Raw genomic sequence first — 57,671 nt, forward strand, 5'->3', positions numbered from 1 at the left:
AGAACATGCACTCGATCGAGCCGGCGAGGTCCTCGACGGTGGCGATGGCCCAGGCGTTGCCCTGCTTGGTCATCTTGCGCTGCAGGCCGGAGATGATGCCGCCGATGGTGACCACGGAGCCGTCGGAGTAGTCGCCGCCGGTCAACTGGGAGATGCCCGCGTCCGCCTTGTCGGACAGGATGTGCTCCAGTCCGAACAGCGGGTGGTCGGAGACGTACAGACCGAGCATCTCGCGCTCCTGGGCGAGCAGATAGGTCTTGTCCCACTCGTCCGGGGAGAACTCCACGTCGAGCCCGAAGCCCGGCTCGCTGGTCTCGGCCTCGCCCATGCCGCCGAAGAGGTCGAACTGGCCCTCGGCCTCCTTGCGCTTGACCGCGACCACGTTGTCGATCATCGGTTCGTAGTGCGCGGTGAGGCCCTTGCGGGTGTGGCCCATGGCGTCGAAGGCGCCGGCCTTGATCAGCGATTCGGTGGTGCGCTTGTTGCAGACCACCGCCTCCACCTTGTCGAGGTAGTCCGGGAAGGAGACGTACTTCCCCTTGGACGTGCGGCACCTGATGATCGACTCGACCACGTTCGTGCCGACGTTGCGGACGGCGGAGAGGCCGAAGAGGATCACGTCGTCGCCCTGGGCCGCGAAGTTGGACATCGACTCGTTGACGTCCGGCGGGAGGACCTTGATGCCCATGCGCCGGCACTCGTTGAGGTAGACGGCCGACTTGTCCTTGTCGTCCTTCACGGACGTGAGCAGCGCGGCCATGTACTCGGCGGGGTGGTTCGCCTTGAGGTACGCCGTCCAGTAGGAGACGAGTCCGTACGCGGCGGAGTGCGCCTTGTTGAACGCGTAGCCGGCGAAGGGGACCAGCACGTCCCACAGGGCCTGGATGGCCTGGTCGCTGTACCCCTTCTTGCGGGCGCCCTCCTGGAACAGGACGAAGTTCTTCGCCAGTTCCTCGGGCTTCTTCTTGCCCATCACGCGGCGGAGGATGTCGGCCTCGCCGAGCGAGTAGCCGGCGATGATCTGGGCGGCCTTCTGCACCTGCTCCTGGTAGACGATCAGGCCGTAGGTGACGTCCAGGACCTCCCTCAGCGGCTCCTCCAGCTCCGGGTGGATGGGCGTGATCTCCTGCTGCCCGTTCTTGCGCAGCGCGTAGTTCGTGTGGGAGTTCATGCCCATCGGGCCCGGGCGGTACAGGGCCGACACGGCGGAGATGTCTTCGAAGTTGTCCGGCTTCATCAGCCGGAGCAGGGAGCGCATGGGGCCGCCGTCGAACTGGAAGACGCCGAGGGTGTCGCCGCGCTGCAGCAGTTCGAAGGTCGTGGGGTCGTCGAGCGGGAGGCTCAGGAGGTCGATGTCGACCCCCTTGTTGGACTTCACCATCTTGACGGCGTCGTCCATGATCGTCAGGTTGCGCAGGCCCAGGAAGTCCATCTTCAGCAGGCCGAGCGACTCGCAGCTCGGGTAGTCCCACTGGGTGATGGTGACCTTGTCGGTGTGCCTGACCCAGACGGGCACGTGGTCGGTGATGGTCTCGCTGGACATGATCACGCCGGCGGCGTGCACGCCCATCTGCCGGACCAGGCCCTCGACGCCCTTGGCGGTGTCGATGACCTTCTTCACGTCCGGCTCGTTCTCGTACATCGCCCGGATCTCGCCCGCCTCCGAGTAGCGGGGGTGCTCGGGGTTGGTGATGCCGTCGAGGTTGATGCCCTTGCCGAGGACGTCGGCGGGCATGGCCTTGGTGAGACGGTCGCCCATCGCGTAGGGGTAGCCCAGCACGCGCGCGGAGTCCTTGATCGCGTTCTTGGCCTTGATGGTGCCGTACGTGCCGATCATGGCGACCTTGTCGGCGCCGTACTTCTCCGTCACGTACCGGATCACCTCGACGCGCCGGCGCTCGTCGAAGTCGATGTCGACGTCGGGCATGGAGATGCGCTCGGGGTTGAGGAACCGCTCGAAGATCAGGCCGTGCGGGATGGGGTCGAGGTCGGTGATGCCGAGGGCGTAGGCGACGATCGAGCCGGCCGCGGAGCCGCGGCCGGGGCCGACGGCGATGCCCTGCTTCTTGGCCCACATGATGAAGTCGGCGACCACGAGGAAGTAGCCCGGGAAGCCCATCGAGATGATGGTGTCCATCTCGTACTCGACCTGCTTCATGCGGTCGTCCGGGATGCCGTCCGGGAAGCGGCGGTGCATGCCGCGCAGGGTCTCCTCGCGGAACCAGCTGACCTCGGTGTACCCCTCGGGGATGTCGAACTTCGGCATGAGGTCGCGCTTCTCGAACATGCCCGTGGTGTCGACCATCTCGGCGATGAGCCGGGTGTTGGCGCAGCCCTCCTGCCAGGCGTCCGAGGAGTCGATGGCGTACATCTCGTCCGTGGACTTCAGGTAGTAGCCGGTGCCGTCGAACCGGAAGCGGTCGGGGTCGGAGAGGTTCTTGCCGGTCTGGATGCACAGCAGCGCGTCGTGGGCGCTAGCCTCGTGGGAGTACGTGTAGTGCGAGTCGTTCGTGACCAGCGGGGGGATGCCGAGCTTCTTGGCGATCTCCAGGAGACCGTCGCGGACCCGGTGCTCGATCTCGATGCCGTGGTCCATCAGCTCCAGGAAGTAGCGGTCCTTGCCGAAGATGTCCTGGTAGTCGGCGGCGGCCTTGAGGGCCTCGTCGAAGTGGCCGAGGCGCAGCCGGGTCTGGACCTCGCCGGAGGGGCAGCCGGTGGAGGCGACGATCCCCTCGGACCACTTGGAGATGGTCTCCTTGTCCATCCGGGGCCACTTCTGCAGCCAGCCCTCGGCGTAGGCGTCGGAGGACAGCCGGAAGAGGTTGTGCAGGCCGGTCGAGTTCACCGCCCACATCGTCTTGTGGGTGTAACCGCCGGAGCCGGAGACGTCGTCGCGCTTCTGGTGCGGCTGGCCCCACTGGATCTTGCGCTTGTTGCGCCGGGACTCGGGGGCGACATAGGCCTCGATCCCGATGATCGGCGTGACCCCGGCCTTCTGCGCGGAGTGGAAGAAGTCGTAGGCGCCGTGGAGGTTGCCGTGGTCGGACATGGCGATGTGCGTCATGCCCATCTCGTTGCACGCGTTGAACATGTCCTTCAGCCGCGCGGCACCGTCCAGCAGCGAGTACTGGGTGTGGACGTGCAGGTGCGTGAACGGCGGCTTCGACATGCGGCGGCCTCCAGAGAAAAAGTACGGCAAATGGGTCCGGCAGGCTGCGAGCAGTCTGGGGGACAGCGTCGAAGTCTATGCCTCGGCACTGACACCTGGAGGGCTGACCCGCGTACCTTCGTGCGAGGCTTCGCGGGCACTCCCGTGGGCCGCCGCACGTTAGGCCTCAGGGCGGACCTGCCGCCCTGAGACGCATGCACCAGGAGGCACCCAGCGATGTCGTTCCCGCAGCTCAGCGACGAGCAACGCGGTGAGGAGATCCTCGCCGTCGTCGACACCGCCTTCGGCGAGCTCCTGGCCGCCGACCCGGCCGCGTTCCGCGTGAAGTTCCGGAAGATGGCGGCCTCGGCCTTCGCGTTCTACCGGGGCACGGCGGGTCTCTTCTACCACGATCTGACTTTTTCCGATCAGTTCGGGTCGAAGCAGGACGGGGCGTTCCTGGACGAGCGCACCTCGCGCGTGTGGATCCACGGCGACCTGCACGCGGAGAACTTCGGCACGTACATGGACGCCAACGGCCGCCTGATCTTCAACGTCAACGACTTCGACGAGGCCTATGTCGGCCCCTTCACCTGGGACCTCAAGCGCCTGGCCGCCTCCATCGCGCTGATCGGCTACGCGAAGGCCCTCAGCGACGAGCAGATCTCGGAGCTGGTGACGATCTACGCGGTCGCCTACCGCGAGCGGATCCACGCCCTGGCGACGGGGGCGAAGAGCGACGAGGTGCCGCCGTTCACGCTGGACACGGCACAGGGTCCGCTGCTGGACGCGCTGCGTGACGCCCGCTCGCTGACCCGCTTCGGGCTGCTGGACTCGATGACGGAGATCCGCGACTTCGAACGCCGCTTCGCCGCGGGAGGCGGCTCGGTCGAGCTGGACGCGGCCACGCGCTACAAGGTCCTCGCCGCCTTCGACGGCTACCTGGAGACGCTGCCGGACAGCTCGCTGACCCGCCCGGACTCCTACCGCGTGAAGGACGTCGTCGGCCGGCGCGGCATCGGCATCGGCTCGGCGGGGCTGCCGTCGTACAACATCCTGCTGGAGGGGCACAGCGACGCCCTGGAGAACGATGTCGTGATCTACATCAAGCAGGCCCAGACCCCGGCGGTCTCCCGGCACGTCACGGACCGGGCGATCCGCGACTACTTCCAGCACGAGGGGCACCGCACGGTCATCTCCCAGCGTGCCCTGCAGGCGCACGCCGACCCGTGGCTGGGCTGGACCGAGCTGGACGGCGCGGGGCAGCTGGTCGCCGAGGTCTCGCCGTACGCGGTCGACCTGGACTGGGGCGACATCGACGACCCGGCCGAGATCGCCCAGGTGGTGGCCGACCTCGGCCGGGCGACGGCCACGATGCACGCGGCGGCGGACGACCAGTCCGGTGAGTCCCTGGTGCCGTTCTCCACGGAGCGGGCCATCGACGCGGCGATCGCGGCCGACGAGGAGGGCTTCGCGCCCCTGCTGGTCGACTTCGCGCACAGCTACGGCGCCCGCGCGCGTGCCGACCACCAGACCTTCGTGGACCTGTTCCGCAACGGCCGCATTCCGGGCCTGTGACGGCAAGGTCTCTCACAAGCATCCTTTAGGGGTCTCTTACAGGCCCACGTGACAGACTCTCCTCTCGCTATGGACATATCCGGGATCCAGCTCAGAGCCGTACGCGCGGCGCTGTTCACGGCCGTGGTCGTGACGCTCAGCACCGCGTCGCACGTCCTGCTGTCCCGCGCCCCGCTGCCGATGGGCACGGTGGCGGCGGTCGCCGCCGCCGTGTTCGTGATCGCGTTCGCCCTGGCGGGCCGTGAGCGCTCCTTCGGGAGGATCGCGGCCTTGCTGATCCCGCTGGAACTCGCCGCCGACACGGTGTTCACCACGGGCCAGCACGCCTGTTACGGACGGGCGGGCGGCCCGGTCGCCGGCCCGCTGCGCTCGGTCGGCCTGGACGTGCTGTGCGGCGGCGGCGAGGTCGGCACGCCGCTGGCCCGGATGGCCGGCGCCACCGGCACGGAACGGCTCGCGGCCGCGGTCGCCCACGCCGACCCGGCCACCGCCTGGCTTCTCCTCGGAGCGCACATCGGTGTCGGCCTCCTGGCCGCCGTGTGGCTGCGCCGCGGCGAGCGGGCCCTGGCCCAGCTGCTGCGGGCGGTGACGGCGACCACGTTCCGGCCGCTGCTGCTGGCGGTCGCCGCGGTCGCGGTGGAGCGGGCACCGGCCGGGCGGCGCCTGCCGGCGCGTCCCGCCGACCGCACCCCCACGGCCCGCGACCGGATCCTCGCGTACTCCCTGGGACGTCGGGGACCGCCGTGCTCACCCGCCATCGCGTAAGCCACGCCGACGCGTAAGGCACTCACCGTCGCGTAAGGCACTGGCCGTCACGTCAGGCGCCCTCGCCCACCCGCGGCACTTCCGAGCACCAGCAGTCCCCCTACGTATCCCGCACCCACAGATGTGCGCGTCCCCTACGGAGAACATCACCATGAGCAAGCGCAACAGCCAGTCGGCGAAGACGGCGGCCCGCGAGCGGCTGCGCATCGAGCGCGAGCGCGAGGCCAAGCGGGCGAAGACCAAGCGGCAGATCATCGTCGCCTGCTCGATCGTCGGTGTCCTGGCGATAGCCGGCGGCATCGGGTACGCGGTCGTCCAGGCCAACAAGCCCACCCACTGGGAGGCGGTGAAGGACGAGAAGGTCGTCGCCCCCGCCAACACCACGGGCACCGACGGCACCACGGTCGTCATCGGCAAGGCCTCGGCCAAGAAGACGCTGAAGATCTACGAGGACCCGCGCTGTCCCGTGTGCGCCCAGTTCGAGCAGACGGTCGGCCCGACCGTGAAGAAGGACATCGACGACGGCAAGTTCAAGATGCAGTTCGTCGGCGCCACCTTCATCGACGACAAGGACAACGGCGAGGGCTCCAAGAACGCCCTGAGCGCCCTGGGCGCCGCGCTGAACGTGAGCGACCAGGCGTTCCTCGACTACAAGGCCGCGCTGTACTCGGCGAAGTACCACCCGGAGGAGACGACCGACAAGTTCAAGGACGACAGCTACCTCATCAAGGTCGCGGACACCGTCCCCGCGCTGAAGGGGAACAAGAAGTTCCAGGACGCGGTCGAGAAGGGCACCTACGACGCCTGGGCGATGGCCATGTCGAAGACCTTCGACGACAACAAGGACGGCGTGAAGGGGACGCCGGGCTTCGTCATGGACGGCAAGCAGCTCACCGCCGACAACCAGGGCACGCCGCTGATGACCGTGGACGACTTCAACCGGGTCGTGGGCGAGGCCCTCAAGAAGTGACGCCGGGTCAGGGACCGGTCGGGATGTGAAGAGCGGGCGAACTTCCGGAGTTCGCCCGCTCCGGCCCATACCGACCAGTAACCTGATCGGTCGTGACCAGTCGATACAGATCATCGAATACGTCAGAGGGCCTCAACTCCCTCACCCCGCGCCGCCGTACGGTCGTCAAGGCCGCGGCGGCGACCGCTGTCCTGGCCGGGCCGCTGGCGGCGACCCTGCCCGCGCGCGCCGTCGACCAGGCACCCGCCTTCCTGCACGGCGTCGCCTCCGGTGACCCGCTGCCGGACGGCATCCTGCTGTGGACCCGCGTCACGCCGGTACCCGAGGCGATACCCGGCTCCGGTCTCGGCCCGGACACCGAGGTGAGCTGGGTCGTCGCCAGGGACAAGGCGTTCACCACCGTCGTCGCCAAGGGCTCGACGACCGCGACGGCGGCCTCCGACCACACCGTGAAGGCCGACATCCGCGGCCTGGAACCGGGCACCGACTACTGGTTCCGCTTCTCCGCCGGCGGCACCGACTCCCCCGCGGCGCGCACCCGCACCGCCCCCGCGCACGACGCGGCCGTCCCGGGCCTGCGCTTCGGCGTGGTCTCCTGCGCCAACTGGGAGGCCGGCTGGTTCTCCTCGTACCGGCACCTCGCGGCCCGCGGCGACCTGGACGCCTGGTTGCACCTCGGCGACTACATCTACGAGTACGGCACCGGCCAGTACGCCACCCGCGGCACGGTCGTACGCCCGCACGCCCCGGCGCACGAGATCGTCACGCTCGCCGACTACCGCATCCGGCACGCGCGCTACAAGACCGACCCGGACCTCCAGGCGCTGCACGCGACGGCCCCGGTCGTGGCGATCTGGGACGACCACGAGTTCGCCAACGACACCTGGTCGGGCGGTGCGGAGAACCACACGGAGGGCGCGGAGGGCGCCTGGTCCGCCCGTCAGGCCGCGGCCAAGCAGGCCTACTTCGAGTGGATGCCGGTGCGCCCGGCGATCGCCGGCACCACCTACCGCCGGCTGCGCTTCGGCAAGCTGGCCGACCTCTCGCTGCTGGACCTGCGGTCCTTCCGCTCGCAGCAGGTGAAGGTCGGCAACGGCGAGGTCGACGACCCGGAGCGCACCCTCACCGGCCGTGCCCAGCTCGACTGGCTCAAGGCGGGGCTGAAGTCCTCCGACACCACCTGGCGCCTGGTCGGCAACTCGGTGATGATCTCGCCGTTCGCCATCGGCTCGCTCTCCGCCGACCTGCTGAAGCCACTGGCCAAGCTGCTGGGTCTGCCGCAGGAGGGCCTCGCCCTCAACACCGACCAGTGGGACGGCTACACCGACGACCGCCGCGAGATCCTGGCACATCTGCGGACGAACGCGATCCGCAACACTGTCTTCCTCACCGGCGACATCCACATGGCCTGGGCCAACGACGTGCCGGTGGACGCCGGTACGTATCCGCTGTCCCCCTCCGCCGCCACGGAGTTCGTCGTCACCTCGGTCACCTCCGACAACCTCGACGACATCGTGAAGGTGCCGGAGGGCACGGTCTCCGCGGTGGCCGCGCCGGTCATCCGCGCCGCCAACCGCCATGTCCACTGGGTCGACACCGACCGGCACGGCTTCGGCGTCCTGGACATCACGGCCGAGCGCGCGCAGATGGACTTCTACGTCATCTCCGACCGCACCGAGCCCGACGCGACCGCCACGTGGTCCCGCTCGTACCGCACCCGCAGCGGCACGCAGAAGGTCGAGCGCACCTACGACCCGGTGTAACCGCCGCTACAGGGTGCCGAGGAAGCCGAGGGCCACCCGCCAGGTGGTCTCGGCGGCCTCCTCGTCGTAGTCCGGCAGGTCGGGGTCGGTGTAGAGATGGCCGGCCCCGGCGTAGCGGTACACCTCGACGTCGGCGCCGGTGCGGCCCATCTGGAGGTACCAGGCACTCAGCCAGTCGTCCGTCTCGAACGGGTCGGGCTCCGCCACGTGCAGCTGGACCGGCAGGTCCGGGGCCGTGACGTCCGGCGCGATGTCCGACGTGCCGTGCAGGAGGAGCAGGCCCCGCGCCTTCTCGTCGCCGAGGGCGAGGGTCTGCGCGATGGAGGCGCCGAGCGAGAACCCGGCGTACACCAGCCCGCGCTCGGAGTAGGGCGCGGCGGCCAGCACGGCCCGCTTCAGCAGCTCCTCCTTGCCGATCTTCTCCTTGTGCTCCATGCCCTGCTCGACCTCCTCGAAGGTGCGCCCGTCGAAGAGGTCGGGCGTCCACACCTCGTGTCCGGCCGAGCGCAGCCGGTCAGCGGCCCGGAGCACCGCGGGCCGCAGCCCGAAGGTCGAGTGAAAGAGCATGATGTTCATGAGGCCATGGTGCCAGCCGGGTGTGACGAGCCGAGCTCGCGGCACTACCCACGACGCAGCGGAAGTCACATGTTCATGCACCCCGAAGGCCGGTTAGGTTCGGTGGCATGGAGAACCTGCTACGACCGCTGATCGTGGTCGGTGGCTCGGTCGTGCTCACGCTGGTGATCGGCTGGGCCACCGACTTCCTGCTGCGCAAGGCCGACGAACGGCACCACGAGACCCCGCTGTGGGGTCTGCTCCGCCGTGGCCGTATCCCGTACATGCTCGTCCTCTTCGCCGCTCTGCTGAGAGGGTCGTACGACGAGGCGGACCTGCTGGAGAGCCGCGCCGAAGGAGTCGGCCGGACGCTGACCCTGATACTGATCGGGTCGGCCGCCTGGCTGGTGATCCGTATCGCGTCGGCGATCGTCGAGACGTCGTACAGCCGGTACGCCCACGCCCGTGCCCAGCGTGATCCGGCCCGGGTGCGCCGGGTGCGCACCCAGGTGACGCTCATCATGCGGGTGGTGTCCGCCGTCGTCGGCGTGGTGGCCGCGGCGACCATGCTGCTGACCTTCCCCGCGTTCCGGGCGGCGGGCGCCTCGCTGCTGGCCTCGGCCGGCATCCTCGGCATCGTCGCCGGTGTCGCCGCGCAGTCCACGCTGAGCAACATGTTCGCGGGGTTCCAGATCGCCTTCGGCGACATGGTCCGCATCGGGGACACCGTGGTGGTGGACGGCGAGTGGGGCACGGTCGAGGAGATCACGCTGACGTTCCTGACCGTCCGCACCTGGGACGAGCGCCGCATCACCATGCCGGTGTCGTACTTCACGTCCAAGCCGTTCGAGAACTGGTCGCGCGGCACCCCCCAGATGACGGGCATCGTCTTCTGGCACGTCGACCACTCGGCGCCCGTGGAGGCGATGCGCGAAAAGCTCCGCGACATCCTGCGCGAGTGCCCGGCCTGGGACGGCCGCGACTACAGCCTGACCGTCACGGACACCACCCCGAACACCATGCAGGTGCGGGCCCTGGTGACGGCCAAGGACGCGGACGACATCTGGACGGTGCGGGTGACGGTCCGCGAGGAGATGATCCGCTGGCTGACCCGCGAGCACCCGTACTCCCTGCCCCGGGTCAACACGGCGGACGCGGTGCTTCCGCCGTCTCCCGGCGGCAACGGCCACCGCCCGTCCCCGGAGGCCGTACCGGCCCAGCAGCGCCGCTACCACGGAAACGGCTCCGGACGGCCGGGGCACTGACGGCACGGGCCGGCGCCCGTACGGACGACCGGAGGGCTGCCCGCGACGCGGGCAGCCCTCCTTCGTGCCGTCGGTGTCAGTGACCGCGCTCGGCGCCGCCGTTGACCTGGATGATCTGCGAGGTGATGTGCCCGGCGCCCGGGGAGGCCAGCCAGTGCAGGGTCTCGGCGACGTCCCCCGGGGTCCCGGCCCGCCCGTTCGACGTCTCGCCGATGAGCCGGTTGCGGCGGTCCTCGGCCATCGCGTCGCCGAAGAACTCGGTGTCCTCGATGTACCCGGGCGCCACCACGTTCACGGTGATGCCGCGCGGTCCCAGCTCCCGGGCCAGATCGTGCGCATAGGGGTGCAATCCCGCCTTGGCCGCCGCGTACGCGCCGCTTCCCGAACCCCGGTAGGCGGCGATGGAGCTGAGGAACAGCACCCGGCCGCCGGGTTCGGCGAGCCGCGGCTTCAGCGCCTCGGTGAGCAGGACCGCGGTCAGGGTGTTGAGCCTGAAGTTCACGTTCCAGCTGTGCGCGACGGCCGCGAGCGGATCGTCCCCCGGAGCGTCCGGTTCGAGCAGTCCGCTGCCCCCGGCGCTGTGCACGAGGACGTCCACGGCCCCCAACTCGCGCTCCACGAAGGCGGCGACACCGCGCACGTCCTCCGGCTCGGCGAGATCGGCCGCGTACGTCAGCGCACCGGGCACCTCGGCCTTCTCCAGCACCTCGGCCCGCCGTCCGAGCAACACCACCCGGTCCCCGCCGGCAGCGAACACCCGGGCCGCCGCGAGCCCAATTCCCGTACCTCCACCACTGATTACCACGTTCCGTGCCATACGGACGACCCTACGACGCCCCGGCCGCCCGCCGTCAAACCGAGAGCCGGGGCCGACGCCGGCTCACCGCAGGCTACGGACGTCGAGGTGCCGCAGAACCCGGTCGACCACCTCGGGATCCGCTCCGGGCTCGCTGCGCGCCGCCAGCACCTCGTGCCGTGCCGCGCTCAGCATCTCCTGCTGGATCCGCCGCACCCGCTTCACCCGCCGGGCCCCCTCCCGGTACGCCTCCCGGCGCTCGTCCTCGGCGAGTTCGGGGCTGATCCGCACGCCGATGTCGTAGGCCCGCCGCAGCATCTGCTCGGACAGCTCCTCCGACAGTTCCTCGTTCCCCTCGATCTCCCGCAGCCGCTGCTTCGCCGCCTTGGCCGCCCGGAGCGCGAGCGTCTTGGCGAACTCCTTCTCCCGGTCGGTGTCGGCCTTCACCCCGAGCCGCCGCACCAGCCACGGCAACGTCAGACCCTGCAGCACCAGCGTCGCCATGATCACCCCGAACGCGATGAAGATGATCTCGTCCCGGCTGGGGAACGGCGACCCGGCGTCGGTCTCCAGCGGAATGGCCAGCACCAGCGCGACCGACGCCACCCCGCGCATCCCCGACCACCACATCACCACGGTCTCGCGCCAGCTCACCGGGATGTCCTCGTCGTAGTCCCGCCGCTCGTGCAGCCGCTTCGTCAGCCAGGTCGCCGGCAGCAGCCACAGCAGCCGGGCGAGGACCACGACGACCACCACCACCGCCGCCCACCAGAGCAGCTCGCCCCACCGCCCGGAGGCCGTGCGGATGGCGTTGTGCAGCTCCAGACCGACCAGCCCGAACGCCACACCGGTGACGAGGGTGTCGACGATGTTCCAGAACGTGTGCCCGGCCAGCCGCGTCATGACGTCGTCGGCGTCGGAGCCGTACTCCGCGAGGAACAGCGCGGTGGTGAGCACCGCGAGCACCCCGGACCCGTGCAGTTCCTCGGCCATGACGTACGAGGCGTAGGGCACCAGCAGGGTCAGCCCGACCTGCAGGGTCGCGTCGCCGAGCACCTCCATCAGCTTGTTGGCGCCCCAGCCGAGCGCGAGGCCCACGGCCACCGCCACCACGGCCGACAGCACCAGGTCGAGCCCGGCCTTCCAGGGCGAGAACGTCCCGCTGACGGCCGCGGCGATCGCCACGTGGTAGAGGACGATGGCCGTCACGTCGTTGAACAGCCCCTCGCCCTCCAGGATCGACACCAGCCGGCGGGGCAGCCCCAACTGCCCGGCCACGGCGGTCGCCGCGACCGGATCCGGCGGAGCGACCAGCGCGCCCAGCGCGAACGCCGCCGCGAGCGGCAGCCCCGGCACGATCGCGTCGGCCACGGCGGCCACGCAGGCCATGGTGACGAACACCAGCGCCACGGCGAGCAGGAAGATCGGCCTCTTGTTCGCCGCGAACTGCCGCCAGGAGGTGCGCCGCACGGCGGCGTACAGCAGGGGCGGCAGCAGCAGCGGCAGGATCAGGTCCGGTGCGATCTCGACGTTGGGCACGAACGGGAGCAGCGCGAGGACTATCCCCAGGAGCGTCATCAGCACCGGGGCGGGCACCTTGAACCGGTCTCCCACGGGGACACTGATCACGGCCCCGAGCAGCAGCACGAACAGCAGGGCCAACTGATCCACGGTCAGCGCTCCGGAAGGTCAGATGTTCACACGACTGACCTCAAGCCTGCCACGCAACTCCTGGGACAAACCGTTTCGGCACCCACCACGAGGGGCTAAAGCGAACGCCGCATCCCCTGGTGCGGAATGCCCGCCTCCACGTATTCGGGGCCATAGGCCTCGTAGCCGAGCCGCTCGTAGAAGCCCAGCGCGTGCGTCTGCGCGTGCAGGTCCACGGCCGCCAGCCCACGTGCGCGTGCCGCGTCCTCGATGGCCCGGACGAGAGCCGCACCGACACCCAGCCCGCGCGCAGGGCCCGCCACGGCGAGCCTGCCGAGGGAGCCCACGGACGGGTCCCCGCCGGTCTGCGCGACGGCCGCCTCCCCGTGCAGCAGCCGCCCGGTCCCGAGCGGCACACCGTCCTCCCGGACCGCCAGCACATGGACCGCACCGGCGTCGTACGCGTCGTACTCGAGGTCCTCCGGCACCCCCTGCTCGCCGACGAAGACCTCCTTGCGCACCGCGAAGCACGCCTCCCGGTCGGCCGGGTCCTCGGCGACCCGCACGACGTACGGGGTGCTCACGCCCAGGTCTCCTCGCGGACCTGGTCGAGGGCCTTCTGCAGGTCCTCCGGGTAGTCGCAGGAGAACTCCACCCACTGCCCGTCTCCGGGGTGTTCGAAGCCGAGCCGCACCGCGTGCAGCCACTGCCGGGTCAGGCCGAGGCGCCTGGCGAGCGTCGGGTCGGCGCCGTAGGTGAGGTCGCCGACGCAGGGGTGCCGGTGCGCGGCCATGTGGACGCGGATCTGATGCGTGCGGCCGGTCTCCAGCTTCACGTCGAGCAGGGAGGCCGCGCGGAACGCCTCCATGAGGTCGTAGTGCGTGACGGACGGCTTGCCCTCGGCGGTGACGGCCCACTTGTAGTCGTGCTGGGGGTGCCGGCCGATGGGCGCGTCGATGGTGCCGCTGGTCGGGTCGGGGTGGCCCTGGACGAGCGTGTGGTACCGCTTGTCGACCGTGCGCTCCTTGAACTGGCGCTTGAGCGAGGTGTAGGCCCGCTCCGACTTGGCCACGACCATCAGCCCCGAGGTGCCCACGTCGAGCCGGTGCACGATGCCCTGGCGCTCGGCGGCGCCGGAGGTCGAGATGCGGTACCCGGCGGCGGCGAGCCCACCGATCACGGTCGTCCCGGTCCAGCCCGGGCTGGGGTGCGCGGCGACACCGACCGGCTTGACGATCACGACCACGTCGTCGTCGTCGTGCACGATCTCCATGCCCTCGACCGGCTCGGCGACGATCTGCACCGGCGCGGGCGCCTGCGGCATCTCGACCTCCAGCCAGGCGCCGCCGTGCACGCGCTCCGACTTGCCGACCACCGACCCGTCGACCGTGACCTTCCCCGCGGCGGCGAGCTCGGCCGCCTTGGTGCGGGAGAAGCCGAACATGCGGGAGATGGCGGCGTCGACGCGCTCGCCCTCCAGGCCGTCGGGCACGGGCAGGGTACGGATCTCGCGAATCGTGCTCACCCGTCGAGTATGCCGGACGGCCACGACGGGGCCGTACGCGCGCTCAGTCCTTGTGGACGGTCCCGTCCGGGTCGAGGCCCCGGAAGGACAGCAGCACGATGAGGATGCCACCGCACACGATCGCCGAGTCGGCCAGGTTGAAGACGGCGAAGTGCTTGGGTGCGATGAAGTCCACGACCGCGCCCTCGAAGACGCCCGGTGCCCGGAAGATCCGGTCGGTGAGGTTGCCCAGCGCTCCGCCGAGCAGCAGACCGAGCGCGATCGCCCAGGGCAGGCTGTAGAGCTTGCGGGCGAGGCGGGCGATCACCACGATCACCGCCGCCGCGATCATGGTGAAGATCACGGTGAAGGCCTCGCCGAAGCCGAAGGCCGCGCCCGCGTTGCGGATCGCCTCGAACTTCAGCCAGTCCCCGATGATCTCGATGGGCGGGTGGTGCTCCAGTTCGGCCACCACGATCAGCTTGCTGATCAGGTCGAGGGCGTACGCGAACGCGGCGACGGCGAACAGCACCCCGATCCGGCGCCTGCCGCGGGGCCGCCCGGCGGTGGCCTCCGGCTCGCCGGTACCGGACGTTCCCGCCCCGGCCGCGGGGTCGGTGCCGGGCTCCCCGGCCGGGGTGCCCTCGGCGTCGGGCCGCTCCTTGCCGCCCCCGGCCGCGTCCGGTGTGTCCGGCGTACCGATGATGCGCTCCGCCTCTGCCACGTGAGTCCCTCAACCTAGGTGCCTGACTGAGGACGAGGGTACGTCACGCCCTGCGCGTCGCACGTGCTCAGGAGGCATTCGGCGGGCGGTCAGTACCGGCGCTCCTGCTTCTGCTTGCACTCCACGCACAGCGTGGCCCTCGGGAAGGCCTGCATACGGGCCTTGCCGATGGGGTTGCCGCAGTTCTCGCACAGGCCGTAGGTGCCCGCGTGCAGACGTTCCAGGGCGCGCTCGGTCTGCAGGAGCATCTCGCGCGCGTTGGCGGCCAGGGCCAGCTCGTGCTCGCGGGTGATGTTCTTGGTGCCGGTGTCCGCCTGGTCGTCGCCCGCGCCGTCCCCGGAGTCCCGCATCAGACCTGCCAGCGACCGCTCCGACGACGTGATCTCCTCGCGCAGGCGGGTCTCCTCGGAGGTCAGCTCGGACCGCGCCTCCTCGACCTCCTCCGCCGTCCAGGGATCCTCACCGGGGCGTACCGCGAGCTCGCCGGGCTCCGCCGCGGCGACCCGTGCCTTGGGGACGGCGGTCTTCGCCGCCGTGGCCGGGCCAGGAGTCTTCTTCGCAACCACCGTCGTCGCTCCCGTCTGCTGCGCGGCCTCGGCCGCACCCGCCTTCTTGGCCGTGCTGGTCGCGGCCGTGTCCTGTGTGACCGCACCGGTCCGGGCAGCGCCCTTCCCCGTCGCGCTCTTCGTGGTGGTGCTCCTGCCTCCGGCGGCCTTCCGGGCCGGGGCCTTCCTGGCGGCGGCCTTCCTGCCGGCCACCTTCGTGCCTGCCGCGCCGCCTGCCACCTTCGTGCCTGCCGTACCGCCGGCCACCCTCGTGCCTGCCGCGTCACCGCCGGCCACCCTCGTGCCTGCCGCGTCACCGCCGGCGGCCTTCTCGGTGCCGGTCGGCCCACCGGACGCCTTCGTGCCCCGCGCCCGGCCCGTCGTCGAGGCGGCGGCAGCGGTGGCTTTCCCGGCCGAGGCCTTCGTCGCGCCCCCCTTCACGCCCGCCACACCGCCCCTCGCCTTTCCGGTGGCCGTCTCCTCGGCCGGGGCGGCCTTCGCGGCCACCTGCTTCCTCCTGGCCGTCTTCTTGCCCGCGGCCCCCTTGGCCGCGGCCGCCCCGGCCGGTGCCGTCCTGGTCACGGCCGCCGGAGCCACCGCTTCACCGGCCACGGCCCTCTCCGCCGTCGCCCTGCTCCCGGTCGTCCTCGCCCCGGCCGCCCGCGTTCCCCCGGCCGCCTTCCCCGCGTCGACCTTCGCCGCCCGCCCCGCCGAGCCCCCCTGTGTGGTCTTCTTCCCGCCCACGTCCTTCGCAGCGCCGCCGGAGCCCTTCGCGGGCCTGCCGGACGTCGGCTGCTGTACGGCGGTCTTCTTCGCCACCATGGCCGCGGCCCCTTCACATATTGTGATCTTGCTCGCGCATCGTGCTGGGACGATAAATCGACTTGAGTCCCGCGGCAACGGGGCACACCGCTCGATTCGCCCGCCTCGCGCACGCCGCGCGGCGAGCATGCATCCGTTGTGCCCAGCTCCCCGCCCGGTAATCCGCCGAGCCGGACGTCCCAGGATCCGAACACCTATACCGCGCTATTCGGGTCATCAAACCCATACCGCGCCCCACACGGCACCCCGCCCCCGGCCGCCCCGAAAACCGGTCGGCCGCTGTCCGCCCGGCGCCGTACACTGGGCGGAGCGAAAAGCGTGGATGGGGACGAGTAGCGGCGTACGCAGCCCAGAGCGACCCGGGGACGGTGGAAGCCCGGGGGCGAGCGCGACGTGAAGATCACCCCGGAGCCGCCGGAAGAAAGCCGGAGCCAGTGAGCGCCGGCCGGTAGACCCGGCATCGCGACCCCAATGAGGGGGCTCGTCGGCGCACACCCCGTGCCGGAGGGCCAAGGAGGGTGGTACCGCGGGAGCGCGCCGAAGGCGGCGCAGGCAGACGTAGCTCTCGTCCCTCCGGACGGAAGGCAGCAAGTCCGCCGGAGGAAGCCCGCTGATGACATCGCCGACGTACCGCCAGGTACCCGCCCAGGTCGACCTGCCCGCCCTCGAGCACGCCGTGCTCGACTTCTGGCGCGAGCAGAAGATCTTCGCCAAGAGCCTGGAGCAGTCCGAGGGCCGCCCCGAGTGGGTGTTCTACGAGGGCCCGCCCACCGCCAACGGCATGCCCGGCGCCCACCACATCGAGGCGCGCGTCTTCAAGGACGTCTTCCCCCGCTTCCGCACCATGCGCGGCTACCACGTCGCCCGCAAGGCGGGCTGGGACTGCCACGGCCTCCCGGTGGAGCTCGCCGTCGAGAAGGAACTCGGCTTCTCCGGCAAGCAGGACATCGAGGCCTACGGCATCGCGGAGTTCAACGCGAAGTGCCGCGAGTCGGTGACCCGGCACACGGACGCCTTCGAAGAGCTCACGACCCGCATGGGGTACTGGACCGACCTCCAGGACCCGTACCGCACGATGGACCCCGAGTACATCGAGTCGGTCTGGTGGTCGCTGAAGGAGATCTTCAACAAGGGGCTGCTGGTCCAGGACCACCGCGTCGCCCCCTGGTGCCCCCGCTGCGGCACGGGCCTGTCGGACCACGAGCTGGCGCAGGGCTACGAGACGGTCGTCGACCCGTCGGTCTTCGTCCGCTTCCCGCTCACCTCCGGCCCGCTGGCCGGCGAGGCCGCCCTCCTGGTGTGGACGACGACCCCGTGGACCCTGGTGTCCAACACCGCCGTCGCCGCGCACCCCGGGGTCACCTACGTCGTCGCGACGAACGGTGAGGAGAAGCTGGTCGTCGCGGAGCCGCTGGTCGCCAAGGCGCTCGGCGAGGGCTGGGAGACCACCGGCGAGACCTTCACGGGCACGGAGATGGAGCGCTGGACCTACCGGCGCCCGTTCAAGCTGGTCGAGTTCCCGGCCGAGGCCCACTTCGTCGTGAACGCCGAGTACGTCACCACCGAGGACGGCACGGGTCTGGTCCACCAGTCCCCCGCCTTCGGTGAGGACGACCTCAAGGTCTGCCGCTCCTACGGCCTGCCGGTCGTGAACCCGGTCCGCCCCGACGGCACCTTCGAGGAGGACGTCCCGCTGGTCGGCGGCGTGTTCTTCAAGAAGGCCGACGAGAAGCTCACCGAGGACCTCGACAGCCGTGGCCTGCTCTTCCGGCACATCCCCTACGAGCACAGCTACCCGCACTGCTGGCGCTGCCACACCGCGCTCCTCTACTACGCGCAGCCCTCCTGGTACATCCGCACCACGGCCGCCAAGGACCGCCTCCTCCAGGAGAACGAGAACACCAACTGGTTCCCGGAGACGGTCAAGCACGGCCGCTTCGGCGACTGGCTCCAGAACAACATCGACTGGGCGCTGTCCCGCAACCGCTACTGGGGCACCCCGCTGCCGATCTGGCGCTGCGAGGACGACCACCTCACGGTCGTCGGCTCCCGCGCGGAGCTCACCGAGCTGACCGGCACGGACCACTCCGGCCTCGACCCGCACCGCCCGTTCATCGACGCGGTCACCTTCGCGTGCCCGCAGGACGGCTGCGGCAAGACGGCCACGCGCGTGCCGGAGGTGATCGACGCCTGGTACGACTCGGGTTCGATGCCGTTCGCGCAGTGGGGCTACCCGTACAAGAACAAGGAACTGTTCGAGTCCCGCTACCCGGCCCAGTTCATCTCCGAGGCCATCGACCAGACCCGCGGCTGGTTCTACACGCTGATGGCGGTCGGCACGCTCGTCTTCGACAAGTCGTCGTACGAGAACGTGGTCTGCCTCGGTCACATCCTGGCCGAGGACGGCCGCAAGATGTCCAAGCACCTGGGCAACACCCTGGAGCCGATCCCGCTCATGGACCGGCACGGCGCCGACGCGGTGCGCTGGTTCATGGCGGCCGGCGGCTCCCCGTGGGCGGCCCGCCGGGTGGGTCACGGCACGATCCAGGAGGTCGTCCGCAAGACGCTCCTGACGTACTGGAACACGGTCGCCTTCCAGGCCCTGTACGCCCGTACGTCGAACTGGGCCCCGTCCGGAGCCGACCCGGCCCCGGCCGACCGCCCGGTCCTGGACCGCTGGCTGCTGTCCGAGCTGCACGCGCTCACCGACCAGGTCACCCAGGCGCTGGACGCCTACGACACCCAGCGCGCCGGCAAGCTGCTCTCCGCGTTCGTCGACGACCTGTCCAACTGGTACGTACGCCGCTCCCGCCGCCGCTTCTGGCAGGGCGACAAGGCGGCCCTGCGCACCCTGCACGAGGTCGTCGAGACGGTCACGCAGCTGATGGCCCCGCTGACCCCGTTCATCGCCGAGCGGGTCTGGCAGGACCTGATCGTCCCGGTCACCCCGGGCGCCCCCGAGTCGGTCCACCTGTCGTCCTGGCCGGAGGCGGACCTGTCCGCCATCGACCCGGAGCTGTCGAAGCAGATGGTGCTGGTGCGCCGCCTGGTGGAGCTGGGCCGGGCCACGCGCGCGGAGTCGGGCGTCAAGACCCGTCAGCCGCTGTCCCGTGCGCTGATCGCGGCGAACGGCTTCGACGCGCTGGGCGCCGAACTGCGGACGCAGATCACGGAAGAGCTGAACGTCGAGTCCCTGGCGACGCTGAGCGAGGTCGGCGGCAGCCTGGTCGACACCACGGCGAAGGCCAACTTCCGCGCGCTGGGCAAGCGGTTCGGCAAGCGCGTCCAGGACGTGGCCAAGGCCGTCGCGAACGCCGACGCGGCCGCCCTCTCCCTGGCCCTGCGCGAGGGCACGGCGTCGGTGGAGGTCGACGGCGAGACCATCACGCTGGCGCCCGACGAGGTCATCATCACGGAGACCCCCCGTGAAGGCTGGTCGGTGGCCGCCGACGCGGGCGCGACGGTCGCCCTGGACCTGGAGATCACCGAGGAGCTGCGCCGGGCCGGCCTGGCCCGTGACGCGATCCGTCTGATCCAGGAGGCGCGCAAGAACAGCGGCCTCGACGTGGCCGACCGCATCGCGCTGCGCTGGACGGCGACCGACCCGGCCGTCACCGAGGCCCTGGCCGAGCACGCCGGCCTGATCGCCGACGAGGTCCTGGCGACGGACTTCGCCCAGGGCGAGGCCGACGACACCTACGGCGAGCCCTTCACCGACGAGGGTCTGGCCCTGACGTTCCGCCTGCGCAAGGCGTAACCCTCAGTCCGGACAGCCCGAAGGCCCGGGCCCGCCAAAGATCTTGGCGGGCCCGGGCCTTCGGCGTTGCGTACGCACGAACGCGGGTGCGCGGCGCCGAACGCACGGAGCAGAAGGGCGAGGCCCCGGGTGGGAACCCGGGGCCTCGCCCTGAACGCTGCCGACGTCTATGCCGTACTACTGGCCATCAGGCCGTCAGTTGTCATCCTCGTCGATCAGGAAGCCCCGCATCGGCGAGGGCGCCTGACCCATCGGGGACGGGCCCTGCGGACGGACCGGCGCCATCGGCTGGGTCATCGCCGGCGACATCTGCTGCTGACCGCCGTAGGACGGAGCGGACGGCGACGGGGCACCGCCCATCGTCTGGTTGCCACCACCGTAGGACGGGGCGCTCGCGCCGGCCGGAGCCATGGAAGGCGCCGGGGACGGCGGGAGGGACGCGGTCGCCGGGGTGCGCGGCGGGGCCAGCGAGTCGTCGGCCTGGGTCTCCAGCTGACGCAGCTGCGACTCCAGGTACGACTTCAGGCGCGTGCGGTACTCGCGCTCGAAGCCGCGCAGGTCCTCGACCTTGCGCTCCAGCGTGGCGCGGGCGGACTCCAGGGAGCCCATCGCGACGCGGTGCTTCTCCTGCGCGTCCCGCTCCAGGGCGTCGGCCTTGGCACGGGCGTCACGCTCCAGACCCTCGGCACGCGAACGCGCCTCGCCGACGATCTTGTTGGCCTCGGAACGCGCCTCGGCGATCGCCTGGTCGGCGGTCTGCTGGGCCAGCGAGAGGACACGGGCGGCGCTGTCGCCACCGGGGCCTTGCTGACCGGGGCCGCCCATCGGGCCGCCCATCGGGCCGGGGCCGCCCATGGGGCCGCCCATCTGCTGCTGCATCGGGGGCTGGCCCATCGGACCCGGGCCCTGGCCCATCGGACCGGGACCCTGGGGTCCCCCCTGACCGCCGGGGCCGGCGGGCAGCTGCGGGGCACCGCTCGGCAGCTGGGGCGGACCACCCATGGGGCCACCCATCTGCTGCTGCGGCGGGCCCGATATGCCGGCGGGGACAGGACCGCCGGGACCGCGCATGCCCTGCTGCTGTTGCTGCTGATCCTGCTGGGGCTCCGGAGGCTTGCGCATGTTCTGCTGGTTCTGCGCAGCAGCGCGCGTGGCCGCGGCCAGTTTGGCGCGCAGGTCCTCGTTCTCGCGGAGCAGGCGGGTCAGTTCGGCTTCGACCTCGTCGAGGAAGGCATCGACCTCGTCCTCGTCATAGCCTTCTCGGAGGCGGACGGTCGTGAACTGCTTGTTCCGCACGTCCTCGGGGGTCAACGGCATCTCTTCACCTCAACGTAGTCGTCGGCATTCGGCAAGACGGTAGGTCACATCGCTCATCACAGCCGGCTCACGATCGAGATCAGGATGTAGACGATGATCATCAGTACGAAGAAGGACAGGTCTAGCGCCACGCCCCCGAGACGCAGCGGCGGAATGACCCGCCGCAGAAGCTTGAGCGGTGGATCGGTGACAGTGTAGGTGGCCTCCAGAACGACCACCATCGCCTTGCCGGGTTGCCATGAGCGGGCGAACTGGAAGACATAGTCCATGACCAGCCGGAAGATCAGCACGATGAGGAAACACATCAGCGCGATGTAGACGACATCCAAAACCACGCTCATGACCTCTGGCTTCCCTCTCCCCTGTGCCCTGCTCGGTACTGCTGTTCCGGTGGTGCGTCTCAGCTCTGGTTGAAGAACCCGCCCTCTGCGATGCGGGCCTTGTCCTCCGCCGTGACATCGACGTTAGCAGGCGACAACAGGAACACCTTCTGCGTCACCCGCTCGATACTGCCGTGAAGACCAAACACCAAACCTGCCGCAAAGTCGACAAGTCGCTTCGCATCTGTGTCGTCCATCTCAGTCAGATTCATGATCACCGGGGTGCCTTCACGGAAGTGTTCCCCGATGGTACGGGCCTCGTTGTAGGTCCGTGGGTGAAGCGTGGTGATCCGGTAAGGCTCTCGTTCGGACACAACCTTGGGCATGATCACCGGTGCGTTCTTCTCCAGATTTGCGCGTTCTTGTGTGATGGACGCCACGGGCGCGATGCGCGCCGGGCGGCTGGATTCCGCGGGGAGCGAAGCGGAGCGGGGAGCCGGTTCGCGAGGCGCGGGCGGCTGTACGACTCGTACCTCTTCGTCCCTTTGGGGCTGATGTGAGACGTGCGGCTGATGGGACGGCTCGTGCCGTCGGTGGTCCCGCTCGGGCTCCGGGTCCAGTTCTGGTTCGAAGTCGTCGTCGGGGTCGAATCCGCGGCCGTCGTACCCATCGTCCTCCACGAGGCCGAGGTAGACCGCCATCTTGCGCATCGCGCCGGCCATGCTCTGAGTCCTCCGCTCTGTGGTGGATCGGCTGACGACTGCCAAGTGCCCGCGATCCACGTGGTCCTTGAATCCGCCTTTCGGCGGCAATGACCATATTTTCTGCTGTGGTCCGACTTCTTGGCGACGTTACCCGAGCCCGGGGCGGACTCCGAGTACCGCGCTGCCGACGCGCACATGTGTCGCTCCGGCCGCCACGGCCTGTTCGAGGTCCGCACTCATCCCTGCCGACACCATGGTGGCAGTCCGGTGACTCCGGCGCAGGTCGGTCGACAAAACCATCAACCGCTCGAAGGCCGCCCGTTCGCGCCCGGCGTACTCGCCGGTGAGCGGCGCGACGGTCATCAGTCCGTCGAGCCGGAGCCCCGGCGCGCCGGCCACGAGATCGGCCAACTCCCCGATCCCGTCGGGCGCGACGCCGCCCCGCTCGCCCCGGGCGCTCTCACCGGCGTCGAGTGCGACCTGGAGGAGGCATCCCAGTTCGCGCCCGGTCCGGACGGCTTCCCTGGACAGAGCCGTGACGAGCCTGGAACGGTCGACGGACTGCACGAAATGCGCGTAACCGGCCACGGAGCGCACCTTGTTGGTCTGGAGCTGACCCACGAAGTGCCAGGTGAGAGGCAGATCCGAGCAGGCCGCGGCCTTGGGGGCCGCGTCCTGGTCGCGGTTCTCGGCGACGTGCCGCACACCGAGTTCCGCGAGGAACCGCACGTCGCTCGCAGGGTAGGTCTTGGTGACCACGATCAGGGTCACCTCCTCACGTGCCCGCCCCGCGGCCGCGCACGCGTCGGCGATACGCCGTTCCACCTTCGCCAGATTTGCGGCGAGTTCGTCCTTACGGTCCGTCATGTCCTGTCAGTCCAGCCACACATAACCCGCGAGCCGACCGGTGGTGCGGTCGCGGCGGTACGAGAAGTGATCACGCGACTCCAGCGTGCACACCGGCGACTGCTCCCGGTCACGCACTCCGAGCCGTTCGAGCTGGGCGTGCACTCCGGCGCTCACGTCGACCGCCGGCGTGCCCCAACTGGTTTCGGCGTACGCCGCCGGCTCGACGGCGGACACCTCGGCGCGCATCGCCTCGGGCACCTCGTAACACCGGCCACAGACGGTGGGCCCGGTGCGGGCGACGATCCGGGAGGGCTCGGCGCCCAGTTCCGTCATCGCGCGCAGCGCGGCCGGCACGACTCCGGCGATCATGCCGGGCCGGCCCGCGTGGGCCGCCGCGACGATTCCCGCGGCGGGGTCGGCGAGCAGCACCGGCACGCAGTCGGCGGTGAGCACGGCGAGGGCGAGGCCCCGGCGGGTGGTGACGATCGCGTCGACCGACGGGATCTCGGCCGACGAGCCCCAGGGTCCGTCCACCACCGCCACGTCGGCCCCGTGCACCTGGTTCATCCAGACGACCCGGTCCGGCTCCACACCCAGGTGCTTGGCGGTCAGGTCCCGGTTGGCGCGTACGGCACCGGGATCGTCGCCGACCGCTCCGCCGAGGTTGAGCTCCTCATACGGAGCGGCGCTCACCCCGCCCCACCGGTCGGTGAAGCCGAAGTGCGCGCCGCTCGCGCTTTCGCGCTGTCCTATCACGACTGAAGGATCACTTGAGGAAGTCCGGTACGTCCAGTTCCTCGGCCGCGCTGTCCGAGTAGGTCCGCGGCGCCGGCGGGACCGGCGGGGCGACCGGGATGTCCTTGACCGGCTCGGGCGCGGGCTCCGGGTCCTCCTTCGGAGTCACGCTGCCGAGCGACCCGAAGGACGGACGGCTCTCGGTCTGCCGGACCGGTGCCGGCTCCTCGCGCTTGGCCGAGGACGAGCCGAGGACGTTGTCCCGCTTGGCGGGCGGCTGGCCCCCGTCGAAGCCGGCCGCGATCACGGTGACCCGCACCTCGTCGCCGAGGGCGTCGTCGATCACCGCGCCGAAGATGATGTTGGCCTCGGGGTGGGCCGCCTCGCTCACCAGCTGGGCGGCCTCGTTGATCTCGAACAGACCGAGGTCGGAGCCACCGGAGATGGAGAGCAGCACGCCGCGGGCGCCGTCGATGGACGCCTCCAGCAGCGGCGAGGAGATCGCCATCTCGGCAGCCGCCACCGCCCGGTCGTCGCCGCGGGCCGAGCCGATGCCCATGAGGGCCGAGCCCGCCTCGGACATGACCGACTTGACGTCGGCGAAGTCGAGGTTGATGAGGCCCGGGGTGGTGATGAGGTCGGTGATGCCCTGGACACCGGAGAGCAGGACCTGGTCGGCCGACTTGAAGGCGTCCAGCACCGAGACCTGGCGGTCCGAGATGGACAGCAGCCGGTCGTTCGGGATGACGATGAGGGTGTCGACCTCTTCGCGGAGTTCGGCGATGCCGTCCTCGGCCTGGTTCGCGCGGCGCCGTCCCTCGAAGGTGAACGGGCGCGTGACCACGCCGATGGTGAGGGCACCGAGCGAGCGGGCGATGTTGGCCACGACGGGCGCGCCGCCGGTGCCGGTGCCGCCGCCTTCACCGGCTGTCACGAAGACCATGTCGGCCCCCTTGAGGACCTCCTCGATCTCCTCGCGGTGGTCCTCGGCGGCCTTGCGGCCCACGGCCGGGTTGGCTCCGGCGCCGAGTCCGCGGGTGAGTTCACGGCCGACGTCCAGCTTGACGTCGGCGTCGCTCATCAACAGAGCTTGCGCGTCGGTGTTGATGGCGATGAACTCGACGCCCTTGAGACCGACCTCGATCATCCGGTTGATGGCATTGACACCACCGCCGCCGACACCGATGACTTTGATGACTGCGAGGTAGTTCTGCGGTGCTGCCACGTCGAAGGCCTCTCGCCTCGAGTTACGTGTCGCCGAATCAGCGTGACGCCCTGCGCCCCGCGACCCGACGACTGATGCCGAATGGGACGGTCCGTATCGCCGACCCGAACCCTAACCCTGAAGTTTAGGGTTACCAGTGTGTCCGTTCCTTGGAGTCTTCTGAACAGGACACTAAGTCGACAAGTGGCGCGCGTTCAACGAACACGCCGAACCTCCCGTTTTTCTTTTCACCCTATGTGATCAGCCGTAGCACTGCCCAACCAGGGTGCTGGCCTGCGCGTATGTGCGTCAACTCGCTGATGACGCGGGCGCGGTGGGGACGCTCACGTCGAAGTACCCCGCATCGGGCGATGCTTTCATCAAAGCGGTGAGCGTACGGGCCTTCGCGGCGCCCTTCTCGCTGCTTCCCCAGACGACCGTACGACCGCCCGTCAGCTCCAGCGAGATGGCGTCGTAGGAACGGACCTTGACGGTCTGTGTCCGGCGGGCGACGGCGGCCGGAAGCGCGCGGGCGACGGCGACGGCCTCGCGCACCAGCCGGGGTTCGCCGAAGCGGCGCAGGCTGGCGGCGGCGGAGCCGGACCGGGCGAGCGTCAATTCCAGCGCCGGGACGCCTTTCGGAGCTTCGGAAACCGTGGCGTAGCGGACACCGTCGTCGTCCACTTCGACGAACTTTCCGCCCTTTTGGACAATCAGAACCGGAGTCCGCTCAACCACTTTCAGGTCGATTCCATGGGGCCAGGAGCGGACCACGTCAACCGCGTCAATTCGGGGCAATTTCCGGCGCAGTCGCGTCTCGATCGCGTCGGTGTCGACGGAAATCAGCGGCTTCCCGAACGGAACCTCGGCCGCCGCTTCGACCTGAGCCGGTGTCAGGACGCGGGTGCCGGAGACGGAGACGTGCTCGGCGCGCAGCCAGTCGGAGCCGTAGAACAGCCAGACGGCCGGGATGCCGAGGAAGACCAGGACGAGGCCCAGGAGGACGACCACCCGGAGCCGGGCGCGCCTCGAGCGCAGGCGGGGCGGCGGGCCGGACGACTTCTGCTTGCGTTCACCGCGTTCGGCGGTGGTCGATCCGGCCACGCTCCCCTGCCTTCCGTCATACAGTCCTATCGGTGTGCACGGTTGGCGGCGATCGCCTCGTACACCATGCCGACGAGCAGGTCGTCGGCGTCCCGGCGGCCGAACTCGGCGGCGGCCCGGGACATCTGGTACAGCCGGTGCGGGTCGGCGAGCACGGGCAGGACGTTCTGCTGGACCCACTCGGGCGTCAGCTCCGCGTCGTCGACCAGCAGTCCGCCGCCGGCCTTGACCACCGGCTGGGCGTTGAGCCGCTGTTCGCCGTTGCCGATGGGCAGCGGGACGTAGGCGGCCGGGAGCCCGACGGCGGAGAGTTCGGCGACGGTCATCGCGCCCGCGCGGCAGAGCATCATGTCGGCCGCGGCGTACGCGAGGTCCATCCGGTCCAGGTAACTTACCGGCACATAGGGGGGCATTCCCGGCATCTGCTGGACCTGCGGCAGTTCGTTCTTCAGGCCGACCGCGTGCAGGATCTGGATTCCGGCCTGCTGGAGCCAGGGAGCGACCTGCTGGACGACCTCGTTCAGGCGGCGGGCGCCCTGCGAGCCGCCGGTGACCAGCAGCGTGGGCAGGTTCGGGTCGAGCCCGAACGCGGCCCGGGCCTCGGGGCGGACGGCCGCCCGGTCCAGGGTGGCGATGGAGCGGCGCAGCGGGATGCCGATGTAGCGGGCGCCCCGCAGCTTGCTGTCGGGCGTGGAGACGGCGACCTGGCTGGCGTACCGCGAGCCGATCTTGTTGGCCAGGCCCGGGCGGGCGTTGGCCTCGTGGATCACGATCGGCACGCCCAGGCGCTTGGCCGCGAGGTAGCCGGGCAGCGCGACGTAGCCGCCGAAGCCGACCACGGCGTCCGCCCTGGTGCGCTCCAGGATCTGCTCGGTCGCCTTGATGGTGCCGCGCAGCCGGCCGGGGACCGTGATCAGCTCCGGGGTGGGCTTGCGCGGCAGCGGGACGGCGGGGATCAGCGCGAGTTCGTACCCGCGCTCGGGTACGAGACGGGTCTCGAGGCCGCGCTCCGTGCCCAGGGCCGTGATGCCCACGCTCGGGTCCTGCCTGCGCAGGGCGTCCGCGAGGGCGAGCGCGGGCTCGATGTGGCCCGCGGTTCCTCCGCCGGCGAGTACGACATGCACCGAAATTCACCGCTCTCCGGACGAGCGCGCCGCCGAGGCACGCCGTCGCATCGTGTTCCATCTCCGGGGACTCCGACCGGAACCGGTGCCCCCCGCCCCCCGCTTTCTACCAAAGCGGGGTTGCCGCATCGCAAGCGCCATCCGCGCAGCGGGGTCCTGACGCGCGAAGGCGATCAGCAGCCCGATGGCGAACATGGTCGGCAGCAGGGCGGACCCCCCGTAGGAGAACAGCGGGAGGGGGACGCCGGCGATCGGCAGCAGACCGAGCACCGCACCGATGTTGATCACGGCCTGGGCCGTGATCCAGGTGGTCACGCCTCCCGCGGCATACCTCACGAAGGGGTCCTCCGTGCGTCCGGCCACGCGGATACCCGCATAGCCTAGAGCCGCGAAGAGGGCGAGCACCGACAGCGTCCCCGCCAGGCCCAGTTCCTCACCGGTGACGGCGAAGATGAAGTCGGTGTGGGCTTCGGGTAGTTGGCCCCATTTCTCCACACTCGCGCCCAGCCCGGAACCGAAGATTCCGCCCGATGCGAGGGCGTAGATCCCGTGCACGGCCTGCCAGCAGTCGACGGGTCCCGACTGGGGTTCGGTGGCGCCCAGGCACTGCAGGCGGGCCATGCGGTTGGGGCTGGTCTTGATGAGGATCAGGCCGAGCACGGCGGCGATCGACAGCACCCCGGCGAACAGCCGCGTGGGGGCTCCGGCCAGCCAGAGCAGGCCGAACAGGATGGCCGTGAGGATGATGGCGGTGCCCATGTCGCCGCCGATCATGATCAGGCCGAGCAGCATGAAGGCGGCCGGGACCAGCGGCACGAGCATGTGCTTCCACTGGTTCAGCAGCCTCTTGTCCTGCTTGCGGGCGAGCAGGTCGGCGCCCCACAGCACCAGGGCGAGCTTGCCGAACTCGCTGGGCTGGATCTGGAAGGAGCCGCCGAGGGAGATCCAGTTCTGGTTGCCGTTGACCGACACCCCTATCCCGGGGACCTGCACCAGGGCCATGAGGAAGACGGCGCCCGCGAGGATGGGGTAGGCGAGGGCCCGGTGGAGTCTCACCGGCATCCGCGACGCCGCGAGCAGCAGTCCGGTGCCGATGCCCGCCGCGAGCAGCTGTTTGCGGAAGAAGTACGAACCCGGCAGCGACATCTGCAGTGCGGTGATCTGGGAGGCCGAGTAGACCATGACCAGTCCCAGCACGGTGATCAGCAGACTGCCACCGAGGATCAGGTAGTAGGCGGTCAGGGGCCGGTCCCAGCCCCTGCGGACACGGGTGTAGAGGCCCAGGACGCCGCTCTCGTGCGCGAGCCGTGGCGCGACGGGGCGTTTGGGTGTGCGGGGGGTCGGAGGCCGTCCGGTGCGGCTGGTGGGCATCGCGGCTCACCCTCCCGTGCCGGAGGGGGACGGTGCGAGGTGCACGCCCCCAGGCCGCTCGGGCACCAGCCACATCCGTGTCACGCGTCCCTCCCAGGTACGCCCGGCTCCGCCGCCGGGCGAGGCGGACCCGGGTCAGCCGTCGGCGGAGCCGAGCTCACGGACGGCGTCCGCGAAGGCGTCCCCGCGCTTGTTGTAGTTGGCGAACATGTCCATGGAGGCACAGGCCGGAGCCAGCAGCACCGTGTCGCCCGGCGACGCGAGTTTCCGCGCCTCCTGGACCGCCGCGCGCATCGCCCCAGTGTCGGTCCGGTCGAGGTCGACGACGGGTACCTCCGGGGCGTGTCGCGCCAGGGCTTCCCGGATGAGGGCGCGGTCCGCGCCGATCAGCACGGCGGCCCGCAGCCGCTTCGCCGACTTGGCGACCAGCTCGTCGAAGGTCGCGCCCTTTGCGAGCCCGCCCGCGATCCACACGATCGGTTCGTACGCCGCCAACGAGGCTTCCGCAGCATGGGTGTTGGTGGCCTTGGAGTCGTCGATCCAGGCGACGCCGTCCACGTCCGCGACGTGCGCGATGCGGTGTGCGTCCGGGGTGAACGCCCGCAGACCGTCCCGTACGGCCGCGGCGGGCACGCCGTAGGCGCGGGCGAGGGCCGCGGCCGCGAGGGCGTTGGCGATGTTGTGCGGGGCCGGCGGATTCACGTCGGCGACCTCGGCGAGCTCCTGGGCGTTCTTCTGCCGGTTCTCGACGAAGGCGCGGTCGACCAGGAGGCCTTCCACCACACCGAGTTGGGAGGGCGCCGGGGTGCCGAGGGTGAAGCCGACGGCACGGCAGCCCTCCTCGACGTCGGCCTCGCGGACCAGGTCCTCGGTGGCTTTGTCGGCCACGTTGTAGACGCAGGCGACGCGGTTGCCCTCGTAGATGCGGCCCTTGTCCGCGGCGTACGCCTCCATGGAGCCGTGCCAGTCGAGGTGGTCGGGGGCGAGGTTCAGCACGGCGGCCGAGTGGGCGCGCAGGGACGGCGCCCAGTGCAGCTGGTAGCTGGACAGCTCCACGGCCAGGACGTCGTACTGCTCTTCTCCCAGCACCGCGTCCAGGAGGGACACTCCGATGTTGCCGACGGCGGCGGTGCGCAGGCCCGCCGCCTTCAGGATCGACGCCAGCATCTGGACGGTGGTGGTCTTGCCGTTGGTGCCGGTGACGGCGAGCCAGTCGGCGGCGTCGGGGCCGCGCAGGCGCCAGGCCAGTTCGACGTCGCCCCAGACCGGGACGCCCGCCTGCCGCGCCGCGGCGAACAACGGCTTGTCCGGCTGCCAGCCGGGCGCGGTGACGATCAGGTCGGTGCCCTCCGGCAGCGTCGCGCCGTCTCCGAGGCGGACGGTGACGCCGAGCGCCTCCAGGTCGGCCGCCTGCGCCCGCGCGCGCTCGTCGGCGCCGTCGTTGACGACCGTGACGATCGCGCCGAGGCCGTGCAGCACCTTGGCCGCCGGGACGCCGGAGACGCCGAGTCCGGCCACGGTGACGTGCTTGCCCTGGAAGTCGAAGGGCTCCGAGGTGGTCACTTGTCCGCTGCCCATCCTGCGTAGAAGAGGCCGAGTCCGACGATGACACAAATGCCCTGGATGATCCAGAAGCGGACCACGACGAGCACTTCGGACCAGCCCTTGAGTTCGAAGTGGTGCTGGAGTGGCGCCATCCGGAAGACGCGCTTTCCGGTGAGGCGGAACGAACCGACCTGGATCACCACGGACATGGTGATCAGCACGAACAGGCCGCCGAGGATGGCGAGCAGCAGCTCGGTGCGGGAGCAGATCGCGAGGCCCGCGAGCACACCGCCGAGCGCGAGCGAACCGGTGTCGCCCATGAAGATCTTGGCCGGCGAGGTGTTCCACCACAGGAAGCCGAGGCAGGCGCCCATCAGCGCGGAGGCCACCACCGCGAGATCGAGCGGGTCACGCACCTCGTAACACGCGCCGGGGTTGGTCAGGGTCTGGGAGTTGGCGCAGGACTCCTGGAACTGCCAGACACCGATGAAGGTGTAGGCGCCGAAGACGAGCACCGAGGCGCCGGTGGCCAGACCGTCCAGACCGTCGGTCAGGTTCACGCCGTTCGACATGGCGAGGATCATGAACAGCGCCCAGACCACGAACAGCACGGGGCCGATCGTCCAGCCGAAGTCCGTGATGAACGACAGCTTCGTGGAGGCCGGGGTGTTGCCGCGGTTGTCCGCGAACTGCAGCGACAGCACCGCGAAGCTGACGCCGACGATCAGCTGGCCGGCCATCTTCGCCTTGGCGCGCAGACCGAGCGAACGCCGCTTGACGATCTTGATGTAGTCGTCGAGGAAGCCGACCAGGCCCATGCCCACCATGAGGCCGAGCACCAGCAGGCCCGAGAAGGTCGGTGCCGCGTCGACGTCCGGGTCCAGGTAGCCGGTGATCACCTTGGCCAGGAAGTACGCGGCCACCGTCGCCAGGATGAAGGCGATACCGCCCATGGTCGGCGTACCGCGCTTGCTGGCGTGCTCGCGCGGGCCGTCGTCGCGGATGTACTGGCCGTAGCCCTTGCGGGCGAGCAGCTTGATCAGCAGCGGGGTCCCGACCAGGGTCAGGAAGAGGCCAATGACTCCTGCGAACAGGATCTGCTTCATCATCGGGCGGAAACCTCACCCTCGGCACCGGACTCGAGGAGCGCCTGCGCCACGCTCTCCAGACCGACCGAACGGGACGCCTTCACGAGCACGACGTCCCCCGGGCGCAACTCGCTGCGCAACAGGTCGACCGCCGCCTGTGCGTCGGACACGTGCACCGACTCCTCACCCCACGAACCCTCGTTATATGCGCCCAGTTGCAGCCAGGCGGCTTCCCTGCCACCGACCGCGACGAGCTTGCTGACGTTGAGCCGGACGGCGAGCCGTCCGACCGCGTCGTGCTCGGCGAGAGCCTCGTCCCCGAGCTCGGCCATCTTGCCGAGCACCGCCCACGTACGACGCCCCTTTCCGATGGCCACGAGCGCGCGCAGCGCGGCCTTCATCGACTCGGGGTTCGCGTTGTAGGCGTCGTTGACGACCGTCACGCCGTCCGGGCGCTCGGTGACCTCCATCCGCCAGCGGGAGAGGGAGCCCGCCTCGGAGAGCGCGACGGCGATCTCGTCAGCGGACATGCCCAACTCGTGGGCGACGGCGGCCGCGGCGAGCGCGTTCGACACGTGGTGCTCACCGTACAGGCGCATGGTCACATCACTTGCACCGGAGGGTGTGTGAAGCCTGAACGAGGGCTGTCCGGTGTCCGTGAGTCGCACGTTCTCGGCAGAGACGTCCGCTTCGCCCGACTCTCCGAAAAAGAGCACCTTCGCCTTCGTACGGGAGGCCATGGCCCGTACGTAGGGGTCGTCCGCGTTGAGGATCGCGGTGCCGCCCTCGGCCTCGGACGGCAGGGCCTCGACGAGTTCGCCCTTGGCCTGCGCGATCTGCTCGCGGCCGCCGAACTCGCCGATGTGGGCGCTGCCGACGTTGAGGACGAGACCGACCTTCGGGGGTGTCAGGCCGGTGAGGTAGCGGATGTGCCCGATGCCGCGGGCGCCCATCTCCAGGACGAGGAACCGCGTCTCCTCGGTGGCGCTGAGCGCGGTCAGCGGCAGCCCGATCTCGTTGTTGAGCGAGCCGGGCGTGAACACCGTGGGGGCCTTGCGCTGCAGCACCTGCGCGATGAGGTCCTTGGTGCTGGTCTTGCCCGCCGAGCCGGTGAGGGCGACGAGGGTCGCGCCGAGCCGCTGTACGACGTGCCGCGCGAGGGCACCGAGGGCGCTCTGGACGTCGTCCACGACGATCGCGGGGACGCCGACGGGCCGGGTGCCGAGCACGGCCACCGCTCCCGCCTCGACGACCGCCGCCGCGAAGTCGTGGCCGTCCACGCGTTCCCCGGCGAAGGCCACGAACAGGCTGCCCGGTCCCGCCTCTCGGGAGTCCCGGACCACCGGACCGGTGACCTGGACGGACGGATCCGGTATGTCGTGCGTCTGCCCGCCGACGACTTCTGCGATCTCGGCGAGGGAGAGGGCGATCACAAGTTCATCCCCTGGGTCTTCTGGATTTTCATCCCTGGGTGTTCTGAATGGCTTCGCGGAGCACCTGGCGGTCGTCGAAGGGGCGGACCACCCCGGCGATGTCCTGGCCCTGCTCGTGTCCCTTGCCGGCGACCAGGACGGTGTCGCCGGGCTCGGCGCGGGCCACGGCGGCGGCGATCGCCGCGGCCCGGTCCTCGAAGACCTGCACCTCGCCGCGCTCGTGCGCGGGCACGGACGCCGCGCCCTGGAGCATCGTGGCGAGGATCGCGAGGGGGTCCTCGCCGCGGGGGTTGTCGGAGGTCAGCACGGCGGTGTCGGCGAGCCGCGCCGCGGCCGCGCCCATGGGCTCGCGCTTGGTCCGGTCCCGGTCGCCACCGCAGCCGAGGACGATGTGCAGCCTGCCCTCGGTGACCTTGCGCAGGGCGCGCAGCACGGACTCGACGGCGTCGGTCTTGTGGGCGTAGTCGACGACCGCGAGGTAGGGCTGCCCGGCGTCCACGCGCTCCAGGCGGCCCGGGACACCCGGCACGGCGGCGACGCCGTCGGCGGCGGCCTGCGGGTCGAGGCCGGCCACGGCGAGGGCGACGATCGCGGCGAGCGTGTTGGCCACGTTGAACGGGCCGGGCAGCGGCGACTTGGCGGCGATCCGCTCGCCCTTGGGGCCGATGACGGTGAACGTCGAGTCCAGCCGGCCGACCCGGACGTCCTCGGCACGCCAGTCCGCGTCGGGATGACCCTCGGCGGAGTAGGTGACGACCGGGACGGTGGCCTCGTTCGCCAGCCGGCGGCCGTACTCGTCGTCGACGTTGACCACACCGAGTTTGCCGCGCTCCGGCGTGAACAGCTGCGCCTTGGCCTGGAAGTAGTCCTCCATGCCCGAGTGGAACTCCATGTGTTCCGGGCTGAGGTTGGTGAAGACGCCGATGTCGAAGACGCAGCCGTCGACCCGGCCGAGAACCAGGGCGTGGCTGGAGACCTCCATGGCGACCGCGTCCACACCGCGTTCGCGCATGACGGCGAACAGGGCCTGGAGGTCGGTGGCTTCGGGGGTGGTGCGCTCGGACTTGATGCGCTCGTCGCCGATACGCATCTCGACCGTGCCGATCAGGCCGGTGGACCTGACCGTCTTCAGGCCGCCTTCGACGAGGTAGGCGGTGGTGGTCTTGCCCGAGGTGCCGGTGATGCCGATCTGGAGCAGGTCCCGGCCGGGGTGGCCGTAGATCGTGGCGGCCAGCTCGCCCATCTGCGCGCGCGGGTCGTCGACGACCAGGACCGGCAGACCGGACGCGGCGGCGCGCTCGGCGCCCGTCGGGTCGGTCAGCACGGCGGCGGCACCGAGGCCCGCGGCCTGGTTGACGAAGTCGGCGCCGTGCACCCGGGCCCCCGGGAGGGCGGCGTACAGGTCGCCGGGGCGCACGGCGCGCGAGTCGTGGGTGATGCCCGTGACCTCGGCGGTGCTCTCCGGCCTGGGAGCACCCAGCTGACCGGCGAGTTCCGCGAGGGGTGTGGCGGAGACCTGAACCGGCCTGGGCGGCCCGGGGTATGTCACGGGATGGCCCTTCTGGGTGGTTTGGGACTGATCAGCGTGTGGCACGGCGGTGAGCGTACCGGGCGTACCCGCCTCCGGGCGAAGTGAGGGGCCGGTGCTGCTGTGGTTGCCGGGGTCGGGGGTGATCGTCGTCACGGAGGCGGTCCTGGTGGCTCGGTGGGGCTGAGTGCTGATCAGGGCGGGTCGGCCCTGATCACTGCTGGAAGGAGACGGGCAGTTTCGCGGCCTTGGCGCCGGTCGGCGGGACCTGGAGGGACTTCAGTGCGAACTCCATGACCTTCTTGTAGACGGGTCCGCAGATCTGCCCGCCGAAGTAACTGCCCTGAGTGGCGTTCTGGATGGCGCAGTAGACGGTGATGCGCGGCTTGTCGGCGGGTGCGAACCCGGCGAACGAGGAGGTGTAGCCGTGGTACTTGCCGGTGGCCGGATCCACGCGGTTGGCGGTACCCGTCTTGCCCGCCACGCGGTAGCCGGGGATGCGCGCCTTGGTGCCGGTGCCCTCCTCGTCGTCCACGACGGACTCCAGCATCTGGGCGAGGGTCTTCGCCGTCTTCTCGCTGACGACCCGGTTCTTCTCGGGTTTCGGGGCGGGGGTGAACTGGCCGTCGGGGCCTCTGGTGCCGCGTACGAGGGTGGGCTGGATGCGGACGCCGCCGTTGGCGATGGTCGAGTACACGGAGGCCGCCTGCATGGCGTTGATGGAGACGCCCTGGCCGAAAGGGATCGTGTACTGCTGCGAGGTCGACCACTTGTCGGGCGGGGCGAGGATGCCCTTGGTCTCGCCCGGGAAGCCGAGCCCGGTGTAGCCGCCCAGGCCGAACTTGCGCAGGTAGTCGTAGAGGACCTTGTTGGCCTGGGCCTGGGTCTTGCCGAGCTGGCCGGTGGCGAGGATGGTGCCGATGTTGCTGGACTTGGCGAGGACGCCGTTGAGCGTGAGGTACCAGGTCGGGTGGTCGATGTCGTCCTTGAAGAGCCGGTCGCCGCGGTGCAGCCGGTTGGGCACGACCACGTGTGTCCCGGGTGTGGCGACGTTCTGCTGGAGGACGGCCGCCATCGACATGACCTTGGCCGTGGAACCGGGCTCGAAGGCGTCCTGGACGGCGGCGTTGCCGAGGGCGGCCGGGTCGGCGTCGGACAGGTCGTTCGGGTCGAAGCCGGGCGAGTTGGCCATGGCCAGGACCTGCCCGGTGCGGGTGTCCTGGACGATGACGTAGCCGCGGTCGGCGGCGGATTCCTTCACCTGCTCGCTGATGGCGTTCTGGGCGGCCCACTGGATGTCGCGGTCGATGGTGAGCTCGACGTCGCTGCCGGGGACGGCGGGTGTCTCGGTGGAGCCCGCGGTGGGCACGAGACGGCCCCCGGACTGGGCGTAGCGGATCTTGCCGTCCTTGCCGGCGAGCTTCTTGTCCAGCTGCAGTTCGATGCCGCCGCCGGGCTTGCCCTCGCCGTTGACCCAGCCCAGTATCCCGGCGGCGAGGTCGCCGCCGGGGTACACGCGCTTGCTGGTGGCGACGGAGAAGACGCCGGACAGGACGTTGGGCGTGGACTTGTCCGTCTCGGCCTTCTTGCCGAGTGCGGACTTGAGGTCCTTGATCTGCTTCCAGACCTGCGGGGTCTGGCGGGAGGCCAGCTTGACGTAGCGCAGGGCGGTGTTCTTCGGACGCAGCTTCCTGACCAGGTCCTCCTGCTCCTGGCCGAGGATCGGCGCGAGGAGTGCCGCCGCCTGCTCGGGCCCGTCGGCGATCTTCAGCATGCCGGGGGCGAACATCGTGGGGTCCGCGGTGATGTCGTAGGCGTCCTCGCTGGTCGCGAGGGCCACACCGGACCGGTCGGTGATCTCGCCCCGGTCCGCCGCCAGGACCTGCCCGACGTACCGGTTCTGCTCGGCCTTGGCGGCGTACGTGCTCGCGTCGACGGCCTGCACCTGGAAGAGCCGTACGACGAAGGCGGCCAGGACCAGGGTCAGCGCGAGTCCCACCAGCCGCAGGCGGGGGCGGGGGCTGCCCAGCCGCAGTGGCTTGGGCGCTCCCGGGCGGCCCTGTCCCGGGCGCCGGGCCGGGCCGGCGCCGGGGCCGGGGCGGCGCCGGGCGTCGGGGCGGACGGGCCGTGCGGGGCCGGGCACGCGGCGACGCGGCGGTTGCCTGTCGGACACTTCCGTCACCTGCCGGGGGTCGGGGCGAGGCCGTTGGGCATGGCCTCGGGGGCGAGGACCAGAGGGGTGTGCGCGGCGGGCCGCCGGGCACCGGGAGCGGCGCTGGGGACGCCCTTGACGGTGCCGTCAGGGTCGAGGAAGGCGGGGTCGCCGCCGGGCACCATGCCGAGCTCGCGGGCGCGGCGCTGCAGGGCGTCGGGGGCGGAGTAGGCGTCGATGTCCCGCTGGAGGGCCTGCTCCTCGTCGGTGAGGTTCTTGGTTCCGCGCTGGAGGTCGTCGAGCTGGAACGCGCCTTCGCTGAGGGCTGAGTTCAGCACCAGGAGGGCGATGAGACCGCCGCCGAGGAGGAGGACCACGAGGAGGACGAAAGGCGTGCGGGCCGCCTGTCCGGGGCCGGTCGGGAGGAGCCGCGCGAGCCGGGCCGCCCTCCCCTTCAGTTCGGGTTTGCCGCTCACGCACGCTCCCTCGGTCCGGCCTGCACACGCCTCACTCGACGTCCTCCCTGATGCGCTGGGCCCCGCGCAGTCGCGCCGGTGCCGCCCGCCGGTTCTCGGCGATCTCCTCTTCGGTGGGGAGTTCGGCACCGCGGGTGAGCAGCTTGAGCCGCGGCTGGTAGCGCTCGGGGACGACGGGCAGCCCCGGTGGCGCGGTGGTGGCCGCACCCGCCGCGAAGACCTGCTTGACCAGCCGGTCCTCCAGCGAGTGGTACGACAGCACGGCGATCCGCCCGCCCACGTCGAGCGCCTTCACGGCGGCGGGGATCGCGCGTTCCAGGACGGAGAGTTCGCCGTTGACCTCGATGCGCAGGGCCTGGAAGGTGCGCTTGGCCGGGTTGCCGCCGGTGCGCTTGGCGGCCTGCGGCAGGGCGTCGCGGATCAGCTCGACCAGCCGCGCGCTGTTGCTGAACGGCTCCTTGTCCCGCTCCCGCACGATCGCGCTCACGATCCGCTTGGCCTGCTTCTCCTCGCCGTAGGCCCGCAGGATGCGCACGAGTTCGCCCGGCGGGTAGGTGTTGAGGACCTCGGCGGCACTGACGCCGGTCGTCTGGTCCATGCGCATGTCGAGGGGGGCGTCCTGGGCGTAGGCGAAACCCCGGTCGGCCTCGTCGAGCTGCATGGAGGAGACGCCCAGGTCGAACAGGACGCCCCGCACCCGCGCGATGCCGAGCCTGTCGAGCACCTCGGGGAGCTCGTCGTAGACGGCGTGGACGAGGGTGGCGCGCTCGCCATAGGGGGCGAGGCGCTCGCCGGACAGGCGCAGGGCCTCCTTGTCACGGTCGAGGGCGACGAGCCGGGCGTCGGGGAACCTCGCGAGCAGCGCCTCGCTGTGGCCGCCGAGGCCGAGGGTGCAGTCGACGACCACGGCGTCCGGGCCCTGAAGCGCGGGTGCCAGCAGATCCAGGCACCGCTGGAGCATCACCGGGACATGTCGACTCTCGCTCAAGGGGCCCTCTCAGATCCGGCACGGCCGTACGCACCGCCGGGTCCCCGCCCGCTCGTGGAACATGAGGCCTGACATGTGGCCTGCCGGCGCCGGAAGCGTCAGCCGACCGGGAGCGGGAGGAGGCCGAGCCGTACGTACGCGCCGCGCACGCGGGGAGATCGCCGGTCGTCGCCGGGGTCTCCGAAGAAATCAGTCCAGCGGGGAGAGTCTCGCCTCCCGCTTCGCGTCACTTTAGTCCACGGTGTCGCCCGGTCAATCAACCGGCCTGCGCGTCGCCGCCGTTCGCACGGGGGCCAGGACTCCACCCGTGTGGGTTACCTCACATGTCCTGCCCGGCGGCATTCTTTGTTCACTTCCACAGGAGGCCCGGACGGGGTGTGACCAGTAACGTCATGAGTATGACGACTTCTGCATCGGTACCCACGGGTTCGGAGCGCGCCACGGCGGCCGGGGGCACGGTCACCGACCGTATCGTCGAGGCGAACGCCCGGTACGCCGCCGCCTTCGGGCACGCCGGGATGGACGCCGCGCCGGCCCTGCACGTGGCCGTCGTGGCCTGTATGGACGCCCGTCTCGACACACTCGGCGCGCTGGGCCTGGAGCTCGGCGACTGCCACACCATCCGCAACGCGGGCGGCGTGGTCACCGACGACGTGATCCGCTCCCTCACCATCAGTCAGCGCAAGCTCGGCACGCGCAGCGTCGTCCTCGTCCACCACACCGGTTGCGGCATGGAGACCCTCACCGAGGACTTCCGCGGCGACCTGGAGGCCGAGGTCGGGCAACGTCCGTCCTGGGCGGTGGAGTGCTTCCAGGACGCCGAACAGGACGTACGGCAGTCCATGCAGCGGGTGCGCACCTCACCCTTCCTGCCGCACACCGACGACGTGCGCGGATTCGTGTTCGACGTGAAGACCGGCCTGCTGCGCGAGGTCGACCCGGCCTCCTGACCTGCGCGGCGGGACACGCCCACCCCGGCTCCGCCACCCGCCGCAGCTGTCGGAATCCTGTCAGTCACGCGTTCGAATGGCCGCAAGACCGACATATCGCGGCCAGTTGTCCACAGTCGAGTGACACGAAACGGTAACGGCAGCAAGAATGCGGGAGTGACGTCACGCGGAACCTTTCACGCGTGGTGTCCGTGGTTCGGGGTGGGCCGGCCCGCGTCATGCGGCGTCGGCCCGGAAAAATGGGGTATTCCGTGCTTCCTGGGAGCACGGGAAAGGCCGAGGAGCGCCGGGTGACGACCTATGACGATCGAGCGAGCCATGGGGGTCCCCCAGCCCGGGATTTCTCGCGGGTGGGGGACGATCTGACCGCCGTGGTGGAGCGCGTGCGGCAGTCGGTGGAAGGCGTGATCGAGGGCAAGCCCGAGGTCGTACGGCTCTCGCTGACCGTGCTGCTCGCCGAGGGACATCTACTGATCGAGGACGTCCCGGGTGTCGGCAAGACGATGCTGGCCAAGGCGCTGGCGCGGTCCATCGACTGCTCGGTGCGGCGCATCCAGTTCACGCCGGACCTGCTGCCGTCGGACATCACCGGCGTGTCCATATGGGACCAGCAGCGCCGTGACTTCGAGTTCAAGCCGGGCGCGATCTTCGCGCAGGTGGTGATCGGCGACGAGATCAACCGCGCCTCGCCCAAGACGCAGTCCGCGCTCCTGGAGTCGATGGAGGAGCGCCAGGTCACCATCGACGGCAAGACCTATGAGCTGCCCAGCCCCTTCATGGTGGTGGCGACGCAGAACCCGGTCGAGATGGAGGGCACCTACCCGCTGCCGGAGGCCCAGCGCGACCGCTTCATGGCCCGGGTCTCCGTCGGCTACCCGAGCGCGGAGGCCGAGCTGCAGATGCTGGACGTGCACGGCGGTGTCTCGCCGCTGCAGGACCTCCAGCCCGTGGCCCACGCGGACGAGATCCTCAAGCTCATCGAGGCGGTGCGCGGGGTGCACGTCGCCGAGCCGGTCCGGCGCTACGCCGTCGACCTGGTCGGCGCCACGCGCACCCACCCCGACCTGAGACTCGGCGCCTCCCCGCGCGCGACGCTGCACCTGCTGCGCGCGGCGAAGGCGTCCGCGGCCCTCAGCGGCCGGGAGTACGCGCTGCCGGACGACGTGCAGGCCCTCGCCGTCGCCGTCCTGGCCCACCGCCTGCTGCCCACCGCCCAGGCCCAGCTCAACCGGCGCACCGCCGAGCAGGTCGTCGAGGAGATCCTGCAGCGCACCCCGGTGCCGGCGGGGCCGCAGCAGCAGAGCGGTTTCGGCGGCCTGGGCCGTACGGCCCCGGCGTATCCCCAGCAGCCGCCGCGGAGGCTGTGATGTCGACCGCGGGGGCGGGCCGCGCGGAAGCCGACCGGGGCGAGAAGGGCGGCGTCCGCACCGCTCTGGCCGGTCTGACCACCCGCGGACGCTCGTTCCTGGCCGCCGGTGTCGCGGCCGCGATCTGCAGTTACGTGCTCGGACAGGCCGACCTGCTGCGCGTGGGGCTGCTGCTGGCGGTCCTGCCGCTGGTGTGCGCGGCGGTGCTGTACCGCACGCGCTACCGGGTCGCGGGCAGCCGCCGGCTCTCCCCCGCCCGCGTGCCCGCGGGCAGCGAGGCACGGGTCCACCTGCGGATGGACAACGTCTCGCGACTGCCCACGGGCCTGCTGATGCTCCAGGACAAGGTGCCGTACGTGCTCGGGCCGCGGCCCCGTTTCGTGCTCGACCGGGTGGAGGCGGGCGGCCGGCGCGAGGTGTCCTACCGGGTGCGCTCCGACCTGCGCGGCCGCTACCCGCTGGGCCCGCTCCAGCTGCGCCTGACCGACCCGTTCGGCATGTGCGAGCTGACCCGCTCCTTCTCGACGCACGACACCCTCACGGTCATCCCGCGCGTGGAGCCGCTGGCGCCGGTGCGTCTGGGCGGCGAGGCGCAGGGCTACGGCGACGGACGGCAGCGTTCGCTCGCCCTGGCCGGCGAGGACGACGTCATCCCGCGTGGCTACCGCTACGGCGACGACCTGCGGCGCGTGCACTGGCGTTCCACCGCCCGCCACGGCGAGCTGATGGTGCGCCGCGAGGAGCAGCCGCAGCGCGCCCGCTGCACGGTACTGCTGGACACCCGCGGCATCGCCTACCAGGGCGCGGGGCCGGACTCGCCCTTCGAGTGGGCCGTGTCGGGCGCCGCCTCGGTGCTGGTGCACATGCTCGAACGCGGCTATTCGGTACGGCTGCTGACGGACACCGGCGACGCGGTGCCCGGCGAGGGCGGTGACGGCTTCGCGGGCGCCATCCAGGGGTCGGCGGACGCGGCCGGGCTGATGATGGACACCCTCGCGGTGATCGACCATTCCGACGGCGCGGGCCTGTCCCGGGCCTACGACGTGCTGCGCAGCGGGAACGAGGGGCTGCTGGTGGCCTTCCTCGGCGACTTGGACGAGGAGCAGGCGGCCGTGCTGGGGCGGATGCGACAGCGCAGCCCGGGGGCGGTCGCCTTCGTGCTGGACAGCGACACCTGGGGGCGGGAACCGAGCGATGTGCCCGGCCCGTCGGACAGGAGCGAAGACCGGCTGCGCATGCTGCGCGAGGCGGGCTGGACGGCCCTGCACGTGCCGCAGGGTGCCGCCATGGACGAGCTGTGGCGGCTGGCGGACCGGGAGCGCAGGGGCGTGGCCGCCACGAGCGGCGGGGAGGGACCGTGATGAGCGGGCGGGTACGACTGACGCTGGGCGCCTGGGCGGCCACGCTGATGGCCGCGTGCGCCCTGCTGCCCCTCGTCCGGCCGGCCACGTGGATCGTGCAGGCGGCTTTCCTGCTGGCGCTGCAGTCCGGCGTGGGAGCCGCTGCCCGCCGGGTGCCGCTGGCCCGGCCGGTGACGGTGGCGGCACAGGCCGTGGTCACCGTGCTGCTGCTGACCTTCGTGTTCGCGCGTGAGCAGGCCCTGGCCGGCCTGATCCCGGGACCGCAGGCTGTCGACCGCTTCGCGGTTCTGCTCCAGCAGGGCGGTGACGACATCGCGCGGTACGCGATACCGGCGCCCCTGGAGTCCGACGGCATACGGCTGATGCTGCTGGGCGGGGTACTGATCATCGGGCTGCTGGTGGACACCCTCGCGGTGACCTTCCGCAGCGCCGCTCCGGCCGGTCTGCCCCTGCTCGCCCTGTACTCCGTGGCGGCGGGGCTGTCTGACGGGGACGCGGACTGGCTGTGGTTCCTGGTGGCGGCGGCCGGTTATCTGATGCTGCTGCTGGCCGAGGGGCGGGACCGGCTCTCGCAGTGGGGACGGGTCTTCGGCGGTGCCGCCCGCACGGCGGGCGGGGAGCCGAGCGGCGCCCTCGCCCCGGTCCGCACCGGCCGGCGCATCGGCGTGGTCGCGCTGGGCATCGCCCTGGTGGTGCCGCTCGGCCTGCCCGCGATGAACGGCGGTCTGCTGGACACCGTGGGAGCGGGCGCGGGCGGCGGATCCGGCGGCGGGGGCACGATCTCCGCCGTGAACCCGCTGGTGTCGCTGCGGGACAGCCTGAACGCGGACGAGGACCAGCAGGTCCTGTCCGTGCGGACCAAGTCGCCGGACCTCTCGGACCTGTATCTGCGGATCGTGTCCCTGGACGACTTCGACGGCACCACGTGGAAGCCGTCCCGGCGGTCCATCACCGCCGTCCCCGACGGCGCCTTCCCCGACCCGGTCGGGCTCAGCCCGGACGTCAAGCGCACGGAGTTCGACACCACGATCACGGCGGCCGGCTGGTACGCCCAGGACTGGCTGCCCATGCCGTACCCGCCGAGCGGCGTGCGCATCAGCGGCAACTGGCGCTACGAGCCGCAGGGCATGACGCTGGTCGGCGACCACGGGCAGAACACCCGCGGCCTGACGTACCAGGTCAAGAGCCTGGACGTACAGCCGACGGCGGAGCAGCTCGCCTCGGCCGGACCGGCGCCCGCGGACATCGAGCGCGCCTTCACGAAACTGCCCGACTCGCTGCCGTCGGTGGTGGCCCGCACCGCCCGCACGGTCACCGCGGGCGCGGCCGACCCGTACGACCAGGCGGTCAAGCTGCAGGACTGGTTCGCCGTGACCGGCGGCTTCGAGTACGACACGCAGGTGCAGGTCGGCAGCGGCTCGCAGGCGATCGCCCGCTTCCTGAAGGACAAGCAGGGCTTCTGCGTGCACTTCTCCTTCGCGATGGCGGCGATGGCCCGTTCCCTGGGCATACCGGCCCGGGTGGCGGTGGGCTTCGCGCCGGGTTCCCCGCAGGCGGACGGCTCGGTGTCGGTGGGGCTGCGGGACGCGCACGCATGGCCCGAGCTCTACTTCGAGGGCGTGGGATGGACCCGCTTCGAGCCGACTCCGAACCGCGGCTCGATTCCGTCCTACACCCTGCCCGACAACCCCGGCAGTTCGGTGCCGGACCCCTCGCGTCCCTCCCAGTCGGCGTCGACCGCGCCCTCCGCGGCACCCTCGGTGAGCGAGACCTGCACGCCGGAGCAGAAGAAGCTGGACGGCGGTTGCGCGAGTGAATCGCCGCAGGCGGCGCTGCCCACGGACGACGACGGCCCGAAGTGGTACGCGTTCCTCGTGTGGGCCCTGGCCGGCCTCGCCGTCCTCGCACTCCCTCTGGCCCCGATGCTGTGGCGGCTGCGGACACGGTCGGTACGGCTCGGGGCGCACGGCCGCGGCGAGGCCGACACGGCGCCGCACACCCTGGCCGTCTGGCAGGAGCTGACCGACACGGCGTGGGACTTCGGCATCACGCCGGACGAGTCACAGACACCGCGCAAGGCGGCCGCCCGTATGGTCCGCCTCGGCGATCTCGACGCGGCGGCCGCGGCCTCGGTGCACCGGGTGGCGAACGCGGTGGAGCAGGTGCTGTACGCACCGCACCCGCGACCGGTGGCGGGTCTCACGGAGGACGTCCGCCGTGCGGCGACGGGACTCGGCGCGGCGGCCGGCCGGGCGGCCAGGCTCCGCGCGCTGGTGGCCCCGCGGTCCACCGCGCGTGTGGTGTGGGCGGCGTCGGCCTGGTGGACGAGGGTCCGGGAGCGGGCGGTGGCGCTGCGGCCGACGTGGCGGAAGACCTCGGGGCAGCAGGGCTGAGGCGATGGCAGGACGCAGGATGCGGCAGGACTGAGGAGCGGCGCCAGGGGTGGCGCTGCCCGGGCCGGCCGGTGCGGATGCGCCGGCCGGCCTTGTCGCGTCAGGGACGCGCCGATCCGGCCGTGGCCCGGCATCTTTCGGGCGCATGGCGGCATGCACGCAAACGTCAGGGGGTGACCACCGAGTCGGTGGTCACCCCCTGACCTACGTGTTCACATGGTCCTGGAGAGGCTGCGTGGCGGGCTAATGGCCACCCTGTTCGTCGCGGCGCTTCTGCCAGCGCTGTTCGATGCGGTCCATCACCGAACGGCGCTGCCGACCCTGTGAGCGGGCGTGATGTCCGGCGGCACCGGACGCCTGCTCACCCGGCTTGGGGGCCTTGCGCCAGCCGGTCACGGCGAGCACCGCACAGCCCAGCATGACAAGGAAGCCCACGACGCTGAGCCACACCTGCTTGGCGACCATTCCAGCCATGAGGAGCGCGATACCTACGAGGAAGCCCGCGACCGCCTGGTAGACCCGTCGCCGGGTGTACGTGCGCAGCCCGCTTCCCTCAAGCGCTGTCGCGAACTTGGGATCTTCGGCGTACAGCGCTCGCTCCATTTGCTCGAGCATGCGCTGCTCGTGCTCCGAGAGCGGCACGGAGTCCTCCTCATCGTGCAGTCGCCGGGGCGACCCGGGGGGTCCCTTCAGGATAGGCAGGGAATCGCCCCCGTGAAACCCGCCCCTCTGCGCCAATTGACCAACCGGAACCCGCCATGGGCGTCCGGCTCGCTGAGGCTTGCATTCCCCGGCGGCCGACCCGTCATGCCGGAACGGTCTCCCTCGATCATACGGCGCGCCGTCCCCATTCGGGGGGCCTGTGGCGTACTCCATGCGCAGCCGAGGCGCTGATCAGCGGTGGTGTCCCAGGAGGAGGCTCAGGCCTCGACCGCCCCATCGGTCTCGCCGGTCCCACCGGGCCCTCCGGTTTCAGCGGCCCCACCGGTCTCGCCCAGGACGTGCAGCTGCGTGGCCACCGAGTGGAACGCGGACAGTTCGGCGGCGGCCTCCTCCAGCTTCAGCAGCGCTTCCAGGGCTCCGGGCTCGGTGTCCACGAGGACCCCGGGCACGAGGTCGGCGAAGATCCGCACGCCGTGCACGGCACCGACGCGCAGGCCCGCTCCCTCGACCAGTCCCGTGAGCTGCTCGGTGGTGAAGCGGCGCGGCACGGGGTCACCCGCACCCCATCGTCCGTTCGGGTCGTCGAGCGCCTGCCGGGCCTCCTTGAAGTGCCCGGCGAGGGCGCGGGACAGCACGGCACCGCCCAGTCCGGCGGCGAGCAGGCTGAGGACGCCCTCGGGGCGCAGGGCCGCCACCGCGTTGCGGACGCCCTCGGCCGGATCGTCCACGTACTCCAGGACGCCGTGGCACAGCACCACGTCGTAGCCACCGCGCTCGGCCACGTCGAAGAGGCCGTGGGCGTCGCCCTGGACACCCGTGACCCGGTCGGCCACGCCGGCTTCGGCGGCCCGGCGCTCCAGGGCGAACAGGGCGTTCGGGCTGGGGTCGACGACGGTGACCCGGTGGCCGAGACGGGCGACGGGCACCGCGAAGTTTCCGCTGCCGCCTCCGGTGTCGAGGACGTCCAGCGACTCCCGACCCGCGGCCTTGACCCGGCGATCGAGGGCGTCCTGGAGGACCTCCCAGACCACGGCGGTACGGAGTGAGGCGCGGGGGCGCATCGGGTCCGACACGGCAGTTGACTCCTCGGCGCGGCACCGCCTCTTGCACGGCGGCGCGAACGGGGCGTCCTCCCCGGCCCCGGCCGGGGGAGGGAGGACTTCAGGCGCCCCCCACCCTATTGCCTGGGCCGCGGTGTGCGGACGCCCCGGTCCCGGGATGCACCACGGGCCGGGCGAGCCCTGGCCGCGGTCAGCCCGCGTCCGGCATGTCACTCCCCGCGCCCGGGCCCGCCGGCTGGTCCTGGTCCTGGCGGGGCTGCGGGAGGACCGGCTGGAGGACCAGCATCCGCTCGACGAGGCGCAGGAACATCGCCACGTCGCGTATCAGGTCGTCGGCGTCCCGGCCGGTGGCCGCGCCCTGGATGCCTGCCTCGGCGCGGGCGCGGCGCCTGGCGCCCGCGGCGAACAGCGCGCTCCACTCGGTCAGTTCGGGTGCGATCTCGGGGAGCACTTCCCAGGCGCTCCGGATCTTGGCCCGGGCCCGGGGTGAGGTCTCCGGGCGGCCCCGGGCGGCGAGCACCGCCGCGGCGGTGCGCAGAGCGGCGAGGTGGGCTCGCGCGTAGCGCTCGTTCGGCGCCTCCAGGGACGTGGCCTCGTCGAGGCTGGCGCGGGCCTGGGCGAGCAGGTCGAGGGCGGCGGGTGGGGCCGTGGCCCGGCGGAGCACGGGGTGCACGTCGCTCGCCGGGCCGGTCAGTGAGGGGGCAGGGCCGGAGGCGCGGCGCCGGCGGGCGGCTGCTGCGTGATAGCTGGCCATGACGAACCTCCTGTCGTCTGGGTGACGGCACGTCCGGTCACGGAGTGCCGTATGTGACCCATCGTGAGGTATGGCACTGACAATCCGATCTGACCTGCTGTTTTGCCTCGCTCGTAGGTTCGGAGTAGTTTTTGCACTGACCAGTCAGTTCAATTTCAGGGGAGACTCGTGGGGGAACAGGCGGGAGGGGTGCGGATCGCCGCCGAGGGCCTCGGGATCAAGGGGCCACGGGGGTGGGCGGTCCGCGGGATCTCCGTCGACGCCGAGCCGGGTGCGCTCGTCGCGGTCGAGGGCCCGTCCGGGTCCGGCCGTACGTGTCTGCTGCTCGCGCTGACGGGGCGGATGAAGGTCTCGGAGGGCACGGCGGCCGTGGGCGACGCGAGGCTGCCGAAGCAGATGGCGGCCGTGCGCGGCATCAGCGCGCTGGCGCACGTCCCGGGGCTCACCGACCTCGACCCGGCGCTGACCGTCGGCGAACACCTGCGGGAACGGGCACTGCTCCAGCGTCGCTTCGGCGCATCGCTGCGCGGACTGCTGCGGCCCCGCCGCGAGCGGGCGGCCGAGGCCGAACAGCGCGTCGGCGCCGCGCTGGAGGCGGCCGGGCTCGACGTGGAGTCCCTGCCCAAGGGGCCGCGCACGGCCGTACGGGACCTGGAGCGCCTGGAGGCGCTGCGGTTGTCGATCGCGCTCGCCCTGGTCGGCGGGCCGCGGCTGCTCGGCGTCGACGACGCCGACCTCAAGCTCTCGGACGGTGAGCGGGAGGAGGTCCACGCCCTGCTCAGGTCCCTGGCCGACGCCGGGACGACGGTCGTGGCGGTGTGCAGCGAGGCACCCGAGGGTGCCGTCAGGGTCTCCACCGCGCAGAGCCATGAAGCCCCGGACCCCGGGGACGCCCACCCGGACGGGACCGAGGAGGCAGACCGGGCGGACGGCGGCGAGAAGGCAGACCGGGCGGACGGCGCCGAGAAGGCAGACCGGGCGGACGGCGCCGAGAAGGCGGACCAGGGAGAGGAGAAGGCCGATGCGATCGCCGAAACTGGCCGCGCTTGAGCTGCGCCGATTCGGGCGGGGGAAGCTGCCGCGCGCGGCGCTGGTCGCGCTGCTGGTGCTGCCGCTGCTCTACGGTGCGCTGTACCTGTGGTCGTTCTGGGACCCGTACGGCCGTCTGGACCGGATCCCGGTCGCGCTCGTGAACGACGACAAGGGGGCGACCGCCGACGGGAAGAAGATCACGGCGGGCGACGACATCACGAAGGGCCTGCGTGACAGCAAGACCTTCGACTGGCAGGAGGTGAGCGCCGCCGAGGCCCGCAGGGGCCTGGAGGACGGCAGTTACTACCTGTCACTCACCCTGCCCGCCGACTTCAGCGAACGGATCGCCTCCAGCTCCGGGAACACCCCGGAGACCGGCGCCCTCCAGGTCCACACGAACGACGCGAACAACTACATCGTCGGGCAGATCTCCCGGACGGTCTTCAGCGAGGTGCGGCAGGCGGCGTCCACGAAGACGTCCCGGTCCTTCCTCGACAAGATCTTCGTGTCGTTCTCCGACATCCACGGCAAGACCGTGAAGGCGGCTCAGGGCGCCGACCGGCTCAACGGCGGCATCGGCAAGGCCGAGAAGGGCTCCAAAGACCTCGCCGACGGCTTGAAGGACGCCAAGGGCGGCAGCGGCAAGCTCGCCACCGGCCTCAGGAAGCTCCACACGGGCGCGGGCGACCTGGAGGACGGCTCGAAACGGGTCGCGCAGGGCACGCAGAAGCTCGCCGACCGGGTCAACGGCACCGCCGACAAGGTCGGCCCCTTCCTGAAGGGCAACGAGAAGACCATCGGTGACACCGCCCAGCTGGTCGCCGACTCCTCCGGGGTGATCCGCAAGCACCTGGACACCCTGGTGAAGACGGCCCCGACCGCCGCCAAGGGTGCCCGGGCGGCCTCCGGGACGCTGACCGACGTCCACGCCCGGCGCTGCGACGATCCGGTCGTGCCCGACCCGGCCTGCTCCGACCTGAAGAAGGCCAAGGACGCGGCCGCCGACGTGACCACCATCGCGGACGACCTCAACACGCTGATCGCGGACCAGGACGGTGACCTCGACAAGCTCGACAAGAACCTCGCCACCCTCCAGAAGCAGTCCCAGGCGCTCGCGAACCGCGCACCGCACCTGTCCGAGGACCTCACCGACGCCGTCAAGAAGATCAACGCGCTGAACGACGGGGCGGCCGAGGTGGCCTCCGGAGCGAAGAAGCTGCACAAGGGCATCGGCACGGCCAAGACCGGGGCCGTCACCCTGGACAAGGGCGTCGGCAAACTCAAGACGGGCGCGGACGATCTCAACGGCGGCATCTTCAAGCTCGTCGACGGCTCCGGGAAGCTCGCCGGCGGCCTGCACGACGGTGCGGAGAAGATCCCCGACTACGACGAGCAGGACCGCGACCGGCGCACCGAGGTCATGGCCGACCCCGTCCGCCTCGCCTCCCAGGACCTGCACAAGGCGCCCAATTACGGCACCGGGTTCGCGCCGTACTTCATCCCGCTGTCCCTGTGGGTGGGTGCGATGGTGGCGTACATGCTGATCGCGCCCATGAACCGGCGGGCGCTGGCCGCGGGCGCCCCGGCGTGGCGGATCGCGCTGTCGGGCTGGCTGCCGGTGGTGGCGATCGGGGTGCTGCAGACGGTGGCGCTGATGTCGGTGCTGCACTGGGCGGTCGGCCTGGAGATGTCCCGGGCGGCCGGGACGGTCGGCTTCCTGTTCCTGGTGACCGCGTGTTTCGCGGCGATCGTGCAGTGGCTGAACGCGCGCTTCGGGGCGGCGGGCCGGATCCTCGTCCTGGCGTTGCTGATGCTCCAGCTGACCTCGGCCGGCGGCACGTACCCCGTGCAGACGAGCCCCGGGTTCTTCAACGCGCTCCACCCGTTCCTCCCGATGAGCTACGTTGTCGAGGCCCTCAGGCGGCTCATCACCGGCGGTGGACTCGAACCGGTGTGGCACGCGTGCGTGGTGCTGACGGCGTTCACCGCGGGCGCCCTCGCGCTGACCGCCGTGGCGGCCCGCCGGCGCCAGGTGTGGACGCTGGACCGGCTGCACCCGGAGCTGAGCCTGTGAGCCCCGCCGTCGCTTCCCCCGGAAAGGTTCCTGTGACAATCGGGGCCATGGAAAGCAGCAGTGCCGCGTCGGGCGGCAGCACGCGCCGCGAGGCCACCCGGCAAAAGCTCTACGAGGCGGCCGTCACGCTCATCGCCGAGCAGGGGTTCTCCGCCACGACCGTGGACGAGATCGCCGAGCGTGCCGGGGTCGCGAAGGGCACCGTCTACTACAACTTCGCGAGCAAGTCCGTCCTCTTCGAGGAACTGCTGCGGCACGGAGTGGGTCTGCTGACCGCCTCCCTGCGGGAGGCGGCCGAGCGGACCGCGCGGGAGGGCGGCGGCAAGGTCGACGCCCTGGACGCGATGATCCGCGCGGGACTGGTCTTCATCGACCGCTACCCGGCCTTCACCCAGCTGTACGTCGCCGAGCTGTGGCGCACCAACCGGGCCTGGCAGTCGACGCTGATGGTGGTCCGGCAGCAGGCCGTCGCGGTGGTGGAGGACGTCCTGCGCGACGGCGTGGCGGCCGGGGAGTTCAGCGAGGAGATCGACGTCTCGCTGACGGCGTCCGCCCTGGTCGGCATGGTCCTGGTGGCGGCCCTGGACTGGAAGTCCTTCCAGCCGGAGCGTTCCCTGGACGACGTCCACGCGGCACTGTCCCGGCTGCTCCAGGGCCGGGTGAGCGGCTGCCGCTGAGCCACCGTCCCGTGCACATGTGAAAGCGCCGGTCCGGTGTGGCCGCGTCCCCCGCGGGCCACCTCGAACCGGCGCCTTCCCCACTCCCCCGTTTTCCTTCTCCTGCTCCCCCGTGCGTCCCCCCCGCAGGACCCCCGTTCGGTCGTCCCCCGGTTTCTTCCTGTTCCCCCGGTTCTCCCCCGTGTCTCGCTCCCGCCGACACCGCCGGCGGAAGGAGCGGATCGCGGGCCGGCTCCGTTCCGGCGCCCCGTGTCGCCGGTGCCGGAGCCGTGCCCCTCTCCGTGTCTCCACTCTCTCGTCCGCGCAGGTCGTCCCCCATCCGCGCGCGTACTCAACTCCCCGGCTAGGTATCCGTACTCAGTCCTGCGCACTGGCACCCAGACCGCTGTGTCGCCCTGTGATGACGACCGCCTCCGCGCCCGTACGCGCAGGCCGGTCGGCACGTGCTGCCGACCGGGCTGTCGGTGGGGGCCGATAAAGTCCCTGGCATGGCACGGATTGCGGTGATCGGCGCCGGGATGGGCGCGCTGACGGCCGCCGCCCGGCTGGCCGTCGCGGGCCACCGGGTGGCGGTGTACGAGCGGACGGACACCTACGGCGGAGCCCTGCGCCGCTTCGAGCGCGACGGGTTCTCCTTCGACACGGGCCCCGCCCTGCTGCCGCTGCCCGCCGTCTACCGCGACCTGTTCGTCAAGACCGGCAAGGAGCCGCTGGAGTCCTGTGTCGAGCTGGTCCAGGTCGACCCGTCGGCCCGGCACGTGTTCGCGGACGGCACCGAGGTCTCGCTGCCGAACGCCTCGCGTGCGGGCGTCGTCGCCGCCCTGGACGAGGGGCTCGGCGCGGGCGCGGGGAAGCGCTGGGGCGACTTCCTGGTCCGGGCCCGCGAGGCCTGGGACCGGACCCGCCGGCCCCTGCTGGAGGAGCCGCTGTGGCCGAACTGGCAGGTGCTGGCCGAGCGCGAGCCCTACCCGGCCGTGCCCCACAAGCGACTGCTGCGCACCCGCCGGGCCGGCACACTCGCCGAGATCGGCGCCTGGGAGCTGCGCGACCCCCGGCTCGCGGCTCTCCTGGAAAGTCACGCCCTCGGCCACGGCCTGGATCCCCGGGTCACCCCGGCGAGCGCGGCCGTCCTGCCGTACCTGGAGCACGCCTTCGGCACCTGGTACGTGCGCGGTGGTCTGCGCGAGCTGGCGCGGGCGGTGTACGAGCGGTGCCTGGCCCGGAGGGTCGAATTCCACTTCGGCGCCGACGTCACCGGTGTGCTGGAGAAGGACGGCGCGGCGTCGGGGGTGGAGCTGGCCGACGGGTCGGTGGCGGAGGCGGACTTCGTGGTGGCCGGTGTCGCGCCCGGCGCGCTGGCCCGGCTGACGGAGGGCACCGTCGTGCGGGGCGACGGCGAGGTGCCGCCACAGCCGGCAGCGGCGTCCCGGCTGACCGTCCTGCTGGCCCTGCGCGGTGCCCGCCCGGAGGGCACGGCCCACCGCACGGTGGTGCACGCCCGGGACCGCGGGGCCGAGTTGGACGCCCTGTTCGGCGCGGGGGCCGGAGATCCCCGTCCCACGGTCACGGTGCTGCGGCCCGACGACCCGCGCACCGCTCCCGGGGACCACGAGGCGGTCACGCTCACGACGGTGGTGCCGGCGCAGGCCGGCCGGACTCACGGCGACCTCGCCGACCACATGGTCAGCGTGGCCGAACGCGCCGTACCGGGTCTGCGCGACCGCCTGCTCTGGCACGAGGTGCGCACCCCGGCCGACATCGCGGACACGACGGGCGCGGAGGGTGGCGCGGTGCCCGTGCCGGCCCTGGCTGCGGGCGGCGGACGGCTGCTGCACCCGTCCAACAGCACACGGGTGTCAGGCCTGTTCACCGTGGGCGGCTGGGCTCACCCCGGCGGCGGGCTGCCGCACGCGGGCATGTCGGGTGCACTGGTGGCGGGACTGATCGTCGAGGGGCCGGAGTTCCGCGGCTCGCAGTGAGCACAGCGCCGGGCAGGGCGCGGGCTTCAGAAACGGTACTGCTCGTCGTACCCGTTGCCCTGCGGCTGCTGCCCACCGCCCTGGTAGCCGTACGGCTGCTCCGGCGGCAGTTCCTGCCCGTACTCGTCGGCGTTGCGCTGCTGCGGGACCCAGACCCCGCCGGGCGGGCTGTCGCCGCCGTAGGTGCCGGAGTACTGGTCCTGGCCGTAGGTCTGCTGGCCGTAGTACTGCTGGTCGCCGTACGTGCCGTCGTAGGTGCCCTGGCCGTGGGCCGACGAGCCGATGTACGGGTCGGAGTAGGCGGCGTACTGCTGCTGCCCGGTCGCGTCGTAGCCCTGCTGCTGGCCGTAGCCGGAGTAGTCGTAGGCGTAGGACTGGTCTGCGGCCTGGGAGGCGTACTGGTCGTGGGACTGCTGTCCCCCCGACTGGTACCCCTGGTCGTAGACGCCGTAGGAACCGGAGTCCTCGGGCATGGGCTGCGGCTCGTAGACGGCGGTGGTCTCGGCGGACGCCGGCTGGTGCATGGGCCGGGCGGGGGTGAAGACGTCGTCCCGGTCGTAGTCGTCGTCCTGGCCGTGGGGGGCGGGGTCGCGGCGCTGGGCGCCCGCCTCGTCGTCGTAGCCGCCCTCGGCCTCCAGGCCGGAAACCTCCAGGGTCGGCTCCTGGCGGCCGCGCTCACCGCGGCGGCGCTTGCTGCCGCCCAGCGCGGGCGCGTTCATCGCCCAGCCGGCCGCGAAGCCGCTGCGGAACGACAGCGTGACGTAGGTCTGCCCGACCGCGAAGGCGGCCGCACCCAGTCCGATCACGACGACCGACGGGATCAGGACGCCGACGACGACACCGAGGAACCCGGCGAAGGCCAGCAGGCGCCAGCGCAGTCGCGCCTTGTACTGCAGGAGCACCTCGCCCAGCAGCCACAGCGCGACGATGCCGAACGCGATGTAGAGGACCGCCCAGCCCATGTACGCCCCTCTCCCAGTGGCCGCTACGCAGTGTGTCGTATACCGGTGCGAACGGTCTAGGCCTGCGGTGAGTGGTGCAGGCCCAGGTTCTCGTAGATCTCCAGTGTCGCGGTGGAGTTGTTGAGCGTGATGAAGTGCAAGCCGGGCACGCCCTCGGCGAGCAGCCGCGCACAGAACTCCGTGGCGAATTCGATCCCAATGGAGCGTACAGCGGCGGGATCGTCCTTTGCTGTGAGGATCCGCTCTTTCAGGGCGTCCGGGAACGCGGCGTTGGTGAGGGATCCGATACGTTCCAGCGTCTTCACGCTCGCGATCGGCATGACCTCGGGAATGATCGGGGTGTCGCAGCCGGCGGCCGAGACCCGGTCGCGCAGGCGGAGGTAGTCCTCGGGGTGGAAGAACATCTGCGTGATGGCGTAGTCGGCACCCGCCCGGCACTTGTCGACGAAGTGGCGGACGTCGGTGTCCCAGTCGCACGAGCGGGGGTGCATCGCCGGGAAGGCGGCGACGCCCACGCAGAAGTCGCCGGAGGCCTTGATCAGTTCGACGAGTTCGGCGGCGTAGGCCAGGCCGCGCGGGTGCGGCACCCATTCGCCCATCGGGTCGCCGGGCGGGTCCCCGCGCAGGGCGAGCATGTTGCGGATCCCGGCGTCGGCGTACTGGCCGATGATGTTGCGCAGGTCGGCCACCGAGTGGTCGACGGCGGTGAGGTGGGCGATCGGGGTGAGGGTGGTGTCGGAGGCGATCGCCTCGGTCGCCTTGACCGTGCCCGCACGGGTGGAACCGCCCGCTCCGTAGGTCACGGAGACGAAGTCGGGTGCCACCGCCTCGACCCGGCGCAGCGCGTTCCACAGGTTCCGCTCGCCCTTCGGGGTCTTGGGGGCGTAGAACTCGAACGAGTACGTCGTCTTGCCGGCCGCGAGCATGTCGCGGACGGTGCGGGCGTGGTCCGACCTGATGGATGCGGTGCCGAGGGCCATACGGGCAGGTTAGCCAGGGGCGGTCGGTCCCCCAACCGGGGGCCGACTTTTGCCCTAATTGTCCACTTGTTGTCCATCCCTTGGACAAACCGCCGGAACTACGCCTCCCGCAGCCGCTTCGCGAACCCGGCCGCCGCGGCCCCGGGGTCCTCCGCCTCGGTGATCGCCCGGACGACGACGACGCGCCGGGCACCCGCCTCCAGGACCTGGTCGAGATTGCCGAGGTCGATGCCGCCGATGGCGAACCAGGGGCGGTCGGTCCCGAGGGCGGCGGTGTGGCGGACGAGGTCCAGGCCGGGTGCGTGGCGGCCGGGCTTGGTGGGCGTCGGCCAGCAGGGACCGGTGCAGAAGTAGTCCACACCCTGCTGGACCGCGGCCGCCTCCGCCTCGGACTCGGCGTGGGTGGAACGGCCGATCAGGACGTCGTCGCCGAGCAGCGCACGGGCGGCGGGGACCGGGAGGTCGCCCTGGCCGAGATGCAGGACGTCGGAGCCGGCGGCGTGGGCGACGTCCGCACGGTCGTTCACCGCGAGCAGCTTGCCGTGCCGGGCGCAGGCGTCGGCGAAGACGGCCAGGTGCTCCAGTTCCTCGGCGGCCTCCATGCCCTTGTCCCGCAACTGCACGATGTCGACCCCGCCGGACAGCACGGCGTCGAGGAACTGACCGAGGTCGCCCTGCCGCTTGCGCGCGTCGGTGCAGAGGTAGACCCGGGCGTCGGCGAGCTGGGCCCGTGCGGTGGCGGCGGCGGTGCCGGTCATGCGTGTCCCCCAGGGTGTCGGTGGCGTGCGGGTGCGCGTGCACGGCGTCGAGCGGGCCCGAGTGCGTGGCCCGCGTGGCGGGCGGCGCGGGGCGTACCCGCCCCGTCACCGACGCCTCGGGCACCTTACGCCTGCCCCTAGGCCCGACGCTGACGTTCGCAGCCCAGCACAGGGCGTGTCCGGCCCCGGGCCGTGACCCCTCGGGTCACGGCCCTCACGTCGGGCGGTTGTTCGGGTCCGGCTCCGCTCGCACTGTGCCGGACGGTTGTCCTGTCGCGGCCGGGTCAGACCGCGAGCGCCTGGGCGCGGCGCTTCACCTCCGTGCCGCGATTCTCGCTGAGCGCCTGCGCGGGGGTGCCGGGCAGGCTGGGGTCCGGGGTGAAGAGCCACTCCAGCATCTCTTCGTCCGTGAAGCCGTCGTCCCGCAGGAGCGTCAGGGTCCCGGACAGGCCCTTGACGACCTTGTCCCCGTCGATGAAGGCGGCAGGGACGTGCAGCGCGCGGTTCTCACCACGGCGTACGGCGATGAGCTGGCCGTCCTTGACCAGCTGCCGCACACGCGTCACCTCGACGCCGAGCTGTTCGGCGATGTCGGGGAGGGTGAGCCAGGCGGGGACGAGAGCATCGATCTTTGCGTCAATCTCGGTCACGGAAACAAGCCTGCCATTTGCCACTGACAGTCGGAAGCCGGACCGGTCCGCCCGGCGGACGCGCCGCGCCCGTCAGCGCCGCCCGGCGGCCCCCACCGAGGCGGTGGCGCCTACGCCGTCGCCGCTTTCATGGGCCTGGCCGGATCGGCCAGCAGCACCGGATTCATCGGCGTGCCGGACTCGATCAGGCGGCGTCCCTGCGCCAGGTCGCGGGGCCTGCCCACCGCCAGCAGCGCGACCAGCCGCTCGCCCCGCAGCCAGCAGACGGTCCAGGCCGGGCCGGAAGTCTCGCCCCGCCACAGGGTGGTGTCCGCGGCCGCGTGGTGCCCGGCGTACTGGACGAACCGCCCGAACTGCTCGGACCAGAAGTACGGCACCGGGTCGTAGACCGCCGGTGTCTCCCCCGTGGCCCGGCCGACGATGTTCACGGCGACCGTGCGCGGCCCCTGGAGGGCGTTGTCCCAGTGATGGATCAGCAGGCGCTCGCCGTAGCGACCCGAGGGGAAGGAGGCGCAGTCGCCGACCGCGTACACATCCGGCTCGCCCGTGCGCAGATGCTCGTCGGCCACGATCTCGCCGTGCGGGCCCAGCCCGATCCCGGAACCGGCCAGCCAGGCCGTCGCGGGGCGGGCGCCGATGCCGACGACGACCGCGCCCGCGGGCAGCCGCGAGCCGTCGTCGAGGACGACGACGCCGGGTTCGACGCGCTCCACGCGCGCGCGTGTCCGCAGGTCGGCGCCCGCGTCGGCGTACCAGTCGGCCATGGGGGCGGCGACCTCGGCGGGCAGCGCCCCGGCGAGCGGGCGTTCCGCGGCTTCGACGACGGTCACCGCGCAGCCCGCCTCGCGCGCGGCGGTGGCGAACTCGGCGCCGATCCAGCCCGCGCCGACGACCACGATGTCGTGCCGGCGGGCCAGCACGGGCCGCAGCCGCTCGGCGTCGTCGAGGGTGCGCAGCAGGTGCACGCCCGGCACGCCCTCGGTGCCGGGCAGCCGGACGGGTTCCGCGCCCGTCGCGACGACCAGGACGTCGTACGGCACGGGCCCGTCCTCGGTGTCCAGCTCGTGGTCGGCGGGGCGCAGGCCCAGCACCTCGCAGCCGAGCCGCAGTTCGATGCCGAGGGCCTCGAAGTCGACGTCGAAGGCGGAGCCCTCGGACTTGCCGAGCAGGACGGCCTTGGACAACGGGGGCCGGTCGTAGGGCTGGTGGGGCTCGGCGCCGATGAGGATCACGTCACCGGTGAAGCCCTGCTCGCGCAGCGCTACGGCGGTCTGCACCCCGGCCATGCCCGCGCCCGCCACGACGACGCGCCGCGGCGCGGACGAACCTGGTTCCTGCGTCTGCTCGCTCACCTGATCACCATAGACACCTGACGTTTCGTCAGTCAGTGCTCATGCGCCGTGACCTGCTCCACAACGCTCGTGCCGTCACCCTGCTGGGACTCCCACTCCCAGGTCTCCTCCAGCCGCACCCGCCCGTCGGGCAGCTCCACGACCGAGGAGACGCAGTGCCCGGAGGACGTGGTGCCGTCCTGCTTGAGCTGGACGTACCGGAAGTCCAGCCGGTCACCTTTCCGGGTACCCACGAGGTGCCCGCGTACGACGTCGCCACCGGTGTACTCGGCCCAGATCTCGCCCTGCCGCTCGTGGTACGTGAACCGGGTGCGGGTGCCCACCTGCCCCGGGGCCTGGTCGGCGACCGGGGCGAGGACGAGACCGTCGAGGGATCGGGCCATGGACTGAGGCTCCCTTACTGCGGGACAGGGCGTCGGGCTAGGGTGGCCAACGTAAAGCACTCGCGGGAGCCCGGACGCACCGGGCTGAGAGGGAGGCTGGCGGCCTCCGACCGTACGAACCTGATCCGGGTCATGCCGGCGAAGGGAGGGGCTGGACGCCCATGTCGCCTACGTCCACATCCACGTCCGTGTCGTCAGACGTCCTGGTCATCGGGGGCGGGATCATCGGCCTGGTCACGGCCTGGCGGGCCGCGCAACGGGGGTTCGCCACGGCCGTCGTGGACCCCGAGCCGGGCGGCGGGGCCGCTCAGGTCGCGGCCGGGATGCTGGCCGCCGTCACGGAACTGCACTACGGCGAGCAGACCCTGCTCGGTCTGAACCTCGCCTCCGCCCGGCGCTACCCGGACTTCGCCGCCGAGCTCACCGAGCTGACCGGCCGGGACCTCGGCTACCGCCGCTGCGGCACGCTCGCCGTGGCGCTGGACGCCGACGACC

At 71.3% G+C, this 57,671-nt stretch carries 48 protein-coding genes and 1 riboswitch (2 of these 49 cut by a window edge); of the genes, 15 read left to right on the forward strand and 33 right to left on the reverse strand.

Features of this window, described 5'->3' with window-relative positions:
• Window positions 1–3,169: the 5' portion of a DNA polymerase III subunit alpha gene (gene dnaE, locus AB0F04_RS08805; RefSeq protein WP_362039269.1), read on the reverse strand. The gene continues 371 nt to the left of window position 1, outside the view; only the first 3,169 of its 3,540 coding nucleotides appear in the window; it begins with the start codon at window positions 3,167–3,169; its stop codon lies beyond the left edge, outside the window.
• 216 nt (window positions 3,170–3,385) lie between these two features.
• On the opposite strand from dnaE, the gene AB0F04_RS08810 reads away from it, so the two are divergent.
• From AB0F04_RS08810 to AB0F04_RS08825, 4 genes are all read left to right on the forward strand, one after another.
• Complete coding sequence (locus AB0F04_RS08810) at window positions 3,386–4,726, forward strand: DUF2252 domain-containing protein (protein WP_362039272.1); 1,341 nt, start codon at window positions 3,386–3,388, stop codon at window positions 4,724–4,726.
• A 69-nt stretch (window positions 4,727–4,795) separates the two neighbouring features.
• A complete protein-coding gene (locus AB0F04_RS08815) occupies window positions 4,796–5,491 on the forward strand; it encodes a hypothetical protein (RefSeq protein WP_362039275.1) in 696 nt (231 codons plus the stop codon).
• 151 nt (window positions 5,492–5,642) lie between these two features.
• Window positions 5,643–6,461: a thioredoxin domain-containing protein gene (locus tag AB0F04_RS08820; protein ID WP_362039278.1), complete on the forward strand. Its 819-nt coding sequence runs from the start codon at window positions 5,643–5,645 to the stop codon at window positions 6,459–6,461.
• Between the two features lie 92 nt (window positions 6,462–6,553).
• Entirely contained in the window at window positions 6,554–8,224 is a 1,671-nt protein-coding gene (locus tag AB0F04_RS08825; protein WP_362039281.1) for an alkaline phosphatase D family protein, read from the forward strand.
• Between the two features lie 6 nt (window positions 8,225–8,230).
• Here the strand turns inward: AB0F04_RS08825 and AB0F04_RS08830 are convergent, their stop codons facing one another.
• Window positions 8,231–8,845: a dienelactone hydrolase family protein gene (locus AB0F04_RS08830; RefSeq protein ID WP_362039284.1), complete on the reverse strand. Its 615-nt coding sequence runs from the start codon at window positions 8,843–8,845 to the stop codon at window positions 8,231–8,233.
• 62 nt (window positions 8,846–8,907) lie between these two features.
• Here AB0F04_RS08830 and AB0F04_RS08835 point away from each other — a divergent pair, with 62 nt between their 5' ends.
• The gene (locus AB0F04_RS08835) at window positions 8,908–10,044 is read left to right on the forward strand and encodes a mechanosensitive ion channel domain-containing protein (protein ID WP_362039287.1); all 1,137 of its coding nucleotides are present in this window, start codon (window positions 8,908–8,910) and stop codon (window positions 10,042–10,044) included.
• Between the two features lie 76 nt (window positions 10,045–10,120).
• On the opposite strand, the gene AB0F04_RS08840 is transcribed toward AB0F04_RS08835, so the two are convergent.
• The 6 genes from AB0F04_RS08840 to AB0F04_RS08865 form a co-directional block, all read right to left on the reverse strand.
• On the reverse strand, window positions 10,121–10,861 hold the full coding sequence (locus AB0F04_RS08840) for an SDR family oxidoreductase (RefSeq protein WP_362039290.1): 741 nt from the start codon (window positions 10,859–10,861) through the stop codon (window positions 10,121–10,123).
• 63 nt (window positions 10,862–10,924) lie between these two features.
• Window positions 10,925–12,511 (reverse strand): Na+/H+ antiporter, encoded by a 1,587-nt coding sequence (locus AB0F04_RS08845; RefSeq protein WP_362039293.1) that lies wholly within the window; start codon window positions 12,509–12,511, stop codon window positions 10,925–10,927.
• Window positions 12,512–12,606: 95 nt separating this feature from the next.
• Window positions 12,607–13,074: a GNAT family N-acetyltransferase gene (locus tag AB0F04_RS08850; RefSeq protein WP_362039296.1), complete on the reverse strand. Its 468-nt coding sequence runs from the start codon at window positions 13,072–13,074 to the stop codon at window positions 12,607–12,609.
• A complete protein-coding gene (locus tag AB0F04_RS08855) occupies window positions 13,071–14,015 on the reverse strand; it encodes an RluA family pseudouridine synthase (RefSeq protein WP_362039299.1) in 945 nt (314 codons plus the stop codon). Before AB0F04_RS08855 ends, AB0F04_RS08850 begins: the two co-directional genes overlap by 4 nt.
• A 43-nt stretch (window positions 14,016–14,058) precedes the next feature.
• Window positions 14,059–14,718, reverse strand: coding sequence for a signal peptidase II (gene lspA / locus AB0F04_RS08860; protein WP_362039302.1), 660 nt, complete (start codon window positions 14,716–14,718; stop codon window positions 14,059–14,061).
• 89 nt (window positions 14,719–14,807) lie between these two features.
• Window positions 14,808–16,085: a TraR/DksA family transcriptional regulator gene (locus tag AB0F04_RS08865; RefSeq protein WP_362039305.1), complete on the reverse strand. Its 1,278-nt coding sequence runs from the start codon at window positions 16,083–16,085 to the stop codon at window positions 14,808–14,810.
• A 613-nt stretch (window positions 16,086–16,698) separates the two neighbouring features.
• Between AB0F04_RS08865 and ileS the strand changes: the two genes are divergently transcribed.
• Entirely contained in the window at window positions 16,699–19,842 is a 3,144-nt protein-coding gene (ileS, locus tag AB0F04_RS08870) for an isoleucine--tRNA ligase (RefSeq protein WP_362039308.1), read from the forward strand.
• 195 nt (window positions 19,843–20,037) lie between these two features.
• Here the strand turns inward: ileS and AB0F04_RS08875 are convergent, their stop codons facing one another.
• From AB0F04_RS08875 to rsmH, 16 genes are all read right to left on the reverse strand, one after another.
• Window positions 20,038–21,159, reverse strand: coding sequence for a DivIVA domain-containing protein (locus tag AB0F04_RS08875; RefSeq protein ID WP_053671892.1), 1,122 nt, complete (start codon window positions 21,157–21,159; stop codon window positions 20,038–20,040).
• 56 nt (window positions 21,160–21,215) lie between these two features.
• On the reverse strand, window positions 21,216–21,500 hold the full coding sequence (locus AB0F04_RS08880) for a YggT family protein (protein ID WP_030248691.1): 285 nt from the start codon (window positions 21,498–21,500) through the stop codon (window positions 21,216–21,218).
• Window positions 21,501–21,559: 59 nt separating this feature from the next.
• Complete coding sequence (gene sepF, locus AB0F04_RS08885; protein WP_053671894.1) at window positions 21,560–22,201, reverse strand: cell division protein SepF; 642 nt, start codon at window positions 22,199–22,201, stop codon at window positions 21,560–21,562.
• 129 nt (window positions 22,202–22,330) lie between these two features.
• Window positions 22,331–23,050, reverse strand: a complete 720-nt coding sequence (locus tag AB0F04_RS08890) for a YggS family pyridoxal phosphate-dependent enzyme (protein WP_362039312.1) — start codon at window positions 23,048–23,050, stop codon at window positions 22,331–22,333.
• 6 nt (window positions 23,051–23,056) lie between these two features.
• Entirely contained in the window at window positions 23,057–23,788 is a 732-nt protein-coding gene (gene pgeF, locus AB0F04_RS08895; protein ID WP_362039314.1) for a peptidoglycan editing factor PgeF, read from the reverse strand.
• A gap of 10 nt (window positions 23,789–23,798) precedes the next feature.
• Window positions 23,799–24,992: a cell division protein FtsZ gene (gene ftsZ, locus AB0F04_RS08900; RefSeq protein WP_031131993.1), complete on the reverse strand. Its 1,194-nt coding sequence runs from the start codon at window positions 24,990–24,992 to the stop codon at window positions 23,799–23,801.
• A 288-nt stretch (window positions 24,993–25,280) separates the two neighbouring features.
• Window positions 25,281–26,075, reverse strand: a complete 795-nt coding sequence (locus tag AB0F04_RS08905) for an FtsQ-type POTRA domain-containing protein (RefSeq protein WP_362039317.1) — start codon at window positions 26,073–26,075, stop codon at window positions 25,281–25,283.
• Between the two features lie 26 nt (window positions 26,076–26,101).
• Window positions 26,102–27,199: an undecaprenyldiphospho-muramoylpentapeptide beta-N-acetylglucosaminyltransferase gene (gene murG / locus AB0F04_RS08910; protein WP_362039319.1), complete on the reverse strand. Its 1,098-nt coding sequence runs from the start codon at window positions 27,197–27,199 to the stop codon at window positions 26,102–26,104.
• Window positions 27,200–27,205: 6 nt separating this feature from the next.
• Window positions 27,206–28,570 carry a putative lipid II flippase FtsW gene (gene ftsW, locus AB0F04_RS08915; protein WP_362039321.1) on the reverse strand — a complete coding sequence of 455 codons (1,365 nt, stop codon included), beginning with the start codon at window positions 28,568–28,570 and terminating at the stop codon, window positions 27,206–27,208.
• A gap of 135 nt (window positions 28,571–28,705) precedes the next feature.
• Window positions 28,706–30,148 carry a UDP-N-acetylmuramoyl-L-alanine--D-glutamate ligase gene (murD, locus tag AB0F04_RS08920; RefSeq protein WP_362039323.1) on the reverse strand — a complete coding sequence of 481 codons (1,443 nt, stop codon included), beginning with the start codon at window positions 30,146–30,148 and terminating at the stop codon, window positions 28,706–28,708.
• A complete protein-coding gene (mraY, locus tag AB0F04_RS08925) occupies window positions 30,130–31,221 on the reverse strand; it encodes a phospho-N-acetylmuramoyl-pentapeptide-transferase (protein WP_362039794.1) in 1,092 nt (363 codons plus the stop codon). Before mraY ends, murD begins: the two co-directional genes overlap by 19 nt.
• On the reverse strand, window positions 31,221–32,636 hold the full coding sequence (murF, locus tag AB0F04_RS08930) for a UDP-N-acetylmuramoyl-tripeptide--D-alanyl-D-alanine ligase (protein ID WP_362039325.1): 1,416 nt from the start codon (window positions 32,634–32,636) through the stop codon (window positions 31,221–31,223). Before murF ends, mraY begins: the two co-directional genes overlap by 1 nt.
• A gap of 28 nt (window positions 32,637–32,664) precedes the next feature.
• Complete coding sequence (locus AB0F04_RS08935) at window positions 32,665–34,185, reverse strand: UDP-N-acetylmuramoyl-L-alanyl-D-glutamate--2,6-diaminopimelate ligase (RefSeq protein ID WP_362039326.1); 1,521 nt, start codon at window positions 34,183–34,185, stop codon at window positions 32,665–32,667.
• 193 nt (window positions 34,186–34,378) lie between these two features.
• Window positions 34,379–36,337: a penicillin-binding transpeptidase domain-containing protein gene (locus AB0F04_RS08940; protein WP_362039328.1), complete on the reverse strand. Its 1,959-nt coding sequence runs from the start codon at window positions 36,335–36,337 to the stop codon at window positions 34,379–34,381.
• A gap of 5 nt (window positions 36,338–36,342) precedes the next feature.
• Window positions 36,343–36,792, reverse strand: coding sequence for a hypothetical protein (locus AB0F04_RS08945; RefSeq protein ID WP_362039330.1), 450 nt, complete (start codon window positions 36,790–36,792; stop codon window positions 36,343–36,345).
• A gap of 31 nt (window positions 36,793–36,823) precedes the next feature.
• Complete coding sequence (gene rsmH, locus AB0F04_RS08950; RefSeq protein ID WP_362039332.1) at window positions 36,824–37,780, reverse strand: 16S rRNA (cytosine(1402)-N(4))-methyltransferase RsmH; 957 nt, start codon at window positions 37,778–37,780, stop codon at window positions 36,824–36,826.
• A gap of 398 nt (window positions 37,781–38,178) precedes the next feature.
• On the opposite strand from rsmH, the gene AB0F04_RS08955 reads away from it, so the two are divergent.
• The 4 genes from AB0F04_RS08955 (at window position 38,179) to AB0F04_RS08970 (ending at window position 43,851) form a co-directional block, all read left to right on the forward strand.
• On the forward strand, window positions 38,179–38,730 hold the full coding sequence (locus AB0F04_RS08955) for a carbonic anhydrase (protein ID WP_362039334.1): 552 nt from the start codon (window positions 38,179–38,181) through the stop codon (window positions 38,728–38,730).
• Window positions 38,731–39,080: 350 nt separating this feature from the next.
• Window positions 39,081–40,097, forward strand: a complete 1,017-nt coding sequence (locus AB0F04_RS08960) for a MoxR family ATPase (RefSeq protein ID WP_078956077.1) — start codon at window positions 39,081–39,083, stop codon at window positions 40,095–40,097.
• On the forward strand, window positions 40,097–41,458 hold the full coding sequence (locus AB0F04_RS08965) for a DUF58 domain-containing protein (RefSeq protein ID WP_362039336.1): 1,362 nt from the start codon (window positions 40,097–40,099) through the stop codon (window positions 41,456–41,458). The genes AB0F04_RS08960 and AB0F04_RS08965 overlap by 1 nt, the downstream gene beginning before the upstream one ends.
• Window positions 41,458–43,851, forward strand: coding sequence for a DUF3488 and transglutaminase-like domain-containing protein (locus tag AB0F04_RS08970; protein WP_362039338.1), 2,394 nt, complete (start codon window positions 41,458–41,460; stop codon window positions 43,849–43,851). Before AB0F04_RS08965 ends, AB0F04_RS08970 begins: the two co-directional genes overlap by 1 nt.
• Window positions 43,852–44,094: 243 nt before the next feature.
• Here the strand turns inward: AB0F04_RS08970 and AB0F04_RS08975 are convergent, their stop codons facing one another.
• From AB0F04_RS08975 to AB0F04_RS08985, 3 genes are all read right to left on the reverse strand, one after another.
• Window positions 44,095–44,493 carry a DUF3040 domain-containing protein gene (locus AB0F04_RS08975; RefSeq protein ID WP_053671909.1) on the reverse strand — a complete coding sequence of 133 codons (399 nt, stop codon included), beginning with the start codon at window positions 44,491–44,493 and terminating at the stop codon, window positions 44,095–44,097.
• A gap of 278 nt (window positions 44,494–44,771) precedes the next feature.
• On the reverse strand, window positions 44,772–45,587 hold the full coding sequence (locus tag AB0F04_RS08980; protein WP_362039341.1) for a methyltransferase: 816 nt from the start codon (window positions 45,585–45,587) through the stop codon (window positions 44,772–44,774).
• Window positions 45,588–45,765: 178 nt separating this feature from the next.
• Complete coding sequence (locus tag AB0F04_RS08985; RefSeq protein ID WP_362039343.1) at window positions 45,766–46,329, reverse strand: SAV_6107 family HEPN domain-containing protein; 564 nt, start codon at window positions 46,327–46,329, stop codon at window positions 45,766–45,768.
• A gap of 168 nt (window positions 46,330–46,497) precedes the next feature.
• Between AB0F04_RS08985 and AB0F04_RS08990 the strand changes: the two genes are divergently transcribed.
• From AB0F04_RS08990 to AB0F04_RS09005, 4 genes are all read left to right on the forward strand, one after another.
• Window positions 46,498–47,379, forward strand: coding sequence for an ATP-binding cassette domain-containing protein (locus tag AB0F04_RS08990; protein ID WP_362039345.1), 882 nt, complete (start codon window positions 46,498–46,500; stop codon window positions 47,377–47,379).
• The gene (locus AB0F04_RS08995) at window positions 47,351–49,435 is read left to right on the forward strand and encodes a YhgE/Pip domain-containing protein (RefSeq protein WP_362039347.1); all 2,085 of its coding nucleotides are present in this window, start codon (window positions 47,351–47,353) and stop codon (window positions 49,433–49,435) included. Before AB0F04_RS08990 ends, AB0F04_RS08995 begins: the two co-directional genes overlap by 29 nt.
• A 47-nt stretch (window positions 49,436–49,482) precedes the next feature.
• The gene (locus tag AB0F04_RS09000; RefSeq protein WP_362039349.1) at window positions 49,483–50,112 is read left to right on the forward strand and encodes a TetR/AcrR family transcriptional regulator; all 630 of its coding nucleotides are present in this window, start codon (window positions 49,483–49,485) and stop codon (window positions 50,110–50,112) included.
• 488 nt (window positions 50,113–50,600) lie between these two features.
• Entirely contained in the window at window positions 50,601–52,091 is a 1,491-nt protein-coding gene (locus AB0F04_RS09005; RefSeq protein WP_362039351.1) for an NAD(P)/FAD-dependent oxidoreductase, read from the forward strand.
• A 26-nt stretch (window positions 52,092–52,117) separates the two neighbouring features.
• On the opposite strand, the gene AB0F04_RS09010 is transcribed toward AB0F04_RS09005, so the two are convergent.
• From AB0F04_RS09010 to AB0F04_RS09035, 6 genes are all read right to left on the reverse strand, one after another.
• Window positions 52,118–53,053 carry a hypothetical protein gene (locus AB0F04_RS09010; RefSeq protein ID WP_362039353.1) on the reverse strand — a complete coding sequence of 312 codons (936 nt, stop codon included), beginning with the start codon at window positions 53,051–53,053 and terminating at the stop codon, window positions 52,118–52,120.
• A gap of 56 nt (window positions 53,054–53,109) precedes the next feature.
• Complete coding sequence (gene metF, locus AB0F04_RS09015; protein WP_362039355.1) at window positions 53,110–54,033, reverse strand: methylenetetrahydrofolate reductase [NAD(P)H]; 924 nt, start codon at window positions 54,031–54,033, stop codon at window positions 53,110–53,112.
• 98 nt (window positions 54,034–54,131) lie between these two features.
• Window positions 54,132–54,791 carry a thiamine phosphate synthase gene (gene thiE / locus AB0F04_RS09020; RefSeq protein WP_362039357.1) on the reverse strand — a complete coding sequence of 220 codons (660 nt, stop codon included), beginning with the start codon at window positions 54,789–54,791 and terminating at the stop codon, window positions 54,132–54,134.
• Window positions 54,792–55,075: 284 nt separating this feature from the next.
• The gene (locus AB0F04_RS09025; protein ID WP_086855209.1) at window positions 55,076–55,441 is read right to left on the reverse strand and encodes an Rv2175c family DNA-binding protein; all 366 of its coding nucleotides are present in this window, start codon (window positions 55,439–55,441) and stop codon (window positions 55,076–55,078) included.
• A 110-nt stretch (window positions 55,442–55,551) separates the two neighbouring features.
• Window positions 55,552–56,793 (reverse strand): FAD-dependent oxidoreductase, encoded by a 1,242-nt coding sequence (locus AB0F04_RS09030; RefSeq protein ID WP_362039359.1) that lies wholly within the window; start codon window positions 56,791–56,793, stop codon window positions 55,552–55,554.
• A gap of 32 nt (window positions 56,794–56,825) precedes the next feature.
• Entirely contained in the window at window positions 56,826–57,176 is a 351-nt protein-coding gene (locus AB0F04_RS09035) for a hypothetical protein (protein WP_362039361.1), read from the reverse strand.
• A gap of 52 nt (window positions 57,177–57,228) precedes the next feature.
• Window positions 57,229–57,340: riboswitch (TPP riboswitch) on the forward strand.
• Between AB0F04_RS09035 and thiO the strand changes: the two genes are divergently transcribed.
• On the forward strand, window positions 57,338–57,671 hold the start of the coding sequence (gene thiO / locus AB0F04_RS09040) for a glycine oxidase ThiO (protein ID WP_362039363.1). Its footprint extends 851 nt past the window's final position; 334 of the gene's 1,185 nt are visible here — the first part of the coding sequence; its start codon is at window positions 57,338–57,340; its stop codon lies off the right edge, out of view. (Overlaps the previous riboswitch by 3 nt.)

The sequence above is a fragment of the Streptomyces sp. NPDC029041 genome (assembly GCF_040637515.1).
Classification (GTDB): Bacteria; Actinomycetota; Actinomycetes; order Streptomycetales; family Streptomycetaceae; genus Streptomyces.

Bases quoted from the DNA above. Each gene is read 5' to 3' on its own strand.
- AB0F04_RS08810 (WP_362039272.1), top strand. From the start codon at position 3,386: ATGTCGTTCCCGCAGCTCAGCGACGAGCAACGCGGTGAGGAGATCCTC.
- AB0F04_RS08815 (WP_362039275.1), top strand. From the start codon at position 4,796: ATGGACATATCCGGGATCCAGCTCAGAGCCGTACGCGCGGCGCTGTTC.
- AB0F04_RS08820 (WP_362039278.1), top strand. From the start codon at position 5,643: ATGAGCAAGCGCAACAGCCAGTCGGCGAAGACGGCGGCCCGCGAGCGG.
- AB0F04_RS08835 (WP_362039287.1), top strand. From the start codon at position 8,908: ATGGAGAACCTGCTACGACCGCTGATCGTGGTCGGTGGCTCGGTCGTG.
- AB0F04_RS08840 (WP_362039290.1), bottom strand. From the start codon at position 10,861: ATGGCACGGAACGTGGTAATCAGTGGTGGAGGTACGGGAATTGGGCTC.
- AB0F04_RS08865 (WP_362039305.1), bottom strand. From the start codon at position 16,085: ATGGTGGCGAAGAAGACCGCCGTACAGCAGCCGACGTCCGGCAGGCCC.
- ileS (WP_362039308.1), top strand. From the start codon at position 16,699: ATGACATCGCCGACGTACCGCCAGGTACCCGCCCAGGTCGACCTGCCC.
- AB0F04_RS08875 (WP_053671892.1), bottom strand. From the start codon at position 21,159: ATGCCGTTGACCCCCGAGGACGTGCGGAACAAGCAGTTCACGACCGTC.
- AB0F04_RS08880 (WP_030248691.1), bottom strand. From the start codon at position 21,500: ATGAGCGTGGTTTTGGATGTCGTCTACATCGCGCTGATGTGTTTCCTC.
- sepF (WP_053671894.1), bottom strand. From the start codon at position 22,201: ATGGCCGGCGCGATGCGCAAGATGGCGGTCTACCTCGGCCTCGTGGAG.
- AB0F04_RS08890 (WP_362039312.1), bottom strand. From the start codon at position 23,050: ATGACGGACCGTAAGGACGAACTCGCCGCAAATCTGGCGAAGGTGGAA.
- ftsW (WP_362039321.1), bottom strand. From the start codon at position 28,570: ATGCCCACCAGCCGCACCGGACGGCCTCCGACCCCCCGCACACCCAAA.
- murD (WP_362039323.1), bottom strand. From the start codon at position 30,148: ATGGGCAGCGGACAAGTGACCACCTCGGAGCCCTTCGACTTCCAGGGC.
- mraY (WP_362039794.1), bottom strand. From the start codon at position 31,221: ATGAAGCAGATCCTGTTCGCAGGAGTCATTGGCCTCTTCCTGACCCTG.
- AB0F04_RS08955 (WP_362039334.1), top strand. From the start codon at position 38,179: ATGACGACTTCTGCATCGGTACCCACGGGTTCGGAGCGCGCCACGGCG.
- AB0F04_RS08965 (WP_362039336.1), top strand. From the start codon at position 40,097: ATGTCGACCGCGGGGGCGGGCCGCGCGGAAGCCGACCGGGGCGAGAAG.
- AB0F04_RS08970 (WP_362039338.1), top strand. From the start codon at position 41,458: ATGAGCGGGCGGGTACGACTGACGCTGGGCGCCTGGGCGGCCACGCTG.
- AB0F04_RS08985 (WP_362039343.1), bottom strand. From the start codon at position 46,329: ATGGCCAGCTATCACGCAGCAGCCGCCCGCCGGCGCCGCGCCTCCGGC.
- AB0F04_RS08995 (WP_362039347.1), top strand. From the start codon at position 47,351: ATGCGATCGCCGAAACTGGCCGCGCTTGAGCTGCGCCGATTCGGGCGG.
- AB0F04_RS09000 (WP_362039349.1), top strand. From the start codon at position 49,483: ATGGAAAGCAGCAGTGCCGCGTCGGGCGGCAGCACGCGCCGCGAGGCC.
- AB0F04_RS09005 (WP_362039351.1), top strand. From the start codon at position 50,601: ATGGCACGGATTGCGGTGATCGGCGCCGGGATGGGCGCGCTGACGGCC.
- AB0F04_RS09010 (WP_362039353.1), bottom strand. From the start codon at position 53,053: ATGGGCTGGGCGGTCCTCTACATCGCGTTCGGCATCGTCGCGCTGTGG.
- metF (WP_362039355.1), bottom strand. From the start codon at position 54,033: ATGGCCCTCGGCACCGCATCCATCAGGTCGGACCACGCCCGCACCGTC.
- thiE (WP_362039357.1), bottom strand. From the start codon at position 54,791: ATGACCGGCACCGCCGCCGCCACCGCACGGGCCCAGCTCGCCGACGCC.
- AB0F04_RS09035 (WP_362039361.1), bottom strand. From the start codon at position 57,176: ATGGCCCGATCCCTCGACGGTCTCGTCCTCGCCCCGGTCGCCGACCAG.